Origin of the sequence: Poseidonibacter lekithochrous (assembly GCF_018861145.1) — a bacterium.
In the GTDB taxonomy this organism is placed as follows: domain Bacteria; phylum Campylobacterota; class Campylobacteria; order Campylobacterales; family Arcobacteraceae; genus Poseidonibacter; species Poseidonibacter lekithochrous_A.
Map to the genome: position 1 here is coordinate 280557 of NZ_JAHKQT010000017.1, position 57671 is coordinate 338227.

At 28.2% G+C, this 57671-nt stretch carries 57 protein-coding genes (1 of these 57 only partly in view); 28 read left to right on the forward strand and 29 right to left on the reverse strand.

All coding sequences use genetic code 11. The features are described from left to right. From KO488_RS07305 to KO488_RS07360, 12 genes are all read left to right on the forward strand, one after another. Window positions 1-1880: ATP-dependent helicase (locus tag KO488_RS07305; protein ID WP_216058133.1), on the forward strand; the 1880-nt coding region annotated here is incomplete at its 5' end. Between the two features lie 17 nt (window positions 1881-1897). Beyond that, window positions 1898-2746, forward strand: coding sequence for a tRNA pseudouridine(55) synthase TruB (gene truB / locus KO488_RS07310; protein WP_216058134.1), 849 nt, complete (start codon window positions 1898-1900; stop codon window positions 2744-2746). Continuing rightward, complete coding sequence (locus KO488_RS07315) at window positions 2743-3507, forward strand: 4-(cytidine 5'-diphospho)-2-C-methyl-D-erythritol kinase (protein WP_216058135.1); 765 nt, start codon at window positions 2743-2745, stop codon at window positions 3505-3507. Before truB ends, KO488_RS07315 begins: the two co-directional genes overlap by 4 nt. Beyond that, window positions 3500-3976: an SsrA-binding protein SmpB gene (smpB, locus tag KO488_RS07320; protein WP_216058136.1), complete on the forward strand. Its 477-nt coding sequence runs from the start codon at window positions 3500-3502 to the stop codon at window positions 3974-3976. The genes KO488_RS07315 and smpB overlap by 8 nt, the downstream gene beginning before the upstream one ends. 464 nt (window positions 3977-4440) lie before the next feature. Then, window positions 4441-5907 carry a cytochrome-c oxidase, cbb3-type subunit I gene (gene ccoN / locus KO488_RS07325; protein WP_216058212.1) on the forward strand — a complete coding sequence of 489 codons (1467 nt, stop codon included), beginning with the start codon at window positions 4441-4443 and terminating at the stop codon, window positions 5905-5907. A gap of 14 nt (window positions 5908-5921) precedes the next feature. Next, window positions 5922-6605 carry a cytochrome-c oxidase, cbb3-type subunit II gene (gene ccoO / locus KO488_RS07330; RefSeq protein ID WP_216058137.1) on the forward strand — a complete coding sequence of 228 codons (684 nt, stop codon included), beginning with the start codon at window positions 5922-5924 and terminating at the stop codon, window positions 6603-6605. Between the two features lie 11 nt (window positions 6606-6616). Continuing rightward, window positions 6617-6835 carry a cbb3-type cytochrome oxidase subunit 3 gene (locus tag KO488_RS07335; protein WP_216058138.1) on the forward strand — a complete coding sequence of 73 codons (219 nt, stop codon included), beginning with the start codon at window positions 6617-6619 and terminating at the stop codon, window positions 6833-6835. Between the two features lies 1 nt (window position 6836). Further along, window positions 6837-7724, forward strand: a complete 888-nt coding sequence (locus tag KO488_RS07340; protein WP_216058139.1) for a c-type cytochrome — start codon at window positions 6837-6839, stop codon at window positions 7722-7724. Between the two features lies 1 nt (window position 7725). Continuing rightward, the gene (locus tag KO488_RS07345) at window positions 7726-7989 is read left to right on the forward strand and encodes a DUF4006 family protein (protein WP_216058140.1); all 264 of its coding nucleotides are present in this window, start codon (window positions 7726-7728) and stop codon (window positions 7987-7989) included. A gap of 105 nt (window positions 7990-8094) precedes the next feature. After that, a complete protein-coding gene (locus KO488_RS07350) occupies window positions 8095-8730 on the forward strand; it encodes a hypothetical protein (RefSeq protein WP_216058141.1) in 636 nt (211 codons plus the stop codon). After that, window positions 8731-9288, forward strand: a complete 558-nt coding sequence (locus KO488_RS07355; protein WP_216058142.1) for a hypothetical protein — start codon at window positions 8731-8733, stop codon at window positions 9286-9288. Beyond that, entirely contained in the window at window positions 9278-11638 is a 2361-nt protein-coding gene (locus KO488_RS07360; protein ID WP_216058143.1) for a PD-(D/E)XK nuclease family protein, read from the forward strand. Before KO488_RS07355 ends, KO488_RS07360 begins: the two co-directional genes overlap by 11 nt. Window positions 11639-11660: 22 nt before the next feature. On the opposite strand, the gene prfB is transcribed toward KO488_RS07360, so the two are convergent. From prfB to plsY, 5 genes are all read right to left on the reverse strand, one after another. Beyond that, a complete protein-coding gene (gene prfB / locus KO488_RS07365) occupies window positions 11661-12755 on the reverse strand; it encodes a peptide chain release factor 2 (RefSeq protein WP_216058144.1) in 1095 nt (364 codons plus the stop codon). A 3-nt stretch (window positions 12756-12758) separates the two neighbouring features. Further along, the gene (locus KO488_RS07370) at window positions 12759-13403 is read right to left on the reverse strand and encodes a c-type cytochrome (protein ID WP_216058145.1); all 645 of its coding nucleotides are present in this window, start codon (window positions 13401-13403) and stop codon (window positions 12759-12761) included. Between the two features lie 118 nt (window positions 13404-13521). Next, window positions 13522-14577: a porin gene (locus KO488_RS07375; RefSeq protein WP_216058146.1), complete on the reverse strand. Its 1056-nt coding sequence runs from the start codon at window positions 14575-14577 to the stop codon at window positions 13522-13524. A gap of 367 nt (window positions 14578-14944) precedes the next feature. Then, entirely contained in the window at window positions 14945-15256 is a 312-nt protein-coding gene (locus KO488_RS07380) for a dihydroneopterin aldolase (RefSeq protein ID WP_216058147.1), read from the reverse strand. A 38-nt stretch (window positions 15257-15294) separates the two neighbouring features. Next, window positions 15295-15918 carry a glycerol-3-phosphate 1-O-acyltransferase PlsY gene (plsY, locus tag KO488_RS07385; protein ID WP_216058148.1) on the reverse strand — a complete coding sequence of 208 codons (624 nt, stop codon included), beginning with the start codon at window positions 15916-15918 and terminating at the stop codon, window positions 15295-15297. 88 nt (window positions 15919-16006) lie between these two features. Here plsY and nadA point away from each other — a divergent pair, with 88 nt between their 5' ends. The 12 genes from nadA (at window position 16007) to ribD (ending at window position 27414) form a co-directional block, all read left to right on the forward strand. Beyond that, window positions 16007-16996: a quinolinate synthase NadA gene (nadA, locus tag KO488_RS07390; RefSeq protein WP_216058149.1), complete on the forward strand. Its 990-nt coding sequence runs from the start codon at window positions 16007-16009 to the stop codon at window positions 16994-16996. Then, the gene (gene nadC, locus KO488_RS07395) at window positions 16993-17814 is read left to right on the forward strand and encodes a carboxylating nicotinate-nucleotide diphosphorylase (protein WP_216058150.1); all 822 of its coding nucleotides are present in this window, start codon (window positions 16993-16995) and stop codon (window positions 17812-17814) included. Before nadA ends, nadC begins: the two co-directional genes overlap by 4 nt. Window positions 17815-17876: 62 nt before the next feature. Then, the gene (locus KO488_RS07400; RefSeq protein ID WP_216058151.1) at window positions 17877-18863 is read left to right on the forward strand and encodes a DHH family phosphoesterase; all 987 of its coding nucleotides are present in this window, start codon (window positions 17877-17879) and stop codon (window positions 18861-18863) included. Continuing rightward, window positions 18847-20232 (forward strand): M23 family metallopeptidase, encoded by a 1386-nt coding sequence (locus tag KO488_RS07405; protein ID WP_228319057.1) that lies wholly within the window; start codon window positions 18847-18849, stop codon window positions 20230-20232. The genes KO488_RS07400 and KO488_RS07405 overlap by 17 nt, the downstream gene beginning before the upstream one ends. After that, entirely contained in the window at window positions 20229-21134 is a 906-nt protein-coding gene (lpxC, locus tag KO488_RS07410) for a UDP-3-O-acyl-N-acetylglucosamine deacetylase (RefSeq protein ID WP_216058152.1), read from the forward strand. The genes KO488_RS07405 and lpxC overlap by 4 nt, the downstream gene beginning before the upstream one ends. 9 nt (window positions 21135-21143) lie before the next feature. Further along, window positions 21144-21596, forward strand: coding sequence for a hypothetical protein (locus KO488_RS07415; protein WP_216058153.1), 453 nt, complete (start codon window positions 21144-21146; stop codon window positions 21594-21596). Window positions 21597-21608: 12 nt separating this feature from the next. Then, the gene (gene thrB, locus KO488_RS07420) at window positions 21609-22490 is read left to right on the forward strand and encodes a homoserine kinase (protein WP_216058154.1); all 882 of its coding nucleotides are present in this window, start codon (window positions 21609-21611) and stop codon (window positions 22488-22490) included. A 37-nt stretch (window positions 22491-22527) separates the two neighbouring features. Beyond that, a complete protein-coding gene (locus tag KO488_RS07425) occupies window positions 22528-22803 on the forward strand; it encodes a DUF448 domain-containing protein (RefSeq protein ID WP_216058155.1) in 276 nt (91 codons plus the stop codon). Further along, complete coding sequence (gene infB / locus KO488_RS07430) at window positions 22793-25522, forward strand: translation initiation factor IF-2 (RefSeq protein WP_216058156.1); 2730 nt, start codon at window positions 22793-22795, stop codon at window positions 25520-25522. The genes KO488_RS07425 and infB overlap by 11 nt, the downstream gene beginning before the upstream one ends. 2 nt (window positions 25523-25524) lie before the next feature. Continuing rightward, window positions 25525-25881, forward strand: a complete 357-nt coding sequence (rbfA, locus tag KO488_RS07435) for a 30S ribosome-binding factor RbfA (RefSeq protein ID WP_216058157.1) — start codon at window positions 25525-25527, stop codon at window positions 25879-25881. Further along, window positions 25881-26309: a ribosome maturation factor RimP gene (gene rimP / locus KO488_RS07440; protein ID WP_216058158.1), complete on the forward strand. Its 429-nt coding sequence runs from the start codon at window positions 25881-25883 to the stop codon at window positions 26307-26309. The genes rbfA and rimP overlap by 1 nt, the downstream gene beginning before the upstream one ends. A gap of 94 nt (window positions 26310-26403) precedes the next feature. After that, window positions 26404-27414, forward strand: a complete 1011-nt coding sequence (ribD, locus tag KO488_RS07445) for a bifunctional diaminohydroxyphosphoribosylaminopyrimidine deaminase/5-amino-6-(5-phosphoribosylamino)uracil reductase RibD (protein ID WP_216058159.1) — start codon at window positions 26404-26406, stop codon at window positions 27412-27414. Window positions 27415-27470: 56 nt separating this feature from the next. Here ribD and efp read toward each other — a convergent pair whose 3' ends face one another. The 7 genes from efp to pheS all read right to left on the reverse strand — a co-directional run bounded on the left by efp (window position 27471) and on the right by pheS (window position 36830). Further along, entirely contained in the window at window positions 27471-28031 is a 561-nt protein-coding gene (gene efp, locus KO488_RS07450; protein WP_216058160.1) for an elongation factor P, read from the reverse strand. A 9-nt stretch (window positions 28032-28040) separates the two neighbouring features. Next, window positions 28041-29624, reverse strand: a complete 1584-nt coding sequence (serA, locus tag KO488_RS07455; RefSeq protein WP_216058161.1) for a phosphoglycerate dehydrogenase — start codon at window positions 29622-29624, stop codon at window positions 28041-28043. Between the two features lie 16 nt (window positions 29625-29640). Next, window positions 29641-31293 carry a 30S ribosomal protein S1 gene (locus KO488_RS07460; RefSeq protein WP_216058162.1) on the reverse strand — a complete coding sequence of 551 codons (1653 nt, stop codon included), beginning with the start codon at window positions 31291-31293 and terminating at the stop codon, window positions 29641-29643. 65 nt (window positions 31294-31358) lie between these two features. Next, window positions 31359-32195: a 4-hydroxy-3-methylbut-2-enyl diphosphate reductase gene (locus KO488_RS07465; RefSeq protein ID WP_216058163.1), complete on the reverse strand. Its 837-nt coding sequence runs from the start codon at window positions 32193-32195 to the stop codon at window positions 31359-31361. 16 nt (window positions 32196-32211) lie between these two features. After that, window positions 32212-33492, reverse strand: a complete 1281-nt coding sequence (aroA, locus tag KO488_RS07470; protein WP_216058164.1) for a 3-phosphoshikimate 1-carboxyvinyltransferase — start codon at window positions 33490-33492, stop codon at window positions 32212-32214. 30 nt (window positions 33493-33522) lie between these two features. Continuing rightward, window positions 33523-35841: a phenylalanine--tRNA ligase subunit beta gene (pheT, locus tag KO488_RS07475; protein WP_216058165.1), complete on the reverse strand. Its 2319-nt coding sequence runs from the start codon at window positions 35839-35841 to the stop codon at window positions 33523-33525. Further along, window positions 35838-36830 carry a phenylalanine--tRNA ligase subunit alpha gene (gene pheS / locus KO488_RS07480; protein ID WP_216058166.1) on the reverse strand — a complete coding sequence of 331 codons (993 nt, stop codon included), beginning with the start codon at window positions 36828-36830 and terminating at the stop codon, window positions 35838-35840. The genes pheT and pheS overlap by 4 nt, the downstream gene beginning before the upstream one ends. A 132-nt stretch (window positions 36831-36962) precedes the next feature. Between pheS and KO488_RS07485 the strand changes: the two genes are divergently transcribed. After that, window positions 36963-37292 (forward strand): histidine triad nucleotide-binding protein, encoded by a 330-nt coding sequence (locus KO488_RS07485; protein WP_216058167.1) that lies wholly within the window; start codon window positions 36963-36965, stop codon window positions 37290-37292. Between the two features lie 19 nt (window positions 37293-37311). Here the strand turns inward: KO488_RS07485 and accA are convergent, their stop codons facing one another. From accA to glp, 8 genes are all read right to left on the reverse strand, one after another. Continuing rightward, window positions 37312-38253 carry an acetyl-CoA carboxylase carboxyl transferase subunit alpha gene (accA, locus tag KO488_RS07490; protein ID WP_216058168.1) on the reverse strand — a complete coding sequence of 314 codons (942 nt, stop codon included), beginning with the start codon at window positions 38251-38253 and terminating at the stop codon, window positions 37312-37314. Between the two features lie 72 nt (window positions 38254-38325). Beyond that, window positions 38326-39582, reverse strand: a complete 1257-nt coding sequence (locus KO488_RS07495; protein ID WP_216058169.1) for a beta-ketoacyl-ACP synthase II — start codon at window positions 39580-39582, stop codon at window positions 38326-38328. Between the two features lie 122 nt (window positions 39583-39704). After that, a complete protein-coding gene (gene acpP, locus KO488_RS07500; RefSeq protein ID WP_216058170.1) occupies window positions 39705-39935 on the reverse strand; it encodes an acyl carrier protein in 231 nt (76 codons plus the stop codon). Between the two features lie 95 nt (window positions 39936-40030). Beyond that, window positions 40031-40774, reverse strand: coding sequence for a 3-oxoacyl-ACP reductase FabG (gene fabG, locus KO488_RS07505; protein ID WP_216058171.1), 744 nt, complete (start codon window positions 40772-40774; stop codon window positions 40031-40033). A gap of 61 nt (window positions 40775-40835) precedes the next feature. Next, window positions 40836-41600 carry a 7-carboxy-7-deazaguanine synthase QueE gene (locus KO488_RS07510; RefSeq protein WP_216058172.1) on the reverse strand — a complete coding sequence of 255 codons (765 nt, stop codon included), beginning with the start codon at window positions 41598-41600 and terminating at the stop codon, window positions 40836-40838. Continuing rightward, a complete protein-coding gene (locus KO488_RS07515) occupies window positions 41593-42126 on the reverse strand; it encodes a 6-carboxytetrahydropterin synthase (protein ID WP_216058173.1) in 534 nt (177 codons plus the stop codon). Before KO488_RS07515 ends, KO488_RS07510 begins: the two co-directional genes overlap by 8 nt. Further along, entirely contained in the window at window positions 42126-42809 is a 684-nt protein-coding gene (gene queC, locus KO488_RS07520; RefSeq protein ID WP_216058174.1) for a 7-cyano-7-deazaguanine synthase QueC, read from the reverse strand. Before queC ends, KO488_RS07515 begins: the two co-directional genes overlap by 1 nt. Continuing rightward, window positions 42802-44025: a gephyrin-like molybdotransferase Glp gene (gene glp, locus KO488_RS07525; RefSeq protein ID WP_216058175.1), complete on the reverse strand. Its 1224-nt coding sequence runs from the start codon at window positions 44023-44025 to the stop codon at window positions 42802-42804. The genes queC and glp overlap by 8 nt, the downstream gene beginning before the upstream one ends. Window positions 44026-44109: 84 nt before the next feature. Here glp and KO488_RS07530 point away from each other — a divergent pair, with 84 nt between their 5' ends. Together KO488_RS07530 and KO488_RS07535 are read left to right on the forward strand one after the other, a co-directional pair. Next, window positions 44110-44514 (forward strand): hypothetical protein, encoded by a 405-nt coding sequence (locus KO488_RS07530; RefSeq protein ID WP_216058176.1) that lies wholly within the window; start codon window positions 44110-44112, stop codon window positions 44512-44514. Beyond that, window positions 44514-45185: a 16S rRNA (uracil(1498)-N(3))-methyltransferase gene (locus KO488_RS07535; RefSeq protein WP_216058177.1), complete on the forward strand. Its 672-nt coding sequence runs from the start codon at window positions 44514-44516 to the stop codon at window positions 45183-45185. The genes KO488_RS07530 and KO488_RS07535 overlap by 1 nt, the downstream gene beginning before the upstream one ends. A gap of 74 nt (window positions 45186-45259) precedes the next feature. On the opposite strand, the gene KO488_RS07540 is transcribed toward KO488_RS07535, so the two are convergent. From KO488_RS07540 to KO488_RS07565, 6 genes are all read right to left on the reverse strand, one after another. Then, on the reverse strand, window positions 45260-46288 hold the full coding sequence (locus KO488_RS07540; protein ID WP_216058178.1) for a c-type cytochrome: 1029 nt from the start codon (window positions 46286-46288) through the stop codon (window positions 45260-45262). Further along, window positions 46288-47538, reverse strand: a complete 1251-nt coding sequence (locus KO488_RS07545; RefSeq protein ID WP_216058179.1) for a cytochrome b — start codon at window positions 47536-47538, stop codon at window positions 46288-46290. Before KO488_RS07545 ends, KO488_RS07540 begins: the two co-directional genes overlap by 1 nt. Before the next feature lie 10 nt (window positions 47539-47548). Then, the gene (locus KO488_RS07550) at window positions 47549-48049 is read right to left on the reverse strand and encodes a Rieske 2Fe-2S domain-containing protein (RefSeq protein ID WP_216058180.1); all 501 of its coding nucleotides are present in this window, start codon (window positions 48047-48049) and stop codon (window positions 47549-47551) included. A 161-nt stretch (window positions 48050-48210) separates the two neighbouring features. Continuing rightward, on the reverse strand, window positions 48211-49692 hold the full coding sequence (gene thrC / locus KO488_RS07555; RefSeq protein ID WP_216058181.1) for a threonine synthase: 1482 nt from the start codon (window positions 49690-49692) through the stop codon (window positions 48211-48213). Between the two features lie 31 nt (window positions 49693-49723). After that, window positions 49724-50623, reverse strand: a complete 900-nt coding sequence (gene argB / locus KO488_RS07560) for an acetylglutamate kinase (RefSeq protein WP_216058182.1) — start codon at window positions 50621-50623, stop codon at window positions 49724-49726. A 76-nt stretch (window positions 50624-50699) separates the two neighbouring features. Next, complete coding sequence (locus KO488_RS07565) at window positions 50700-52466, reverse strand: GGDEF domain-containing protein (protein WP_216058183.1); 1767 nt, start codon at window positions 52464-52466, stop codon at window positions 50700-50702. Window positions 52467-52631: 165 nt separating this feature from the next. On the opposite strand from KO488_RS07565, the gene KO488_RS07570 reads away from it, so the two are divergent. Next, on the forward strand, window positions 52632-55364 hold the full coding sequence (locus KO488_RS07570; RefSeq protein ID WP_216058184.1) for a RecB-like helicase: 2733 nt from the start codon (window positions 52632-52634) through the stop codon (window positions 55362-55364). 99 nt (window positions 55365-55463) lie between these two features. Here KO488_RS07570 and KO488_RS07575 read toward each other — a convergent pair whose 3' ends face one another. From KO488_RS07575 to metE, 3 genes are all read right to left on the reverse strand, one after another. Next, window positions 55464-56150, reverse strand: a complete 687-nt coding sequence (locus KO488_RS07575; protein ID WP_216058185.1) for a F0F1 ATP synthase subunit A — start codon at window positions 56148-56150, stop codon at window positions 55464-55466. A 92-nt stretch (window positions 56151-56242) separates the two neighbouring features. Beyond that, window positions 56243-57448 (reverse strand): threonine ammonia-lyase, encoded by a 1206-nt coding sequence (ilvA, locus tag KO488_RS07580; protein WP_216058186.1) that lies wholly within the window; start codon window positions 57446-57448, stop codon window positions 56243-56245. An 89-nt stretch (window positions 57449-57537) separates the two neighbouring features. After that, window positions 57538-57671 carry the final stretch of a 5-methyltetrahydropteroyltriglutamate--homocysteine S-methyltransferase gene (gene metE, locus KO488_RS07585; RefSeq protein ID WP_216058187.1) on the reverse strand. The gene runs 2137 nt beyond the window's last position, so only the last 134 of its 2271 coding nucleotides appear in the window; the start codon falls outside the window, past its right edge — the gene reads right to left on this strand; the stop codon is at window positions 57538-57540.

A 57671-nucleotide genomic window follows, 5' to 3' on the forward strand; every position in this document is an offset into this window, starting at 1 on the left:
CTTTTACAAATAAAGCAGCTTCTGAAATGCGAGAAAGAGCTTATAGTTTAATAGATCAATCATCATTAAATACTCCCCCATTATTATGTACTTTTCATAAATTTGGATTATTATTTCTAAAATTTCATATGAGTGAATTAGGAAGAAAAAGCAATTTTATAATAATTGATACAGATGATAAAAAAAGAATCATAAAGTCAATAGATAAAGAAATCACAACAGCGCTTTTAGTTTCAGAGATTTCAAAATACAAAAATACATTAATTTCTCCAACAGAAGCCATTGCTGCTGCACAGTTAAAACTATATCAACAAATTGCAATTGTATATCAAAAATATCAAGAGTATTTATTAAAAAATAATTTAGTTGATTTTGATGATTTATTATTACTTCCTTATGAGATTTTAAAAAAGAATGAAAAACTAGCAGCTCAAACAAGCCAAAGATATCAATATATTATGGTTGATGAGTACCAAGATACAAATGAACTTCAATATAGATTATTAAGATTATTATGTTCAACTCATAACAACCTTTGTGTAGTTGGTGATGATGATCAAAGTATTTATGGTTGGAGAGGTGCTACTATTAAAAATATCTTAAACTTTTCAAAAGATTTTGATGATACAAAAGTAGTAAAACTTGAAAAGAATTATAGATCAACAGATACAATATTAAATCATGCAAATCAACTAATTGAACATAATCGTGATAGATTAGGTAAAAAACTTGTAGGTACAAGAAAAAAAGGTGATTCAATAAAAGTTTATGAATCACATGATGAAAATGAAGAAACTAGAAAATTAATTGATGATATTAAATCTTTATTAGATTTGGGAACTAGTGCAAAAGATATCGCTGTATTATTTAGAGTTAATGCACTTTCAAGATCACTTGAAGAAGGCTTTAATAAAGCAGGATTAAACTATAAACTTGTAGGTGGTATGAAGTTCTATGAAAGAGCTGAAATAAAAGATTTAATAGCTTTCTTTAGAATACTTACAAATTCAAATGATAACTTCTCTTTAAAAAGAATTGTAAATAAACCAAAACGTGGTATTGGTAAAACTACAATAGATAAACTTGAAGCAAAATCAATAGAAACACAAAAACCTATTTTTCAACTTATTCAAGAATTAAGTCCTGATGAATTATCTACTGTTGTTGGTAAAAAGAACTCTAGAACATTAAAGGTATTTGAAGCTTCAATAATGGATTTAAAAGATATTTTAAATGAATCAAAAATGAAATTCTTAGACTCTTTTGAAGATACTTTTGATTATAGAGCATCATATGATAATGTTCCTGATGGTTTTGAGAGACAAGGAAATGTTGATGAATTCTATGGATATATTAGAGATTACTTTATGCAAAATCCTCATTTAGAATTAAAAGACTTTTTAAATGAAATAGCATTAGAGAGTGAAAATGGTGAATATAATAGTGAAGCTATTTCTATGATGAGTATTCATGCTTCGAAAGGTTTAGAATTTAGGAATTTATTTATTATAGGACTAGAAGAAGGCTTTTTCCCTTTAACAGGGGATGGTTCTGATATTGAAGAAGAAAGAAGACTAGGCTATGTAGCAATTACTAGAGCAATGGATAGTTTGACATTATCATTTGTTCATTCAAGATTTTACAAAGGTAAACGAGCACTTTTACAAAAAAGTAGATTTTTAAGTGAATCTGGACTTATAAAAGGTTCTTTAACAATTGAAAAACATTCAGCATACAAAAAAGGTGATTTAATTCAACATAAGATTTTTGGTATGGGAAGAGTTCAAAAAGCGAATAAAGCTGGTAAAGACTATAAACTTACTATTAATTTTGGTGGAACATCAAGAGATATCTTATCATCTTTTGTTGAAAAAATATAAAGTTAAACTAGTTAATAATGCAAAAAAGACTATATAATAAAGAACAATTAAATAAATTAGTGGTTGTCAAAAAACCAATTTTTACAAGTTCAAATTCATATTTAAATAAAATCAAAAGAAAATATAAAAATAAAAAAGCAGGTTTTAGTGGAACACTAGACCCCTTTGCTTGTGGATGTTTAATAGTAGCTTTTGGACAATATTCTAAACTATTTAAATACCTAAGCAAGACTCCTAAAACATATAAAGCAGTTATTTGGTTAGGTGTTGAGTCAGATTCTTTTGATATTGAAAATGTAACAAGCATAAATGAAGCAAAAAAATTAGATAAACAAACAATAATAAAAGAGATTGAAAAGCTAAAAGGTGAAATAGAATATACTCCACCAAAGTTTTCAGCAAAAAAAATTGATGGAAAAAGAGCTTATGATTTAGCACGAGAAGGCATTGACTTTGAGATGAAAAAATCAATAATGAATATTATTGATACAAAGTTTGTAAATTATAATCATCCTTTTGTAACTTTTGAAGCAAGTGTTAGTGAAGGTTCATATATAAGATCATTAGCTCAAATATTATGTGAAAGATTAAATACAAATGGAACTTTATCTTATCTTGAACGATTGAATGAAGGAAAATTCTTTTATGAAAATGAAAAAGATTTAGATCCTTTAGATTATTTAGATATTCCTATTAATAAGTATGAAGGTACAAAAGAGTGGTTATTTAATGGGAAAAAAATTTCTATTGATTATTTAGAAAAAAAACAAGATGGAAAATACTTAATTATTTTTGATGATTTTTTTAGTATTGTTGAAATTATTGACAAAGAAGTTAATTACTTATTAAATAAGGTACTTAAATGAATACTTTTAAATCATATGCAAAAGTTAATATTTTTCTGAAAATTGCAGATAAAAGGGAAGGATATCATGAACTCATATCACGGTTTGTACGAGTTCATAATCTTTTTGATTGTATGTCATTTGTAAAAACTAATAAGAAGGCATTTGATATTATAGGTAATTTTGGATGTAAATTAGAATCAAATACTGTATATAAAGCATACAATTTATTAAAAAACTATAATGGGGTTGAAGAATTTTTCAATATTTATAGTGTTAAAGTTGAAAAAAATATACCAGAATTTGCGGGATTAGGTGGTGGAAGCTCGAATGCTGCTACTTTTTTGATTATGGTAAACAAATATTGTGAGTTAAATTTATCAAAAGATGATCTTTGTAAAATTGCTGTGCAAGTTGGAGCGGATGTACCTTTCTTTATTTATGAATATGATAGTGCTAATGTTACTGGAATTGGTGAAATTGTAGAAAAATTTGATGAAGATATTTTAGATATAGAAACAATTACTCCGAATATACAATGTGATACAGGTGAAATATTTAGAATTTTTAGAGAAAAATTTTATAAACAAATTCAAAAAGATGAAGCAAAACGACTCTTATCTATGAACTCTTTAGATATTCTAAATGAGTTTAATATATATGACGCAAACGATTTATATGAACCCGCAATTACTTCAAAGCCAGAATTAAAAGCTTTTGCAAAGAAAAACTGGTATTTTAGTGGTAGTGGAAGTTCATTTTTTAAGGTAAATAATGGCTAAGAAAAAAGAAGAAAAAAAGAATTTAGTATTTAAAAATAAAAAAGCTTTTCATGATTTTACAATTATGGAATCAATGGAAGCTGGTATTGTTCTTGAAGGTAGTGAAGTAAAAGCTTTAAGAGAAGGTAGAGCAAACCTAAAAGATTCATTTGTTCGTATTGTAAAAGGTGAGGTGTTCTTATTTAATATGCATATTTCTCATTTAAGTACAGCTCATACTACTTATCGACCTGATGAAAGAAGAGAGAGAAAACTTCTTTTACATAGTAAACAGATTGAAAAGTTATTTGTAAAAGTTACTAAAGATGGTATTTCTATTGTTCCTTTGAAAATGTATTTCAATGATAGAAATAAAGTAAAAGTACAAATAGCAACAGCTGAAGGTAAAAAACTTCATGATAAAAGAGAAGATTTAAAGAAAAAAACTATGCAAAGAGAGACTCAAATAGCTATTAAAAATTGGAAATAATTATATTATATTATTACTCTACTTTAATAGCTTCTACAAGACAAAAAATAATTATTTTTTGCCTTGAATGAAATTCAAAATAAAATAAAATAAACATAGAAATATAAATTATATAAAAAAAATAGAAATTATTAACTATTTTAAATTATTTTAATTTTGATAATTAGTATGATTATACTATAGCCTGAGTATAGCTAAATAGGACAAAAAGTATCTCTTTTAAGAAAATAACTCATTTGATACATTATAAGTCTAGATTATAATTATCAGAATAATAAGAAATGATAGGATAAAAACAAAATTTATAATTATAATCATTATTTTACTTAGCCTGATTATTATTTTTTATTAAATTTAATTCTTAAATTGTACTAAAATTAAGTAAAAATTTAGAGCACTTTAGTTAATATCAATCCATAAGTGACGTATTGTGACTTGTATATAAAATTAGTAGGAGGAGATTGATGCAAAACGGTGCACAAATTGAGTACGATTACTCAGTTGCAAAAGCCTTTACATTTGCAACAATTTTGTTTGGTATCATAGGTATGACAATTGGTGTTGTACTTGCGTTTCAATTGGCGTTTCCTGAGTTAAATAACTTAGCTGGGGAGTATGGTACATTTAGTAGATTAAGACCTTTACACACTAATGGTGTTGCATTTGGTTTTACTTTAAGTGGTGTTTTTGCTGGATGGTATTACATTGGGCAAAGAGTATTAAAAGTTTCTTTAAAAGAATCTCCATTTTTAATGGGTGTTGCAAAATTACATTTTGCACTTTATTTTATCACTATTCTTTTAGCCGTAGTAACTCTATTTATGGGTTATACTACATCTAAAGAGTATGCTGAATTAGAATGGCCATTAGATATCTTAGTTGTTGTATGGTGGGTTTTATGGGGAGTATCAATCTTTGGACTAATTGGAATTAGAAGAGAAAGAACTCTATATATTTCATTATGGTACTTCATTGCTACTTTTATTGCAATTGCAATGTTATATTTATTTAATAACATGGAAGTTCCAACTGCATTAGTATCAGGATATGGTTCATGGATGCATTCTGTTTCTATGTATGCAGGTACAAATGATGCGTTAGTACAATGGTGGTATGGACACAATGCTGTTGCATTCGTTTTCACAACTCCAATTATTGCATTAATTTATTATTTCCTACCAAAAGAATCTGGTCAAAATGTTTATTCATATAAACTTTCGATCTTAGCTTTCTGGGGATTAATGTTTGTTTATTTATGGGCTGGTGGTCACCACCTTCTTTATTCAACTGTTCCTGACTGGATGCAAACTATGGGTTCTGTAATGTCAGTTGTATTAATCTTACCATCATGGGGATCTGCTATTAATATGCTTTTAACTATGAAAGGTGAATGGCAACAGTTACAAACTAATACACTAATTAAGTTTATGGTATTAGCATCAACATTCTATATGTTATCAACTATTGAAGGTCCTATTCAAGCGATCAAATCAGTAAATGCAATTGCGCACTTTACAGATTGGATTCCAGGTCACGTTCATGATGGTGTTTTAGGATGGGTTGTATTTATGATTATGGCTTCATTATTCCATATGGTTCCAAGAATGTATAAAAGAGAACTTTATTCTAAATCATTAATGGATACACAATTCTGGTTACAAACTACAGGTATCGTTTTATACTTTACTTCTATGTGGATTGCAGGTATTACTCAAGGTATGATGTGGAGAGCATATGATGAATATGGTTCTTTAGTTTATTCATTCATTGATACAGTAACTGTATTACAACCATATTATACAATTAGAGCAGTTGGTGGGTTATTGTACCTTATTGGATTCTTTATGTTTGCATTTAATATTTATAAAACTATTAAATGTGGAAGAGTACTTGATAAAGAACCAACAAACGCTACGCCTGTAGCTGCGTAAGAAAAGGAGAAAATATGTTTCATTGGTTTGAACAAAGACCGTTTTTCTTTGCGGTACTAGTATTCGTGTTTGTTGCATTTGCAGGTATTATTGAAATTATTCCAGATTTTGCAAAACAAAGTAGACCTACTGTTGGTACTAAACCTTATTCAGTTTTAGAACTAGCTGGTAGACAAGTTTATATTAAAGATTCGTGTAATGCTTGTCATTCACAATTAATTAGACCATTTAAATCAGAAACTGATAGATATGGTATGTATTCATTATCTGGTGAGTATGCTTATGATAGACCATTCTTATGGGGATCAAAAAGAACTGGACCAGATTTAATGAGAGTTGGTAATTATAGAACTACTGACTGGCATGAAAATCACATGATGGATCCAGCATCTGTTGTACCTGGAACTGTTATGCCAGCATATCCTCATCAATTTGAGAATATTGTTGATTTAGATACAGCATATGCTGAAGCTTATACAGTTAAAACTGTTTTTGCTACTCCATATGATCAAGATTTAGATGGTGATGGTAAAATTGACGTTGAGCTAGGTGAGCATGCAACTGCGATTGCAAAAGCAAAAGCTGATGCACAACTTATTGCAGCTGATATGAAAAACAAAGCTGTAAAAGATGCTGTTGCAAATGGTCAGATTCCTGAAATAGTTGCATTAATTGCATATTTAAATTCTTTAAAATAAGAGGTTAATAAATGGATTATGAAACATTATTGAACATACAAGGTTATGCAAAGTTCTTTTTAATTTTATTTGTATTTGTTGTATTTTATTCTTATGCTTATTCAATATATAAAAGGGATAAAACTGGTGAAACAGATTTTGAGAAGTATTCGAACCTTGTTCATGATGATTCATCATCCTCTTCTCCTCTTGAAGAAAGAACAAATGATATAGATAACAAGGAGAAATAGTATGAAATCTATGGTTATAGGTGGAATTATTCTTGTCATCGCATTAATAGCAGGAACTTACTTTGCGGCAGGTGATGCTTTTATCGGTGACGATTATATTAATAGTTTAACAATGTTAGGTGCTATTGCGATTATTGTAATTACAGTATTCACAACACTTAAATATGTTAACCAAATGAAAAATGATACGGCTAGTGGTGAATTAAAAGATGAAAATTGGGACGGAATTGGGGAATACCAAAATAATGTTCCAACAGGTTGGGCTATTGCATTTATTGGAACAATTATTTGGATGTTCTGGTATATGACTATTGGTTATCCAATTAACAGCTTTTCACAAATTGGTCAATGGAATGAAGAAGCATTAGATTACAATGCTAAGTTTGAAAAGAAATGGGAAAACCCTTCTACTGAAACTTTAGAAGCAATGGGTCAATCTACATTCTTAGTTCAGTGTTCACCTTGTCATGGTGTTGATGCTGAAGGTATTGAAGGTAAGGCACAAGATTTAACTAAAAGAATGGCAAAAGAACAAGTTATTCACATTATTAATAATGGTTCTAATAGTTTAAAAACTGCATATCCTGGGGGAATGCCAGCTGGCATGGCTTTTGGACCCGATGTTGAAATAATTGCTGATTATGTTGCTGGTGGATTTAAAGGTGAACAACCTGCTGCTTACGCTACTTGTGCAGGATGTCACGGTGCAGATGGAAAAGGTATGCCTTATGTTGCTCCAAATATTAGAGAATATGATGATGCACTTGTAATTGCTGTGTTAAAAGATGGGAAAAAATCAAATATTGGTACAATGCCAAGTTTTGATGGAAGACTAAATGAAACACAACAAAAAGCTCTTGCTGCATACTTAAGAAGTTTAGGAGAGTAAGATGGCTGGAAATACACAAATGAACGAAAACGAAAGAGGAATCTTTAAGTTAAGTGGTATTACTGGTATGTTAATAGCAACTGTGTTATTATTAACAATATTAGTTGTATTAACTATTAGTGGTATTAAAGTACAACAAGATCAATCAACTAATTTTTATAAAATTAACCAAGATATTAATGGTTTAACTTCAGGAAGTGTTTTCTCTGATAGAAAACAAAATACTCCAGAAGAACAAAATAAAAATTATATTAATGCTAAATAAAAGGAGCTAAGATGGAAAGAATTATAGGATTATTACTAGTAGTATCTGCAGTTATGACTTTATATTTTAGCTTTTTTAACGACGCAAAAATATTTATAGGTTAAAATGAAGACTATTAAAAATTTAAAAATGGGAGTGATTTTTTCACTCCTATTTTTTTTATCACAAAATATATTAGCAGATGAGTTTATCTTAAGTGATGATGGATTAATTGATCCACGAGCGCAAGAAAAAATTACTCAAATAGGGTTAGAATCTAAAGAAAAATTAGGTGTAAATATTTACCTTTATGTGAAATCTACTTATGGCCTAGGTGATAAGATCAAAGGTAAAGATAAGATTATCTATCTAAAAAATCATGAATCAAAAGTATTGGAAAATTTAAAAAAACCATATGCATTAATGACTATGGCTATTGATGAGCAACATGTAAATCTGATAGTTAGTAAGAGTTTAGAAAAGATTATTGATAAAGATGATATTTTAGATGGATATGTAGTTCCTTTATTAGCATCAAAAGATAAAAATACCTTATTTGCTAAAGTAAGTGCTGCTACATTAAATGGATATGCTGCAATTGCAGATATAATTGCAGATGAAAAAAATATTAAATTAGAAACAAGTATTGGAAGTCAAGGTAAAATAGCTAGTACAATTTGGAGAGTAATGATGTATACTCTTGTTGTAATTGGGATACTTGCTTATACTTTTGTAGTTTTAAGAGAAAAGAGAAGAAAATAGATGAAAAGAAATTATTGGCCTTTATTATTTATTGCTATATTCTCATTTACATTAGGAATGATTATTTGGACTGTTATGAGTGCCATTAAATTACCTGTTAATGAAGATGAAAGTTTTTTAAGAAGCTATCAAGATGTTGATGCTAATTATAATACAATTATGACTTCGAATCAAATATTTTTAAAGAAATATAATTTTAACCTTAATGTTAATGAAAAGATATTTGGTTTAACAACTGAAGATATTAAATACTCTCAAAGAGTTTTAGAAAAAAAATCTGAACATAAAAACATATTAAAATATGGTTTAAATAATATCTCTTTAATAGTAAGTGATAAGAAAACAAATGAAAAAAAGAGTGTTAAAATTGCATTAAAAGTTACGAAGAGTATTTCAAATAAATTTGATATTCTTTTAAGTAATAAAAATTTCAAAAATAATGAAAATGAATATACTGCTAATTTTGAGATATCAGATAAAAACAATTGGAATATTACTGGGACATTCGAAGTAGATGGAGTAATTGGGTCTATTTTTATAAAGACAAATGCAATTTAAACAAAAACTTTTAGTTTTCCCAACATCAAGAGCGGTAAGAGCTCATGTATCTTTACAAAAAAATAAAAATACTTTGCTTCCATCAATATTAACTATTGATGAATTTTTCAAAAAATCGATATCTTTTGAAAATAAAAAGTATATCGATGAAGAGCAAAGATTTTTATACTTAAAAGAATCTATCAAAAATACAGATATCAAAAAACTTGGTATTTCAGATAATTTTACAAAATTTTTAAAACAAAATGATTATATTTATCGTTTTTTTCTAGAGTTATCAAGTGAGAAAATAGAAATAAACGATATTAGAAATGCAGATACTTATGAGTATTTTAATGAACATTTATCTATTTTAGAAGAAATAAGAGCTAATTACATAAAAATATTAGATGAAAACTCTTGTGTTGACAGAATAAATATGGCTATTCATTATAAAGTTAATAAAAGTTTTTTAAAAAGATTTGATTACGTTGATTTTATATTTGAAGGTTATTTTACAAAAGTTGAGTTTGATATTATTCAAGATATAGCTTCAATTGTAGATTTAAATATAAGCTTTTATTCAAATGAGTATAATCAAAAGTCTTTAGAAAAGTTTGACTTTTTAGAAGAGAAGATAGAACTTAATAGAAAGTATGAAGTTTCACTTACAAATAAAACTTTACTAAAAAAAGAGGTGATAGAGAACAAACTTATTGCTCTTGATATAAAGGGTTTTAATTCTAGAATAAATCAAATAGCATATATAAAGTCAAGTATCACAAAAGCCATAACAAATGGAGTTAATCCTTCTTCTATAGCATTAGTATTACCTGATGAGAGTTTTGCTTCTTGGCTTCAGTTATTTGATAATGAACAGTATTTTAACTATGCAATGGGAAGAAATATTAAAAACTATAAACTTTATCAAGTTGCTTATGCTGTGAATTCATATTTAAATGAAGATGAAGTTAAAAATATTTCAAATATTGAATATTTAAAAATTGATAAAGCATTTATAGATAAAGATATAAAAAGTATCTGGAATAAAATCTGCACTAAGAATAATTTTGACTTAATATGTACATATATAAAATCAAATGAAGATAATGAAGAAATAATAGAAAAATATGATGAAGTGATTTATAAATTAAATATTTTATTATTTTCGGAAGAAAATAGTATTTTAGTTAAAGATTTATATAAAATATTTTTACAAAAAATTTCTAAAATAACACTTGATGATGTAAACTCAGGAAAGATTACAGTTTTAGGTTTATTAGAAACTAGAGCGGTTAGTTTTGATACTGTAATTATTTGTGATTTTAATGAAAATTTTATTCCCAAAAGATCAATAAAAGATAAGTTTTTATCAACAAAAATTAAAAGTATGGCAGATCTTCCAACTTCTTATGATAGAGAATCTTTACAAAAGTATTATTATAAAAGACTGATTGACTCTTCCTATAATCTTTTTATCTCTTATGTAAACTCAGATACAAATCAAATCTCTAGATTTGCAAATGAATTATTTCCAGAAAAAATTGATACAAACAGAAGTGATAATTTATATAAGCATATTTTGTACAATAATCACAATATTACTCATTATGAAGGTGATATTATTGAAAAAATTGACTTAACACAATTTGAGTGGTCAGCAACTTCATTTAAAAACTTTTTAGAGTGTAAAAGAAAGTTTTATTTTCAACATATTTTAAAAATTAAAGAACATACAATTTCATTAAAACCAAAAGGATTTGAGTTAGGAAGTATTGTTCATTCTATACTAGAAAAGTATTATATAAATGAATCAAATGACTTATCTTATAAAGTTATAGAAGATTTGTTTTATGAATATAGAACATCAAATCCATTCTTAGCACTTGACTTAGAAATTTGGAAAAAGAAACTTTACAATTTCTATTTATATGATAAAGAAAGGTTAGAAAATAGAAAAATCATAGCACTTGAACAAAACTTCAACATAGTTTTTGATGATATGAAGATAAAAGGTGTGATTGATAGAGTTGATTTATATACCGATACTTATGAAGTTATCGATTATAAAACATCATCTTCTTTAAAAATAGATTCTTTAAAGAACTATGAGAAATCAAATGACTTTCAATTAGAATTTTATTATCTTGCTATGAGTGAAATATATAAAACTGATAAAGTAAATGCTTTTTATTATGATTTAAATAATACAAAATTGGAAGAAGAAATTGCTTTAGATAAAAAACTAGAGTTATTAACACAAAAATTTTCAGATATTAAAGACTTATCAAAAGATGCAATTAATTTTGATAAGTGTGATGAGAAGGTTGTTTGTACCTATTGCCCATATTCTACAATATGTAATAGGTAAAACTAGGTTTTTTAAATTATAGTTATTTTAAATTTGAGATTAAAACATCTTCTATAATTTTAGTGATATCTCCATCAAGTATTGCGTCTACATTTGAGTATCCAATATTTGATCTTGTATCTTTTACTTGTTGATATGGTTGCATTACATAAGATCTAATTTGATGTCCCCAACCAATTTCTGATTTTTCAACACCGTCTTTTTGGGCTTGTTGTTTTTCTAATTCAAATTCATATAAACGTGATTTTAACATCTTTAAAGCACTTGCTTTATTTTTATGTTGTGATCTGTCATTTTGACATTGTACTACTATATTTGTTTCTATATGAGTTATTCTAATAGCACTTTCAGTTTTATTAACATGTTGCCCACCAGCACCACTTGCTCTATATGTATCAATTCTAATATCTTTATCTTCTATTTCAATATCAATATTATCATCAACTTCTGGACTTACTAGAACAGAAGCAAAAGAAGTATGCCTTTTTGAGTTTGAATCAAAAGGAGAGATTCGAACTAATCTATGAACACCATTTTCAGTTTTTAAATATCCATAGGCATTTTCACCTTTTATGATAAAAGATACATCTTTAATACCAGCTTCTTCTCCTGGTTGATAATCTAAGGGTTCAATCTTAAAGTTTTGACGCTCAGCCCACCTTAAATACATTCTATAAAGCATTGCAGCCCAATCTTGAGATTCTGTTCCCCCAGCTCCTGGATGAATAGTGATAATTGCATTTGAAGCATCATCTGGATTTGAAAGCATTACTTGGATTTCTGTTGATTTAATAAGTTCTTCTAATTCTTGGGCTTCTTCAAAAAGTAGTTCAAAAGTTTCTTCATCTCTTTCAGTTGTTGCTAACTCATAGAGTTCATTTGTACCACTTAGTGCTTCATTCGCCTTATTAAACTTACTAAGTTTTGATAATATTCTATTTTTTTCAATGCCAATCTTTGTGGCATTTGCTACATCATTCCAAAAGTCTTGGTCTGCCTCCAAGTTTATGATTTCATCTAATCTAATTTTTAATAAATCAGGTTTTAAAATACTTTCAATATTTTCTAATTTAGTATTTAATAGTTTTAAAATTTGTGAATATTCGTATGCATCCATTAATTATTTAGATTCCGATATTTTTAGTGTTTGAATATATTCATAAACTTCTTTAATTTTTTTGTCATTAAGCATACTTGCATATGGTTTCATGATTATTTCATAACCTGTAACATCATCTTCAACTGCATATTTTGTAATTGCTGATTCCATTTCTTCAAGGCTAAGATCTTTTAGTGGTCTTGAAGTATTATATGGTGTTTTTTCTCCCTTTTCACCATGACATGATTGACATTTATTCATGTACATTTCTTTCCCTGCAATTTTTGACTTTAGTTTTTCTTCTATTTTAAGTTCTTTTTCTTCTTGAACTTTCTTAGCTTCAAGTCTATTTAAAATTTTTTCTTCCAATTGTTTTTCATTTAAGTTAGCATTTGGAGCCATGAGAGTTGGAGAGTCAGTACCTTTTTTTAGTATATAAATAAAATTGTACTTAGACTCTTTTGTTGTAATTTTTATATCATCAACACTCCAGCCTTTTGCTTTCATATCATTTATAGTAAATGTACTTTTACACTCTCCACCATCAAGTTTTGTAGCTTCGATTGTAGACATTGAATTGTGGTTTTCTTTAAAACACATTGTTGTTTGTGAAAAAAGTGCAGTAGTTGCAAAAAGTGTTATTGTAAGAGGTGCTATTAGTTTCATATAAATCCTTTTAGTAAAGGATAGTTTATCATAAATATTCTTATATTTTTAATATAAAAAAAGGCCAGAAGATAAATCTTCCAGCCTTTTATTAAGTTTAGAAAGTACTATCTAAGAATTAGAAAGTATATTTAACTTCTAGTCTTACTCTTTCTGAATCATCAGTAGCAGCAACACCATTATCATATGAAGAAGCTCTTACATATGTAAGTAAATTTTTAGACATTTTATAAGAAACTTGACCTAAAAGTTCGCTTACATCAGTAGTACCAATTTCACCATCAGCATATGCAGCTCTTAAAGAAACTTTTGGAGTAATAGCAACAGAAGCATCAACAGCGATTACATCCATATCTGCTTTTTGCCAAGTTCCTAATTGCCATAATAAGTACTCTGAAGGAGTTTCTGATGATGCATCTAATTGTCCAGATCCATTATCACCAGTTTGTGCATAAGTTACTTGTCCCGAAACGATTCCCATTTTTGCAGAAGCGTAAGCTTTAGCTGTACTTAATTCAGCTGAAGAACCATCTGGATTAACTTCAGAATATTCAACACCAACTTTTGCTGGTCCAAATGAAGCATCAGCTTTTAAGTTATATGCATCAGCAACATCATCAACGTCAACATATTGTCCTAATAATGAAACAGGTCCAACAGTTCCCATTGCAATTACAGAATTTAACATTTCAGAAGTAATAGCAGTGTTATACATTGAAGCTGCACCTACTGTGAAGTTACCAATGTTATATAATGCAACAACACCAGAACCAGTTTCAGCATCTGTTAATCTTCCAGGAATATCTTGAGTACCTAATAAAACAGTAGCTCCTCCATCAACATATTGGAAGTAATAGTTATCAAGATTGAAAGTTTTATCAGAATTACCTGCAGTATCTCCACCAGCATTAGTAAAACCATTTTCTTGATTGTCATTATCTATGTTTAAATTAGATACGAAAGACACTTTATCATTAACTGGAACTACAACTTTTACATCAATATTCACATCTTGATCTTCTTGACCAGTTGAATTAAGGTGTTCCATTCTGTATCTAACTTTTCCAGAAATATCTACACCTTTAATTGATTCTTCTAAAGATGCTGCATTTACACTTGTTAATCCAGATACTGCTACTGCAGCTACTAAACTTAATTTTACTAATTTTCTCATATGTTTGTTCTCCTAAATTTCGAAATCTTTATTTCAGTCTGTCGGAGCGCGCGAACTCATTCAAAATGATTTATTTGAACCTTTTCCGACATCCCGTTACGACTATTCTACACCACTAAATTTTAAAGTTTTCTTAAAACTATAGCTTTTATTGTTAATTAAGTGTTAATTTAAGGTTGATTTTAGCTAGAAAGCCGTTAATCAGGGAATATTAGTATTTATTATTAATTAAATAGAAAGTAAAAGAATATAACTTTTGCGTTATTATCTTAAAATATATTAATATAAAAAGTATATGTTTATACAATTTGTATAAATGGTCTTTTTAATTAGTTATTTTGTATAAAAGTGTAGATTTTATTTTATATTAATTAGAAACTGAAACAATACAGTTTTTTAAAATTTTTGGTTTTGATATCTTAATATGTAAGTTGCTTATTTTGTACATTTTGTGTAATTTTGATTGAAAGTAGTTTATTGCATCTTCTATAAGTAGAAACTTTTTCTCTTTCATTTTAGATTCTATAAATGAAGATACTTTACTATAGTCTATAAATGTATCTTTTTTAAATTTATATTTAAATGATATATCTACTATTACTTTTTGTTTTTTTATTCTTTCGAAGTCAAGTATTCCGATTATACATTTAAAGCTTAAGTCTTTTATTTCTACTTTCATAATTACTGTTACCTTATTTAGAGAGAAGTGTTGTATTATTATACAACTCTTTTCTCTTCTCCTTTTATTACTCTTATAATATTAGGAATATGTTTGTAGTAAATAATGAATGCAATAATATACATAGGAATATTTGAGCCTATATTTAACCCATCATTTAAAAAACTTGCCGATATTATTACTGCAGTAAGCCCAAGAAGTGAAGATAATGATGATATTTTAAGAACTTTTGCACAGATTATCCAAATAGCTGCACCTATTAAAGTTGGAATAGGTATTAGTGCAATAAATACACCAAGTCCTGTTGCAACTCCTTTTCCACCTTCAAGTCCTAAGTATATTGAATAACAGTGGCCAAGTACAGATAAAACTGCAATTCCCCAAAGTGTAGATTCACTAGCTCCCATACTCATTGCAACAAGTAAAACAAGTGTTCCTTTAAGTGCATCAAGTATTACAGTTGCAAGTCCTAGTTTTTTTGCTAAGCTTGGATTTGTCTCTTTTACTACTCTTAGTACATTTGTTGCACCAATTGAACCACTTCCTGCACTTTTTACATCAACTCCTGCAAAAAACTTTGCAAGAAGTAATCCAAATGGAATGGAACCAATTAAGTAAGCGCTTATGTAAAATAAAATATTTGAGTTAGTGAAAAAATCCATCTATTACCTTTATGAGTTTAATTAAATGGATTATAACAAAGATTTTGTTATATTATCATTTATAAAAACATTTAATTGAAGGTTTATTTTGAATTTAAAAGAAGAGATTATAAAGCTAAAAGAAGAATTAGATGTAACATTAGTAGCTCATTATTACCAAAGAGATGAAGTTTTTGAGTTAGCTGATATTACAGGAGATTCATTAGAGTTAGCAAAAAAAGCTAAAGCTACTGATTCTGAGTTTATTGTGTTTTGTGGTGTTGGTTTTATGGGTGAAAGCGTAAAAGTAATGAGTCCCCAAAAAAGAGTTCTTATGCCGAAGATCGCCTGTTGTGCAATGGCTAGAATGATTGATGAAGGATATTATGAACAAAATCTTGTAAAAATCAATGAAGCTGGAATTGCTAATGAAGATATTTTACCAATCACATATATAAACTCAAGTGCAGCTGTAAAAGCAAGAGTTGGGAAAATGGGTGGTATGGTTTGTACGTCATCAAATGCATATAAAATTATTGAAAAAGGACTTAAATCTGGTAAGAAGATATTTTTCGTACCAGATAGATGTTTAGGTCAAAACTTTGCAAAATCCTTAAATCTAAAATCTGCAATAGTTGGAGATGGAAGTGATTTAAAAGAAGCAGATATCATTTGTTATAATGGTTTTTGTTCAGTTCATCAACAATTTACTGTTGAAGATATTGAGTTTTATAGAGAAAAATATCCTGATATTTTAGTTGCAGTTCATCCAGAATGTGATCCAAAAGTTTGTGATGCAGCTGATTATGTTGGTTCTACATCTCAATTAATTACATATATCAAAGAATTGCCAGTTGATCAAAAAATTGCAGTTGGTACTGAGTTTAATATGGTAAATAGATTAAGAACAAAAAATACTTATATTTTATCTTCAACAAAACCTGAATGTCCAACTATGAATGAAACTACTTTACAAGATGTTTATAATACTTTAAAATCAATCAAAGATGATAATATTATGAAAGAAACAGAAATTGTTGTATCTCCTGAGAATACAAAATATGCAAGACTAGCTCTTGAAAGGATGTTTGAAGTATGATTAATATCAAAAAGTTTGTAAAAAATGCTATTGTAGAAGATAATGGAAGAGGAGATTTATTCTTTGACGTTGCTCCAAAAGGTAGATTTAAAGCAAGAGCTATTTCGAAATCTGATGGAATAATTGCAGGTATTCAATACGCTAAAGTATTAGCAAGAACTGAAAAGTTTGATTGTAAGTTTTTAAAACAAGATGGTGATGTTATTAAAAAAGGTGATGTAATTGCTGAACTTGAAGGAAAAGCTTCTATTCTTTTATCAAGTGAAAGAACATTTCTAAATATGCTTCAACACGCTTCTGGAATTGCTACAATGGCTAATAGATATGCAAAATTAATGGAAGGTACAGGGGTTGTTTTATTAGATACAAGAAAAACAAGACCACAGCTTAGAGATTTTGAAAAGTATGCCTCAAGAGTAGGTGGAGCAATTAATCATAGACTTGGACTTGATGATTGTTTAATGTTAAAAGATACACATATGAGAACAATTAATAATCTAAAAGAGTTTATTGTAAGAGCAAGAAAAAGAATTTCTTGGGTTACAAAAATTGAAATAGAGTGTGAAACTTTTGATAATGTTAAAGAGGCGATGGATGCAGGTGCTGATATTATCATGTGTGACAATATGACTACAGATGAGATAAAAAATGTAGTTAAATTTAGAAATGAAAATTATCCACATATTTTATTAGAAGCAAGTGGAGATATTAATCTTGAAACTATAAGTAAGTATGCTAAAACTGGTGTTGATGCTATTAGTAGTGGAAGTATTATTCACCAAGCAACTTGGTTAGACTTCTCAATGAAGTTTGACTAATCATTAACTTTTGGTTAGTTTTAATTATATAGAATAGAAAAGATAGATTATAAGGATAGGTATTGAAAAAAGATTTCATAGTAAGTAATAAAATTGATATGTCAGCATATACGAAAGCTTTAGAATTAATTGAAAAAAGTAGATATATTTTGATTATTACTCATGTGAATCCCGATGCAGATAGTATCTCTTCAGCACTTGCTTTATCAAATTTATTTTATGAGAATAAAATAAAACATAAAGTTTTTAACATAAGTTCAGATTTACCACAAAATTTAGATTTTCTTAATAGATTTGACAAAATCACAGACCAATTACCAAAATTTTTTGATTTAGCAATAAGTGTTGATTGTGGAACATATCCACGACTTGGATTTGAATTAGATGAAAATATTCCTTTAATTAATTTTGATCATCATAAATCAAATAATAATTTTGGAATGATAAATATTGTTGACCCTATGAAAAGCTCAACTGCAGAAATTATCTATGATTTTTTTAAGCACAATGGTTTATATATTACAAAAGATTCAGCGACAGCACTTTATGTAGGGATATATGATGATTCACTAGCTTTCTCATTAGCAAGATGTGATGAATTAACTTTTGATAAGGTTAACTTTTTAGTTCAATGTGGAGCAAGTCCATCAGGTATTGCAAATAAGCTTTTAAGAAGAGATTCTTTAGCAAAATATAGAATGATACCAAAAGTTTTAGATAGTTTAGAGTTATTTAAAGAAGGTGAAATAGCTACAATTATAGCAAAAAAAGAGTGGTTTGAAGAAACTGGTGCACATAACAGAGATTGTGAAGACGCCTTAGATATGATTATGAGTATGTCAATAGTTAGAGTTGCTATATTTATAAGAGTAGTTTCAAACAGGGCTAGAATGTCTTTACGTTCAAAAGGTAGTTTTGACGTATCAAAAATTGCAGGACATTTTGGCGGTGGAGGTCATTTTAATGCATCAGGATGTTCAGTTGACACAGATGACATAGAAAAAGCAAGAGAATTAGTATTAAAGGAAATTTTTGAATTATACAAATAGAAAAAAACAAAACAAAGCGAAAATGGTATTGATATATATTATTATTGCAATAACAATTGGACTTGGAGCATTTGTATTCTTATCTCCTACTTTTGAAAAAAATAGTCCTAAAGTTTCATTAGAGAATGAAATTTATTGGAATTTAACATCACCTTTAAAAGTTAATTTTACAGATGATAATGAAATCGCATCATATGTAATTACATATTATGATGATAATAATGAGATTAAACTTGATACTAAAACATTAAGTTCATCAAAAGGTTCAGTTGATTTACATATTATGGCTCCAAAGATTGAGTTAAATAAAAAGATTAATAATGCAATGTTAAAAATAGAAGTTTCAGATACGAGTAAATGGAACTTTTTTATGGGAAATAAAGCTACTAAAGAAATTAAAATAAAAGTAGATAAAAAAAGCCCTATTGCAAATGTATTATCTAACTCATATTTGATAAAACAAGGTGGAAGTGCAGCTGTTGTTGTTGAAGTTAAAGATGAAAATTTAAAAGATTTCTATATATCTTTTAATAATAAAGAAAGATTTGAGTTATTTCCTTTTTATAAAGATAATTTCTATATAGCAATAATTGCATGGCCTATAGAAATAGAAGAATTTCAAAGAGTTAATCTTGTTGCAATTGATAAAGCAAGAAATAAAACAGTAACTAAAGTACCTTTATATATAAAAGAGTTAAAAGCTAAACCTGACAACATAAAAATATCAGATAAATTCATTAATAAAGTAAGTAAAAATGTACTTATGAAAAGTGGATATGATATTCCAGATAATCCAGCTGAAATTTTTGTTAAACAAAATAAAGATGTAAGAAAAAGAAATATTGATACTATTAAAAGTGAAACAAGAAATAATATGAATAAAGATAAAGTTTCAAAGTTCACCATTAAAGAGTTTAAGCAATTACCCTCATCAATGACTTTTGCAGGTTATGGTGAACGAAGACATTATACTTATAATGGTAAAAAAATTGATGAAGCATGGCATCTTGGTATGGATTGGGCTAGTGTAAAAAAAGCTAAAATCTTTACTACTAATAGTGGAAAAGTTATCTTTAATGATTATTTAGGGATTTATGGTGATACTATAATTATTGATCATAAATTTGGACTAGCAACATTATATGCGCATACAAGTAGATCAGTAGTAGAAGTAAATGAAGAAGTAAAAGCGGGACAATATATCGCAAATACTGGTTCATCTGGTGCTGTGTTTGGTGACCATTTACACTTTGGTGTATTAATTCAAGGGATTGAAGTTAATCCAACTGAATGGCTAAGTAAATTTTGGGTTAGAGAAAATATTACTAAAACAATTGATAATGCAAAGAAAGTGATTAACAGTAAATGAAACAAAGAACATTAGCAAAAGCAGTTGAAATTGTAGGAATAGGTCTTCACAAAGGTGTTCCTGTAAAGATGAAACTTGAACCTTTAGAGGCAGATGCAGGTATAATTTTTTATAGAGTAGATGCTGGAGTTACAATTCCCTTGTCTATTGAAAATGTAGTGGATACTAAAATGGCTACAGTAATTGGTAAAGATGGCATAGTTATTTCTACAATTGAACATTTATTATCTGCATTATATGCATATGGAATTGATAACTTAAGAGTAGTGATTGATAATGATGAAGTACCTGTTTTAGATGGTAGTTCATCAGGATATTGCATGCTTATTGAAGAAGCTGGTATTAAAGAACTTGATAAAAGTAAGAAAGCAATAAAAGTTAAAAAAGAAGTTGAAGTAACAACTGAAGATGGGAAAAGAGTAACTTTAAAACCATCAGATAGAATTATTTATGATTTTGAAATATCTTTTGATCATCCTTCAATTGGAAAACAAAATTTTCATTTTGATTATTCAATTGGAGAATATAAAGAGAATATCTCAAGAGCTAGAACTTTTGGATTCTTACATGAAGTACAATATTTAAGAAGTATAGGATTAGCGCAAGGTGGTTCTATGGAAAATGCAATAGTACTTGATCAATCAAAAGTTTTAAATCCTGAAGGTTTAAGGTTTGATGATGAATTTGTAAGACATAAAATTCTTGATGCAATTGGAGATATGGCACTATTAGGTTATACAATGATTGGTGAATATGATGCTGTTGCAGGAAGCCATCATTTAAATCATTTATTAACAAAAGAGCTTTATAAAGATGCTTCAAATTATGAAATTATTGATTTAGAAGAAGCTAGCGAAGAGGCTGAAGTATTTGAATTAGCATATTCAAAAGTTGAAGTATAAGGTTTATGATTGATTGAAGTTTTAGTAATTAGTATTTCAAAACCATTATTAATTGGTATTTATGAAAACAAAAAATTAATAAAAGAGTATAAATTAGAAGGTAAAACTTCTGATTTATTACCTTCTCTTTTCTCTAATATTTTAAAAGAATTTGATATAAATAGAATAAATTATGTAAATTCTCCTGGATCTTATATGGCGATAAAAGTTGCTTATATTTTTTTAAAAACTATATCTATTTCAAAAAAAATTGAATTTATGGCCTGTAATGGTTTTGAATTTAATGAAAATTCACCCATAAAAGCTTTAGGTAAAAAATATTTTATTCAAGATAAAGATAGTATTAAAGTTGATTTTTTAGAAAAAAACGATATACTTCGCGACTTTAAATTACCTAATAGTATAGATAAAATAAATTTTAATAAACAAACACTGCCAATATATAATTTACCAGCTGTTTAAATAAGGAAATAGATGAAAGTAAGTGTTCCCGCAACAAGTGCTAACTTGGGACCAGGTTTTGATTCATTAGGCTTAGCAATTGCCATGAAAAACCAAGTAATAATTAAACCATCAAAATTTCATAGTGTATCATTAAAAGGTGAGGGTGCAAATAACCCAGTTTTAAAAGATAACAATATGTTTATTTCGATTTTTAATGATTTTTATCATAACTTAGCAGTTAGAAAAAGACATTATAGATTTGAATTCTATAATGAAATCCCTTTATCACGTGGATTAGGAAGTTCTTCTGCTGTTATTGTATCTGCTATTGCATCTGCATATGCAATAGAAGGAATAAAATTAGAGAAATCTAAATTATTAAATTTAGCACTTGCCTATGAAAATCATCCAGATAATATTACACCTGCTGTTATGGGTGGATTTAATGTAGCAACAGTACAAGAAAATGAAGTAAAATTTATAAATAAATCTATTCCAAATATATTAAGAGCTGTTGTTGTTGTACCAAATAGACCAATTTCAACACAGGTATCAAGAAAAGCATTACCTTATAAATATTCAAAAGAGGATGCAGTTTTTAATATCTCACACTCATCATTATTAACAGCTGCATTTATGAGTGAAGATTGGAAAATGCTTAGAACTGCATCCTTAGATAAAGTACATCAAAAATATAGAATGAAACAAATGCCAGAATTATTTGATGTGCAAAAAACTTCATTAAGATCAGGTTCATTAATGAGTACACTTTCAGGTTCTGGTTCTACACTGTTTTCTATTTGTTTTGCAGAAGATGCAAAAAAAATAGAAAAATCGCTTAAGAGTAAATTTCCACATTTTAAAGTGTTCATAAGTGACTTTGATAATAATGGTGTTCGAGTTGAAATTTAAGTTAGTTTTGATATTAAGTAAATTTTAGGTATAATCATTGGCTAATTTGAAATTAACACTTCGAACATGTATTGTTTGTAGGAAAAAAACAGAACAAAAAGAACTTTTTAGATTAAAATGTGAAGATAAAAAACTTGTACCCTATAACAATTATGGTAGAAGTTTTTATATCTGTAGGGATTGTATTAATTTATTGCAATCAGATATTAATCAAAAAGCCTATAAAAAAATAGAAAAGTCACTTTTTAGAGAGTGCAAAAATAAAGATAAATATGTTGAACAACTTAAGGAGATGCTAACAGATGTCAGATAAAGTAAGAGTTTATGAAATTGCAGAAGAGGCAGGAGCTTCTAGCTCAGATGTAATTGCAAAAGCAAAAGATTTAAAAATAGAACTAAAATCACCACAAAGCGCAGTATCATATGAAGATGCTGAAGAAATCACAAAATATATAATGACTGGAAAAAGTTCTAAATTAGTGAAAAAGAAACCAGTAAAAGTAGAAAAAGCAGTAGTGAAAAAAGTAGTAGAAGAGACTAAAGAAGAAATTTCTGAGTCAAAAGTAGAAGAAAAAGAAGAGATTACAAAAGTTGAAAGTAAAACAGCTGTTAAAAAAGTTGGGATATCAAAACCTAAAACTCTAGATAGCAAAGCATCTCCAAAAGAAAACATAGAAGAAGTTAAAATAGCACCTGAAGTTAAAGAAACAAAAGAAGTAAAAACAGATGAAACAGCTAAAAAAGTTAATGATGAAGATTCTGAAGCTCCAAAAATTAAAAAGATTATTCCTAAAAGAAGAGGTCTTAAAATAGTTAAGAAGAAAAAGCCTAGAGAAGTTGAAACTCCAAAAGTAGAGTTCAATACTCCAATAGCCGGTGCTCCTAAAAAACAAATGAAATCACTTAGTGAAATTTTAGGAAATAATTCTGATGAGAAAAAAGATATAACTGACAATAGATCTAAACCAAAAAAAGAAAAAAAGAAAAGTAGCGTAAGAGCTCAAGATCATGGTAGAAGACTTGATGTTGAAAGAAAAACTCCAGATGAGTTCTCTAATAGTACAGATTCAATTTTAGGTGAAGAAGTATTTTTACTTGATTTAGGATTAGCAGATAAATCTAAATTACTTGAAGAAACAAAACCTCAAAAACAGAATAAACAATCTAGATCTTCTAGACCAGCCGCATTTGGAAATAGACCACAAGGTTTAAAAAGAGGTAAGAGAAAGAAAAGATTTAAAAGAGAAGAAGAAGAAGTTGAAATTACTGAAGTTTCAATTCCTGAAGAATGTAGAGTATATGAATTTGCTGAAGCTTGTGGGAAAACTGCATCTGATGTAATTTCAGTATTATTTGGTTTAGGAATGCTTGTTACTAAAAATGACTTTTTAAAACAAGATGAATTAGAAATTCTTGGTGAAGAGTTTGGTATTGAAGTAACAGTAAGAGATGCTTTAGAAGATGTAAATTATGTTGAAGATTATGCTGATGAAGATATTGATGAAAGTAATTTCGTAACTCGTCCTCCAGTTGTTACAATTATGGGACATGTTGATCATGGTAAAACTTCATTATTAGACAAAATTAGATCAGCAAAAGTAGCTTCAGGTGAAGCTGGTGGGATTACTCAACATATTTCTGCATATACAGTTGATCAAAATGGTCAAAAAATTACATTTGTAGATACACCAGGACATGCCGCTTTCTCTGAAATGAGATCAAGAGGTGCTGATGTTACTGATATTATTATTATTGTTGTTGCCGCTGATGATGGTGTTAAACCACAAACTGAAGAAGTGATTTCACATGCAAAAGCATCTGGATGTCCAATTATTGTTGCAGTTAATAAAATTGATAAAGAGTCTGCTAATATGGATATGGTTAAAGCTCAAATGGCAGAGAGAGAAATGACTCCTGTTGATTGGGGTGGGGATGTTGAATTTATTGGAGTATCTGCTTTAAATGGTACGGGTATTGATGATTTATTAGAAAATATTTTAATTCAATCTGAAATGTTAGAACTTAAAGCTGATCCTACTGCAAAAGCAAAAGGTGCAGTTGTTGAATCACTACTTGAAAAAGGTAGAGGTCCAGTTGCAACTATTATTGTTCAAAATGGTACATTAAGAGTTGGTGATAATATTGTTTGTGATACTACATACGGTAGAGTAAAAGCAATCACTAATGACCAAGGTAAACCAGTAAAAGAATTAGGACTTTCTGAAACAGGTAATGTTTTAGGTTTAAATGAAGTTCCAGTTTCTGGTGCTGTAATGGTTGCACAAGATACAGATAAAGAAGCTAAAGATATTGCAACAACTAGAGCAGAACATGCCAGAGCTAAAGAATTATCTAAATCTACTAAAGTAACTTTAGAAGAGATGAGTGGATTAATTGCAGAAGGTAAGATTAAACAACTTCCTGTAATTATTAAAACTGATGTTGGTGGTTCTTTAGAAGCTATTAAAGGTTCATTAGAAAAAATTGCTAATGATGAAGTAAAAGTTAAAGTTATTCATGCAGCAGTTGGTGGGATTACTGAGTCTGATTTAGTTCTTGCAGGTGCATCTGAAGGGTGTATTATTTTAGGATTTAATGTAAGACCTACTGGTTCTGTTAAATCAAAAGCAAAAGCTGATGGTGTTACTATTAATACTTATACTATTATTTATGATTTACTTGATGATGTTAAAGATGCATTATCTGGAATGATGAGTGCAGTAATTAGAGAAGAAAACACTGGTCAAGCTGAAGTTAGAGATACATTCGTTGTTCCTAAAGTTGGAACAGTTGCAGGATGTTTAGTAACTGATGGCAAAGTAATCAGAGGTGGTCATGCAAGAATTATTAGAGATGGAGTTGTTACTTATACTGGTAAAATTTCATCATTAAAAAGATTTAAAGATGATGCTAAAGAAGTTGCTAATGGTTATGAGTGTGGTATTATGTTTGATAAATTTAATGACATTAAAGTTGGAGATTTTATTGAAACATTTATTCAAATTGAAGAAAAAGTTTCGATTGACGATTAATTATGAAAAGTGTTAATTTACAAAGAACAGAATCTTTATTAATGGAGTTAATTCCTGAAGCATTATCTGATTTAGCAGATGCAAGAATTAACTCTTTGGCTATCACAGGTGTAAACTGTAAAAATGGTAAATATGATGCCTTAGTTTATTTTGATGGCTCAGATCTTGAAAAAAAAGAGATTACACAAGTTGTATCATTATTAAACAAAGCAAATGGAAGATTAAAGTCTCATATCCTTGCAAGTACTGGTTGGTATAAATGTCCTGACTTTAAATTTGTTAATGATACTTCTTTAGAAAAATCAAGAAATATTGAAGCATTATTTGCACAAATTAATAAAAATAAAAGTGAAGACTAATGAATTTAGAAGAATCAATAAAATTAGCAGTTGAAAGTTTAGGTGTTGAATTATATGATATTACAACAGCTAGAGAACATAGTGACACTATTTATAGAGTTAGTATAACTCATAAAGATGGTGTAAATCTAGATAAATGTGCTGAAGTTTCAAGAATGATTTCACCAATATTGGATTTAGATGAACCTCTAGGTGGAAATTATAAACTTGAAGTTAGTTCTCCTGGAATTGAAAGAAAACTAAAATCTACTAATCATTTTATCGCTTCAGTTGGTGAAAATATTAAAGTAAAAGATATTGCAACAGAAGTTTACAAAGGTAAATTAACTAGTGCAGATAAAGAAAAAATCACAATAGAAACTGAATTTGGAGATGAGACTATAGAATATGGTTCTATATTATCAGCTTCAACTTATTTTGAATGGTAATAGAGCAAAGCTCTATTATCTTTTAACTCCTAATTAATTACTCTTTAAATATACTAAGCCTCAAAAAACATACTATTTACGAAAGATTTAACTAATGAAAATAAATGACGAATTTTTTATGAAATTAGCCCTTGATGAAGCATGGAAATACCAACTTTTAACTTATCCAAATCCTGCCGTTGGGTGTGTTGTTGTCAAAGGTGAGAGTGAGATCTTAGCTATTGAAGCACACAAAGAAGCTGGAATGCCACATGCTGAAATTAATGCCCTTAAAGCAGCTTTTTTAAAATATCATCCAAATAATATATTGAAAACAAAAAGTTCTTCAGATGAAATACATGAGTATTTAATAAATAATCATGAAGATTTTTTTAATGATTGTACTATTTATGTAACATTAGAACCTTGTAATCATATAGGAAAAACACCAGCATGTGCAAATTTATTGAAAAGCATAAAACCCAAGAAGGTAATTATTGCACATGAAGATATAAATAAAGCTGCATCAGGTGGCTATAAAAGCTTAAAAGGTGCAGATATTGATGTTAGCCTTGGATATATGAAAAAGGAAGCTTATAACCTTTTATATCCATTTATAAAATGGAATAGTGGAAGTTTTATTTTTTATAAAATGGCACAAACCTTGAATGGTTCAATTGATGGAGAAATATCTGAAAATAGAGCTAAAGCTTATGTTCATACATTAAGAGATAAAAGTGATTTAATGTTAATTGGTGGAAATACAGTGAGAATAGATAGACCAACATTAGATGCTAGATATATCGCAGGACAAGCACCTGATATTATGATCTACTCAAAAAATAAAATCTTTGATAATAAAATACCACTTTTCCATGTACCAAATAGAGATGTAATAATTAGTGATGATTTATTTAAATTACTTGATTATAAACTTATTATGGTTGAAGGTACTTATACTTTACTTGAGATATTAAAAGAAAAACTTGATTTTATAATTTTACTTATTAATCCAAAAATAAAAAAAGGTATAAATGCTTTAAATGAAATAGATTTAGATTTTGAAATAATACATGAAAATTATATAGGAAATGAGAAAATAGTATTTTTAAAGAGAAAAAATTAAACATAAAAAAACCTATATCAAAATGATATAGGTCTTTTATTATGAAGAAAAGTTAATTACTTAACTTTTTCAATATATTCACCAGTCTTTGTATCACATTTAATAATGTCACCTTCAATTAAATGAAATGGAATTTGAACAACAGCACCACATTCTAGTGTTGCTGGTTTTCTTCCACCTTGTGAATCACCTTTAAAGTTTGGTGGTGTTTCAACAATTTTCATTTCAACAGTTGCTGGTGGCTCAACAGTAATTGCTTCACCTTTGAAGAACATCATATCAACATTCATACCATCAATAATCCATTTTTCAGTATCCCCAACTTGTTCATATGTTAAACCAATTTGTTCATATGATGTTGTGTCCATAAATTGTAACATTTCACCATCATCATATAAAAACTGCATAGTTTTTTGTTCTAAATCAGGAATTTCGAATTTATCACCCGCATGAAAAGTTTTTTCAATAGTTTTTGCATTTAAAAAGTTTTTGATTTTACATCTTACAAATGCAGCACCTTTACCAGGTTTTACATGTGCATAATCTGTAATTCTATATGGAATACCATCCACTTCAATCTTCATACCTTTTTTTAAATCACTCATCCCTAAAGCCATAAGTTCTCCTTAAATTTCTGCGTAAGCAACAGATCTTGCTGCTTCTAAATTTTCTAATCTTTTTAATGTATTACTACAGATTTTCTCATCAACAAGAATTACAGCTAAAGCACCATCTTTCCCTCTAGATAATCTAAAGTCGGCAATATTAATATTTTCATCACCTAAAAGTTTTCCAACTTCTCCAATAACACCAGGAATGTCATTGTTTCTCATGATAATCATTTTACCTTTTGGTTCAATATCGAATACAAAATTATTGATTTCTACTATTCTTTGAACATTTTCATCAAATACAGTTCCAGAAATTGTATTTACACCTTTTTCAGTTGTAATTTTTACTGTAACTTTATTACTGTATCCGCTATTGTTAGTTAATTCACACGTATCAATAGTAATACCTTTTTCTTCAGCCCAAAATTTTGCGTTAACATAATTAACTTCATCTCCTGAAGAAACTGTAAGTGCTCCTACTGTTGCAAAAGTATTTAAAGAATCTAAGTACTCAGAGATTTCACCTTGTGCACAAACAGAAATTGATCTTATTGCAGATTTATCAATTTGTGCAGTTAGGAAAGCCATTTTTTGAGTTAACTCAATATATGGTTTTACAAATGATGGAATTTTACTTTCATCTATTGGTAAATTTAAAGCATTAGGGTAAGCAATCCCACGTGCAGATTCAATAGCATTTTCAGCAGCTTGAATAGCAATTTGCTTTTGTGATTCTTTTGTATTTGCACCTAGGTGTGCAGTTACAGTAATATTTGGTAAATCTAATAGTGGGTGATCAGTTGCTGGTTCTTTAATAAATACATCAATTCCAGCCATTGCAATTTTCCCAGATTTTAGGTTGTTAAATAATGCATCTTCATTATATAATCCACCTCTTGCACAATTAATTAAAATTACGCCATCTTTCATTTTTGCAATTTCTTCTTCACCTATCATATTTAAAGTTTCTTGATTTTTTGGAGTGTGAATAGTGATAATGTCACAATCTAAAATATCTTGAAAATTATTAGTATAGTTAATACCTAAATCAGTTGCTTTAGTTGAAGGAATATATGGGTCGTATGTTACTACGTCCATTTCAAATGATTTAGCTCTTAATGCAACTCTATGTCCAATGTTACCAAAACCAATAACACCAAGTTTTTTACCATAAAGTTCGTTTCCATACCAATCTTCTCTTTTCCAGATTCGATCTTGTTTTAATTGGTTATGAGCATATGGGAATTTTCTCATACAAGATAACATATGTGTCATTGTTAATTCGACAGCTGCTATCGTATTTGCAGTTGGAACATTCATAGCAATGATTCCTCTTTTGCTACAACCTTCCATATCTACATTATCATAACCAACACCAGCTCTAATAATAGCTTTAAGATTAACAGCTGCATTTAAAAATTTCTCATCAACATTTGTTGATGATCTAGTAATTGCTACATCTGCGTCTTTAATTACATTTAAAAGTTCAGTTTTATCAATATCTGCTGCATATACATAATTTACATCTTCTGTATTTTGAAGAATATTTAATCCATCTTCATGTATATGATCACAAACTACGATTGTGTGTTTACTCATGTTCAATTAATCCTAATTACTTAATTTGATCTTTTAATAAATCACCTAAAGTCATAGATGAAGTATCATTAACTGATTTAAGAACTTCTCTTTCTTGTTGTTGTTCTAATCTTTTAACAGATAATCTAACTCTATTTCTTTTAGTATCAATATTAACAACTACAGCTTCAATTTCATCACCACTTTTGATTTCTTCAATTACTAATGGTTCTACATCTTCATTTCTGATTAAACCATCAAGGTTATCTTCTAATTTAATGAAAACACCGAAATCTTTTGCATCTTTAACAGTTCCTTTAACAATATCACCAATTTTGTGAGTGTCTTGGAATTTTTTTGCAGGAGAATCAGCAATTTCTTTTACTGATAATGAAATATTTTCTTTTTCTCTATCAATTTTGATAATTTTAACTTCTACTTCATCACCTTTTTTGAATAATGCTTTACATTTAGCATTAGTTTCCCAAGATGATTCTTCATTATGTAGTAATCCATCAACATCACCAATGCTAACAAATGCACCAAAATCAGTTAGTGTAGCTATTTTACCAGTAATTATATCACCAACTTTATGCTCTTTTGTAAATTTTGCAAATGGTTTTTCTTGTAAGTTCTTTAAAGATACTCTTAATCTTTTAGCTTCAACATTAAGTTCAATTACTTCAACGTTAACTTCTTCACCTAAAGTTAATAATTCTTTTGGGTTTTTAACGTTTTTATTCCATGAAATTTCAGAGATATGTAATAAACCTTCAATATCATTTCCTAAATCTACAAATGCACCATAAGATTCAAAGTTAGAAATTGTAACAGTAATAGTATCACCAACTTCTAATTCATCTTTAATTTCTTCCCAAGGGTTAGAAAGTGCAGCTTTAATTGATAATGATAAGTGTTGTTTTGCTTTATCATAAGATAATACAACTACAGTAACTTCGTCACCTTCGTTGTAATAATTTGCAGGATTTACAGGACCTTTATAAGAAATTTCATTGTAGTTTACTAAACCATCAATTCCATCTAAATCTACAAACATTCCATAAGAAGTAATTTTTTTAATAATACCATTAACTGGTTCAGCTTTTTCTAAGATATCTGCAACTCTAGAATCTTTAATTGCTTTACCTTCTTCAATTAATTTCTTTCTAGAAACAATAATTGAATTTTGTGCTTCGTTTACTTTTAAAACTTTCGCTTTAACTTTTTTACCAACAGCACCAATTGCTTTTAAGTAAGACTGAGCCATAGGCATGAAATATTCACAGCCTTCTTCGTCTTCAATAATAAATCCACCTCTTTGCTTAACAGAAATGATTTTACCTTCAATTGTTACATTCTCAACATCTTCACCATGTTTTTTTACAAATTCGTCAAATTTTAATTTTTGAAGAACTTTTTTATGTGAAATATTAGGTCTTTCCCCTCTACTTCCCATTAACATAACAGGGATTGTATCACCCTCTTTAAATGCAACTTCACCATTAATTGTAATTTCAGATAAATAAATCTGACCTTCAACTTTTTGACCAACATCAACTAAAACTCTATCACCAGAGATTTCAACAATTACACCATCAACTACAGAGTTGTTTTCCGCATTCTCAAAAGACTCGTTAAGCATTTGCTCAAAATCAAAATCTTCGCCTAAATCAATATCATCGATACCCATTTTATTCCTTCATATTAACCGTTTTTATTTAATGCACGATTATACAAAAAGAATACTTAAATTACTTAATTATAACTTTCTACAGAGTTTACTACTTGTTGAATAATCCAATCAGGAGTCGATGCTCCCGCTGTTATACCACATAATACTTTGTTTTCAAACCATTTAGGATCTAAATCATTTTCATTTTCAATTAAGTATGAATCTTCACAATTCTCCTTACAAATAGAGTGAAGTTGTTTTGTATTTGAAGAATTTTTTCCACCAATTACAATCATTACATCAACTTCTACTGATAGTTCTCTAGCTGCATCTTGATTCTCAAATGTTGCATCACAAATAGTATTAAAGACACGAACTTCTTTATTCTTTAAAATTAATGCATTGACAATTTCAAGATATTTTTCTTTCTTTTTTGTAGTTTGCGCAATAGTTGCTACTTTCCCATATTTAAAGTTTAGCTTCTCCAAGTCAGATGGTTCTAATACTATATGAACATCTTCTTGATCATGTCCATAAGACTGAACTCCTTTAACTTCAGGATGATTTTCATCTCCAAATATTAAAATTGAGTACTCTTCTTTTGACATTTTTTTAACTATTTGTTGTGGTGTTGTAACAAATGGACATGTCGCATTTATTACTTTAGCATTTTGTGCTTTTAGATTTTTTAAATCATTTTTTGGAATACCATGAGTTCTGATAATAATAGTATCATTATCTTTTACTTCTTTTAAATTCTCATAAAGACCAACATTATAATCATTTTTCAATCTATTTATTTCATCTTGATTATGAATTAAAGGCCCCATTGTTGAAGCATTTTCATAAGACTCTGCTATTTTAATAGCTCTTTTAACACCAAAACAAAATCCATAATTTGAAGCTAATTTAACTTTCATCGAATTCCTTTTTCAATTATTTATATAAAGAGTCTAAAATCTCTTTAAAGTTTGGAAAAGAAGTATCTATACATTGAGTATCTTCAATTTCCATATTACTATTTAATCCGGCAATTGCAAAACTCATTGCAATTCTATGGTCACCACATGAATTAATAACAGCTTTTTGAATTTTTCCACCTGTTATTTCATAACCATCTTCAAACTCTTTATAATCAACGCCACAAAGTTTTAAGTTATCAATTACTGCTGTAATTCTATCTGATTCTTTAACTCTCAATTCTTGAGCATTTGATACTTTTGATGTTCCTTTTGCTAAACTCATTGCAATTGATAAAGCAGGAAGTTCATCTATTAACCAAGAAATGTTCTCATCTACGTTAACTGCATTTAACTCATTATTTATAACTTCAATATCTCCTATTGGTTCATAAATATTCTCTTTTTCTATAAAATTAACTGTAACACCCATTCTTTTTAATACATGATAAGCACCAATTCTTGTTGGGTTTAAAGTAACATTTTTTATTAATACTCTTGCATCTTTTGTAATAGCAGCTGCTAGTGCAAAGAAAAATGCAGATGAAGGATCCGTAGGAACTGTAATATTTAGTGGTTTTAGCATTCCTTCTAAAGGATGAATATTTATAAAACCATCTTTATCTGTAGTTAAATTTGCACCCATACCTTTTAACATTCTTTCAGTATGATCACGTGTTAGTTCATTTTCTTTATATCTTGAAATTCCAGTTGCTCTTAAAGCTGCTAAAATCATTGCTGATTTTACTTGTGCTGAATCAACTGGAGAGTGGTATGTAAAAGGTTTTAACTCTTTTACTCCTCTTATAAATAAAGGAGCTTTATTCCCATGTTCTCTTCCATCAATTAAAGCACCTATGCTTCTTAAAGGTTTAGCAACTCTATTCATTGGCCTATTCATTAAGTATTTATCACCAACTAAAGTAAAAGCTCCATCAATAGAAGCTAATAAACCACAAAATAATCTCATTGCAGTTCCTGAATTTCCACAATCTAAAATATCTTTTGGTTCTGTTAAAAGTGCAGTAGGAGTTATTTCTACAGTCCCACCATCTCTTTTTATTGTTGCACCTAATTGCTCTACAATACTTAGTGTATTTAATGTATCTTCAGCAGTTAAATAATTTTTGATATAAGATGTTTTATCAGAAAAAAGTGAAAACATTGCACATCTATGAGATATTGATTTATCACTTGCTATTGAATCAATTTCAATATTAAATGCTTTGTCTAATTTCTTTATACTAAATTTTTCCACTTTTTTATCCTTTAAATACTCATTAATTTCTTATCTTAAGCCAATAGATAATTTTGATTCTAAAGCTTCTAATATATTATTCATTGAAGCTGTAATATCTTCTTCTTCCATTGTTTTTTCATCGTTTTGTAAAACAAATCTAATTGTTAGACTCTCACTTTCACCTAAGCTTTCATCACTATATACATCAATTAAATTATATTGTTTAATATTTACATCATCTAATGAGTTAATTACCTCTTTAATATCTTTATATGCCAACGTTTTTGGTGTTATAATACTTAAATCTTTTTTAGATGCTTGGAATTTTGAATAAGATTTTGTTGTAACTAAATCATTTTTAATTGCATCAAAATCAATTTCAGCAATAAATGTATCTGATAAATCATAATCTTCACAAGCACTTGGATGAACTTTTGAAATATAACCAATTACTTTTCCATCAACAATTACATTTGCATTTTGGTATGGGTGAATAAAGTCATTATATATATTTGTCATTGGCTCTAAATCAAACTTACCAATAGTATTTAAAATCTTTTTTGCAAATTTAAATAAGTCTATATTTTCTGGTTTTCCAGAATTTGCAACATCTTCAAGTTCATCTGCTCCTGTTTGAATAAAAGATATTTTCCTAGATTCATCTCTATTCTCATCAAAAATTGTTCCTATTTCGAAGAATGACGTTGATTTTGCACCAATTTTATAATTACTAGCACAAGCTTCTATTAAATTTAAAACTATAGTTGTTCTGTATGTATTTAATTCTTTTACAATAGGATTTAATATTTCTAATTCTTCTTTAACTACTGGAAATGAGTATTTTTTTAAACTTTCTCTTGATGCAAATACATAAGTTAATGTCTCATTAAATCCATTTTCACAAGCTTTTGCTCTTAATTTATTCTTCTTAATTAAATCATATGTAGTATGGTTAATTCTATTTACTTCATCAATTGCCATAGGTTTTGCTTGAATATTATCAATACCAATTATTCTTACAATCTCTTCAGTTACATCAGCAATATTTTTAATATCATGTCTAAAGAATGGAATCTTTACATTTAAAATATGGTTTAGTGTATCTTTAACTTCAAATCCTAATGAACTTAAAATTTTTTCAACCTCTAACTCAGGAATATCTTGACCAATAATTGCATTTACTTTTGCAATTGCAATATCAAGTGTTGCTTTTTGGCTATCTTCTATAAAAGACTTTCTTCCTTTATAAATTTTTGCTCCAAATGATGAAAGAAAAGTTGTTAAGTAATCTATTCCATAAGAAATATCTGGTTCTGAACCTCTAGAAGATTTATAATAAACTTCTCCTGTAGTTATCTTTGTTTCAAATACTTGCATACAAAGTTTTTCAGGATTTAAGTATGAAGCTTCTATAATAAAAGTAGTATCTGTATTATCTATTTTTTTATGTTCAATACAAACTGTACTCAAATCTTCTTTTCCATAAACAGTATCAAAACCATTTTCATCTTTTTTAATTTCTAAAAGACTTAAATTATTTTCTTCTTTTGCTTTATTTTTTTCGTATGCATTTAATAGTACACCTGTACAATGAGTTGCATAAGTTAATGCATTTTTAATGTCATTATTCTCTTCAAATTTTCCAATAAGTGCAATTCTTAATTTTGCCATAATATCTAATTTAAAATCTTTTAAATCAACAATTTTAAAAATTAAAGATGAATCAATATCACTTGATTGAACATCAAGTATTTGACCAATTCCTAAATCAGTATGAATTACTTTTTTCTCAAAAGTATTTAATGGAATATTATAATAAGCACTTAATTCTCTAGCAACTCCATTTATACTTAAACAGTCACCTCTATTTGCTGTTAATTCAATTTCAATAATAGAATCATTTAAAAGTTTGTACTCAGATAACTCTTTTCCTATGATTAGTTCACCTATTGAATCATCAAGTTCTAAGATCCCATCATTAAGTTTTGCTAATCCTAATTCAGTTGAAGAACAAATCATTCCATTTGATTCAACCCCTCTTAATTTTGCTTTTTTAATTTTGAAATCAGGTGATAATTTACATCCAACAGTTGCAACTGGTACAAATTGTCCTGCATCAACATTTTTTGCTCCGCAAACGATTTGAACAGTTTCCTTCCCAATATCTACTTGACAAATATTTAATTTATCAGCATCTGGATGCTTAACTTTTTCTAAAACTTTTCCTACTACAACTTTAGGTGCAATTGAAACTTGTTCTAAACTATCTACTTCTAAGCCAATAGAATTTAGTGTTTTGCAAATATCATCAGTTGATATTTCACTAATATCAATAAATTCTTCTATCCAAGTTCTTGTAATAATCATCTAAATTGTCCTAATAGTCTTGTATCACTTTCAAATAGTGATCTTAAATCTCCAATATTATGAATAAGCATTGCAAATCGCTCTACACCTAATCCAAATGCATAACCAGATTTGTTTTCATATCCAACTGCTTTAAATACATTTTGGTCAACAACACCACAACCTAATACTTCAAGCCATCCTGTGTGTGAACAAACTCTACAACCTTCACCTTTACAAAATACACATGAAATGTCTACTTCTGCAGAAGGTTCCGTAAATGGGAAAAATGATGGTCTAAATCTAACTTCAACATCTCCAAACATATGATGTAAAAATTCAACTAATACATGCTTTAAATTTGCAAAAGAAATTTTATCTGCATCATCAACTACTAAGGCTTCAATTTGATGAAACATTGGCGTATGAGTAATATCGAAATCACGTCTAAATACAGTTCCTGGTGCTATCATTCTAATAGGAGTATTTTGTTTTAGCATTGTTCTAATTTGAACTGGAGATGTGTGTGTTCTTAAAAGAGTATAATCTTTATTATAAAAAGTATCTTGCATATCTCGTGCTGGATGATATTTTGGCAAATTTAATGCTTCAAAGTTATGAAAGTCATCTTCAACTAAAGGACCCTCTTCAACAGCAAAATTTAAATTTTGAAAGTAAGTTACAATTCTATCCATTGTTTCAACAACTGGATGAGTAGCTCCACAAGAAAGTGTGTTATTAAATCTTGTTACATCAATTTTTTCATTTTCTAATTTTTTATTTAATGCGATTTTTTCTAAGATAACTTTTCTATCTTCAATTGCATTTGTAACTTTTACTTTTTGTTCATTTAAATTTTGTGCAAATGCCTTCTTCTCTTCATTTGGAATAGTTTTCATTTTTGCAAACTCTAAAGTTAAAATACCTTTTTTACCTAATATATCAATTCTAAGGTTTTCTAACTCTTCTAGAGAGGCTGCGTTGTTTATATTTTCAATCAACTCTGTCACTTACAACTCCTATTTTTTTAAGAACAATATTAAATTATTCTAATTGTTATATATCTATATTCTTGCGATTATACTTAAAGATTTATTAGAGTTTGGTTATAATTATTTACGATTTAAATTCAAGGAAAAACAATGTGTATATTTTGTAAAATTGTAAAAGGTGAAATACCAAATCAAACTATATTAGAGGATGAGAACTTTTTAGCATTTAATGATATTAATCCTTCTAGAAAAATTCATGTTTTAATTATCCCAAAAGAGCATTATGATTCATTTGATGTAATTCCTCCAAAAATTATGGCAAGTATGACAGAGTTTATTCATAAAGTAGCTGCAAAATTAGAGATTAGAAAAAGTGGATATAGATTAATTACAAATATCGGTGATGATGGGGGACAAGAAGTCCATCATTTACATTTTCATTTATTAGGTGGAGAGCCAGTAGGGCGATTAGTTAGATAGTAAGTTTCAAAAGAAGGTATTATTTACCTTCTTGAAAAGATCCTAAAGCCATAATTTTTTCATATTTCTTTTGGTATCTTTGTGCGGGTGTTAATTGTTTTAATTCATTAACAGAAGTAACAAAATATTCACCTAAAGCTTTAATTGCCTCATCTTTTTGTCTATGTGCACCAATTAGTGGTTCATTAATAATATCATCAACTAAATTTAAGTCTTTTAAATTATCAGAAGTAATTCTTAATGCATTTGCTGCAGTTTCAACTTTTGTAGGATCGTTCCATAAAATTGCAGAACAACCTTCTGGTGATATTACTGCATAAACTGAATATCTCATCATTGCTAATTTATCTGCTACTGAAATAGCTAATGCTCCACCTGAACCACCTTCACCAATTACAACTGATACAGTTGGAGTTGTTAAATCAGCAAATTCATATAAGTTTCTAGCAATTGCTTCAGATTGATTTCTTTCTTCAGCTCCTAATCCTGGATATGCACCTGGAGTATCCACAAGCATTAAAATAGGAATTTGGAACTTTTCTGCCATTCTTGCAGCTCTTAGTGCTTTTCTATATCCTTCAGGATTTGGCATACCAAAATTTCTATATAATTTATCTTTAGTACCTCTTCCTTTTTGCTCTCCAATAACCATAACTTTTTGCTCACCTATATATCCTAGAAAACAAACAATTGCTTTGTCATCTACATAGTGTCTATCCCCATGAATTTCATAAGCATCTGTTAATAAGCCAGAAATATAATCCATAGCATAAGGTCTGTCTGGATGCCTTGCTAATTGAAGTTTTTGATAGTCACTTAAATTTTTAAAAGTTTTTTCTACTTCTTTTTCAAGTTTTTTTTCTAAGATTTCTACAGCAGGTTCATCTGCTTTAGTTCTTGCAACTATGATATCTTCTTCTATTTTTTTGATTTTATCTTCAAATTCTAAGTAAGTTGCCAAGTTTTCCCCTTTTATATCAAAAAAAAAGAGTTAGTAGAACTAACTCTTTTTTAATTTAAGTATATTTTATTTTTATGCTTCGAATTTTTTAAAAATAACAGAACCGTTAGTTCCACCAAATCCAAAGTTATTACTCATAACTGTAGTTAAGTTTACTTTTCTAGCAGTATTTGGAACATAGTCTAGTCTACATTCAGGATCTTGATTTTCTATATTAATTGTTGGAGGAATGATTCCTTCATTTAATGATTTAATAGCAAAAATAGCTTCAATAGCTCCAGCTGCTCCTAAACAATGTCCAATTTGACCTTTTGTTGAAGTAACAGGAGGACAATTTTCTAATCCATCAAATGCCGCTTCAATTGCTTTTGATTCATTTACATCACCAACTGGAGTTGATGTTCCATGCGAATTGATATAATCAATTTTAACATTTTCTCCTAAGTGTGATGTAGCCATCGCAAGTGCAGCATTCATAGCTCTTAATGGACCATCCATTACAGGAGAAGTAATATGATTCGCATCAGCTGATTCACCAAATCCTATAATTTCACAATAGATTTTTGCATTTCTTTCAAGTGCTGATTCTAAAGTTTCAACAACTAAAGCTCCTGCACCTTCACCCATTACAAATCCATTTCTATCTACATCAAATGGTCTTGAAGCAGTTTTTGGATCATCATTTCTATTTGAAAGTGCTTTCATTGAGGCAAATCCACCCATTCCTGCACCACATATAGCACTTTCAGCACCAACAACTAAAATTCTATCTGCACCATTTGTAACAATTGTTTTTACTGCATCATTTATTGCATGTGTTGAAGCTGCACAAGCAGTTACGTGAGATAAAGAAGGACCTTTTAATCCATGTTCAATTGAAATAAATCCACTTAACATATTTACTAAAGATGATGGAATAAAGAATGGAGAGATTTTTTTAGGACCTCTTTTATCACATACAACTGAATTTTTTTCAATAGTTGATAATCCACCAATACCAGATGCTGAAATAATTCCAAATCTATTAGAAATACTTTCATCAACTTTTCCATCTTCACCTACTAATCCACAATCAAACATTGCTTCTTTTGCTGCTTTAATCCCTAGTTGAATAAATCTATCAGCTTTTTTAACTTCTTTTTTGTCCATTACAGTTGTAGGATCAAAATCTTTTACTTCTCCTGCAATTTTTACAGGGAAGTCAGTTATATCAAATAATGTGATAGTATCAATTCCACATTCACCAGCAACTACAGCTTTAAATGAATCTTCAACATTATGTCCTATTGAATTGATAGTTCCTAATCCTGTTATTACTACTCTTTTCATGAAATATACTCCGTCTAATTAATTATTTATTCAAATTATTCAATTCTTATATTAAAAAATTCAATAATTAAAATTAAAAATAGAATACTAGTCTTCTAGTCTTCTATTTTTTAGCGTTAAAATTACGCGTTATTTTCGATGTATTTTAAAGCATCTGCTACCGTTAAAATACCTTCTGCATCTTCATCAGGAATTTCGATATCAAATTTTTCTTCTAAAGCCATAACTAACTCAACAACGTCAAGTGAATCTGCACCTAAATCTTCAATAAATTTTGAATCTTCTTTTACTTCTGCCGCATCACAATCTAATTGCTCAACTACAACTTCTATTACATCTTCTAATAATGCCATATTTAAATCCTTTTATAAAATTGTCAAAGCATTATAGCAAAAAAGATTTTAAAAAGTCTTTTAAATTATAATCTTTTTAAAATACGTAAATTATATTATACGTACAACCCACCATTAACTTTTAAAATTTCACCTGTGATATATGATGAATGATCACTTAAAAGAAAAGCAACTGCATCAGCAATTTCACTTGGTTGTCCAAATCTTGATAAAGGTATATTCTTTTCATATTCAGCTTTAACTTCATCTTTTAATTCATGAGTCATATCAGTTTGAATGAATCCAGGAGTAACTGCATTATATCTAATACCTCTAGCTGCTGCTTCTTTTGCAAAAGCTTTAGTCATAGCATTTACTCCACCTTTAGATGCAGCATAATTTGTTTGTCCAGGATTTCCCATTTCTCCAACAATTGAAGAAATATTTACGATAGAACCAAATCTTTTTTTACCCATGAATTTTAGTGATGCTTTACATCCAATAAACGTTGATGTTAAGTTTGCAGAAATAACATCATTAAAGTCTTCAACAGACATTCTTAATGCTAGTTTATCTTTTGTAATTCCAGCATTATTAACTAAGTAAGATAACTCTCCATCTGCATCTACTATAGTTTTAATTGCAGCTACAAACTCTTCTTCACTTGTAACATCAGCTTTTATTATTGCAGCTTTTCCACCAGAGGCTTCAATCTCTTTTTGAATTTCTTCAGCAGCTTGGGCTCCACTTCTATAATTTATCCATACTTTTAATCCATATGATGCTAATGTTTTAGCAATTTGTGCACCAATTCCTCTACTTGCACCTGTAACTAATACGTTTGAACCTGTAAAATTCATTTTTATCCTTTATTAAAATTTAATAGTTGTAAGATTATTCTTACATAATTGCATATTATAGCTATACGCCCCTTTTATTATCCCAAACTCGTATATGTAATCTATCACAATATTTATATCCATTATCAATTGCCATTTGAATTACTTTTTCACAATTTTCATTTATACTTTCTGTTGTATCACCTAAAGGCATTAGATATACTTCAACTTTTGGGATATTTTTTAAAATTGTTTCTATTTCATTTTTTGCTTCATGTACTAAATCTTTATTTATTACAAACTTTAAATAAGAGCTTGAATTATTTGTTAAAATCTTATTTAAAGTTTCATAATTTACTCTTTTTTTTAGTGATTCAAGTGAATTGCTTAATTTTACACTCATTGAAAAAATGATTTCTTTTTGATATGCTTTTGTAAAATTAAGATTTAAAGAGGCATTTGTTTCAATAGTTATTTGATGTCCTTGAGTTATATAGTGTTCAAGAAGTTTTTGGAATTCTACTTTATTCCAATATAATAATGGCTCACCACCCGTTATTACAATATCCATTTTATAAACACTTGAGGATTTTGTTGTTAATTTATCAACTTCTTTTACTATTTCTTCATAAGATTTATAGTTTGTCCATGAGTTTTTAAACTCTTTATCAACTGCATAAAATGAATCGCATCCGCATTTTTTAATTCCACTTGGAGTTTCATACTCAACATTAAAACCCACACAGTTAAAATTACATTTTCCAAATCTAATAAAAACAGAAGGAGTACCAACTAGTTTTCCTTCACCTTGAATAGTTGGTCCAAATATTTCATTTATTTCAAGCATAAAAAGTGCTCTTACTTTTAGGTGTTTCTAAAAATTCTATATGAGAAACTTTTACATTTAATTTACTCATTTTATTTTGAACGATTTTTAAAAACCATGCAGATAAATTTTCACTTGTAGGAATAAAATCTACTATTATATAACCTTCATAAAGCTCTTTTAAATGTATTGCTTCATTTGCAAATTTATTTAAATCAATAATTGAATAACCTTCTTCAAAATGGATTAACTCATCTTTTTGTACATTTGGAATTAGAGTTTGAAATAAAGGGTCGTTTATATCTAAAATAAATTTATGATCAAGTACATCATCTATAAAAGCTTTAAACCAATTTAGATGTTTAAAATCTGTAACCATTCCATCTTTTAATTCTTCTGCTTCTAGATAAACTAATATTTTGCCTTGATGACCATGTAAGTGTCTACATTTTAAACATGAATCTAGTGAAAACTCAGGATTTAAAGTTTGTGACCAAACTCTATGTCCATAACAAAAATCGAATTCTTTTGATATTTTCCAATGCATTATTGTACTCTATAAGGAATGGGATCTTTAATATTAGCAAGCCTAAATCCATTTAATCTAAGTCTACATGAATCACAAACACCACAAGCAAAGTCACTTTCTTTATAACATGACCATGTATGTTCTAAGGGAACATTTAACTCTTTTGCATATTGAACAATTTCTTGTTTACTTAAATGTACTAAGGGTGTAATAATTTCAATATTTGTAGTCTCTTTTGTTCCTTGATTAATTGCTTTTGTAATATCGTCTATAAACTCGTCCGTACAATCAGGATATCCAGAACTATCTTCCTGAACAACACCTATATACATAGCTTGTGCTTCTTCTTTTTCCGCAATTGCTGCAGTAATTGAGAGAAAAATACCATTTCTAAAAGGTACATAAGTAACTGGCACTCCACTTTCAACTCCATTTACAGGAATATCTATACTATCATCTGTTAATGCAGATGCCCCAATTTGCGTAAAAAATGGAATATCAATTTCATATTTATTTGTTATTTCTAAGTCATTACAGATATCTCTAAATGCTTTTAATTCTCTTTGTTCTGTTCTTTGTCCATAATTAAAATGAACAGCTATTATTTCATAACCATCTTTCTTTGCAATATATGAAGATAAAGTAGAGTCCATCCCTCCACTTAAAATACATATTGCTTTTTTAGTTGATTTTTTACTCATTGCTTAAAAAGTCCTTTTTTTCTTTACTAAAGAATTTCCAATTTATTGGTAATATTTTTACTTTTGAATTTTTTTCTAATAGGGATACATTTTCATCTAAAACAATTAAAGAATTACACTCTGCTAAAATTGAAACCATCCCAGGTGATCTTTTCTTTGATACAGAAAAACAAACTCCATCAAATGTTCCAGGAATTATAGTAATTCTTCCTTTTCTTGTTTTAAATTCTTCTTTAATTTTTGCTTCAATATAAGCTGGATTTATTTCATTTGATCCTAGTAGTTTTTGAATTAGTATTTTCCCAAATATTTCAAAAATTAAAGCAGATGCAAGAGGGTTTCCTGGAAGATTTAAAATATATGTATTATTTATTTGTCCAAATATTGTAGGCTTACCAGGTTTTATCATTATTCCATCAATTAAAATTTTTAAATCTAAGTCATTAAAAGCATCCCTTGTAAAATCAGCATCTCCAACTGATACTCCTCCTGAAGTTATAATTAAATCTGCATCTAAAGAATTTAAAACTAATCTTTTAATATCTTCAATTGTATCTTTTGCTTGTCCAATAAATGTCACATCACAACCTAACTCTTTAGCACGTGCTATTAAAGTTGGAGTATTTGAATTATATATTTGATGATCTTCTATTCTTTCATAATGAAGTTTTAATTCCTCACCACTTGAAAATACCACAATTTTTGGTTTTTTATAAACTTTTATATGTGAAATTCCCTGACTTGCAAGTAGGGTGATTTTTGCAAAATTTAATTCATCTCCAATATCAATAAGTTTTTCGCCAGTTTTTATATCTTCACCAATAAATCTTATATGTTGAAATTCTTTTACATTTTCTAATATTTTTATATTTTTATCATTTATAGTTTGTATATCTTCTTTAGGAATAATTGCAGTTGTGTTTTTAGGAACTCTAGCACCTGTCATTATTTTAATACAAGTGTTTTCTTTTAAAACTGTATGATTATTGTCCCCTGCAAAAATAGTATCAATTATTTCTAATTCTTTATTTTTGTCATTATATATAATTGCATAACCATCCATTGCAGAATTGTCAAATTTTGGTAATGAACTTGTTGCTATTACTTCTTGGGCACAAATTCTATTTTGAGCATCTTCAATCGCGATAATTTCGAATTTTAATAAAGGTTTGATATTTGAAATAATATCTATTGCAGTTTCTACACTAATAGCCATTTTATTCCTTTGTTTGATTTAAGATAAAAACTTATGACAAGTTAGATATAATAGCGAAAATTTTTAAAAGTGAGATAAACAATAATGGAATTAATGCAAAGCGCAATTGATACACACGTCTATGCAATATATTTTTTCTTAGCAATTATGCTATTTAATTTATATTCAGTACTAACACAAAAAGAGTTCATAAGATTGGCAAAAAGATTAAGAGCAATGACTCCTTTATATCATGTAACTAATGCAATAGTAATTTACACAGGATCAATAGTTGCTTTTTATGCTCATGCAATGAGTATTACAATCTTTTTAATGATACCTGCTTCAATCTTTTTATTAGTAATTGAAATTAAAAGATATAAGAAAATGAGAGTTATTAAGTTTGAACAAGTTGAACTTCAAGAAGAGTTTTACAAATATGCAAGAAAGATTTATACAATAGAAATTTCTGTTATAGTTGTAATTTATATTATAAGTAAAATATTTTAATGCAATTTACATACGATATTAATTGTGGGTCTTCAAGCTTAGAAATAAGTGAAGATACATATAAATATTTAATAAAAGCAAGACGTCATAAAATTGATGATAAAATTTATTTTAGAAATTTAAAAGATAATTCTATATATTTATATAAACTTATTTCTATTTCTAGAAGATCTGCACTTTTATCATTAATTTCTAGTGAAGAAAAAGAAGTTGAAAATAAAAACGATTTACATTTGGGCTGGTGTTTGGTTGATCCAAAAACAGTAGAAAAATACTTAGCTTCATTAAATGAACTAGGTGTTAGAAAAATAACATTTATTTTATGTGAATATTCTCAAAAGAATTTTAAATTAAATATTGAAAAATTAGAAAAAATACTTATTAATTCTTCATCTCAATGTGGAAGATCTAGTATTATTAAACTTGAAACATCTGATAGTTTAGAGCAGTTTGTAAAACAGAATGAAGATACATATTTTTTAGATTTTTGTGAAACTTCAATAGACGATAAAAAAAGTGATATTAAAACATTAGTTATTGGATGTGAGGGTGGTTTTTCAAGTGATGAAAGATTTACTTTTAATAAAGATAATATAGTTGGATTTAATTCATCTTTAATCTTACGAAGTGAAACTGCAATCTTAAGTGCAAGTTCTAAAATACTTATTTAGTATAAATTTTTAAGAGTAAAAAAAAGCTTAGAAATTAATTTCTAAGCTTTTTTTATGTCTTATAAAAAGAAGTTCTAGTGAACTTCTCTCCATTTAGAACCTTTCCAAAGGAAAGCAAATATAGCAAAGATAACCATATAAATTAAGAACTTAGGTCCTAATTCTTCTCTTTGTGCTTTACTTGTATCTCCAACTTCTTCAAGATAAGTAACAACTTGAGCTTGAGATTCTTCTGTTAAACCAACTCTAGGCATTGCTGTACCTTCAAGATGTTTTTGAGGATTATTAATAAATGTTTCTAAGTATTCATGACCTCTTGATTTAATATATTGAGATAAGTCAGGTGGTAATTTACCCATGTAATCTTTAATATTATCATTAGGTGTAAATGCTGCCATTGTCCCTTTTTTCATATCTGCATATTTAATAGAGTGACATCTTTGACAAGCGTCTGTAAATACTTCTTTATTTGACATTTCTTTTGGAGCAATAGATTGTAAATATGCTACCATATCTGCAATTTCTTGTGGTTGCATCCAAGAGTAACCTGGCATTGGATGAGCACGTCCATCTACAAATTTATGTGATACATCTGAAGCTTTTGCAGGATCATTAATAAATGCAGATAAATATTCTTTAGAATATAACTTACCAGCAGATCCTAAATCAGGAGGTGTTACACCATAAGCTGCTGCAGCACTCGCATGATCCATAACTTCAGGGAATCCCTTAGATTTAATAGAGTGACAAGCCGTACAGTTAGCAGTTACAAGAGCTTCTCCAGCTACTGCATTTCCTTTTGCATCAATTGATGGTTGAATTGAAGCCCAAAAATCATTTTTTGTTTTCTCTACAGCTTTAACTTCTTCTAAAGCTACAGTTGCAGAATGGATTTTTTTAGCATCTTTGTTTTTATTTGCTTCATCTAAAGCAGCACTTGCTTCTTTAACTGATTTTTCAGATGATTCTTTATCTGCTTTCGCAAAATTATAATCAGCAGGATGAACATGTGGATGCATTTGAGAGTGAGCAAATGGCTCAACTCCCCAGTATGTAATAAGCGTTAAAGCTACTACTACTGCTAGTATTTTTAATTCTCTCATTATAATGATCCCCTTCTCTTAGCGTCTATTTTTGTTACAATAGGTAAAACTAGGAACAGTACGATAAATGCTACTGCTGCAAAGAATCCAACCCATGCATTTGTACCAGTTGGTGGTAATTTACCATATACAGTAAGTACAATTAAATCGGCCATTAATACCCAGAACCAGATAAAGAATAATGGTCTTTTATGTGCAGGTAAAATAGCAGGATCTCTATCTAACCAAGGTAATACAAGGAAAATACCATTTGCGAATGCAAATGCAATTAATCCAATATCAAAGGCTTTAAAACCAGCTATATCAAAGAAGAAACCTCTTAATACTTCATATGACCATAAGAAATACCACTCAGGATAAATGTGAGCTGGTGTTACCATACTGTCAGCTGGATCAAAGTTAACTGGATCCATTGCAAAGTTATAGTGGAAGAATACTAAATAGAAGTAGAAGATTAAGAAAATACCTAATACAGCTAAATCTTTAGAAATAAATACAGGCCAGAAAGGAATAACTTTTGACTCTTTTTTATTTCCAGCTAAATATTTTTCAGCTTCTTCATCAAAATCAAACTCTTCAGATGACTGATTATTAACATGGGGAATTCTTAACGTATAGAAGTGTAATGCAATAATACCCATAATTGTAACAGGTAATAAGAATACATGTAACATAAAGAATCTAGTTAAAGTTGCATCTGCAACGTTAAAGTCACCTCTAATCCATACAACTAAAGCATCACCAATTACAGGAACTCCACCAAATAAGTTAGTAATAACCATAGCAGCCCAGTAAGACATTTGTCCCCATGGTAACATATATCCAGAGAATCCAGCAGCAGAGAATGTCATAAATAATAACATACCTGAAATCCAAATCATTTCTCTACCTTGTTTGTAAGAACCATAGTAAATTCCTGTAAACATGTGAATATAAATAACTAAGAATACAACAGAAGCTGCAACACCATGCATATGTCTAAATAACCAACCAAATGCAACTTCTTGCATAATTGTGTAGTTAACTGAATCAAATGCTAAATTAATATCTGGTTTATAGTACATCATTAAGAAAATACCAGAGATGATTAAGATTGTAAAAGTAGTAGCTAATAATACACCCATAGCCCATAAGAAGTTAATATCCTTTGGAATCCAGTATTCAGTCATCATAACTTTGTTAAAAGTTGTAGTATTTAACCTTTGGTCTAACCATTCACCAACAGAGTTAGCTTTTTCGAATTTTGCCATTGCTTACTCCTTATGCCATCATCGCAGCAGCGATTTTTTTGTATTCAGGACCTTCTTCACCTAAAGTGATAGATGTTCCTTTTACACTAAATGGAGGTAGGTCAAGAGGTCTTGGTGGTGGTCCAAATACGTTTGTTGCATTTGCATTGAACTCCCCCCCATGACATGCACATTTCCACATATCTTTCTTCCATGCAGGAATACAACCTAAGTGAGTACATAATCCAATAGCAACAGTAAATCTGTCAGAACCGATTATTAAATCTCTAGGAGCTTCCCCCATTTCAGCAGTTTTCTTAAGTAAGAAAATTGGCTTCCCTCTCCATGAAACAGTTACTGGAGTTCCAGCTTTTAAACTTCCAAGTTCTACATCAGTAAAACCTCCAGCTAAAACGCTAGGAAGTGGATCCCAGGCTCTTTTCATACCAACAAGTGACGCAGCACCACCTACTGCAGCAACTGCAGCAAATGAATAACCAAGAAAATCTCGTCTATTAGTTTCTTTAGACATATTTGGCTTCCTTTTTTTTAAATTAAAATCCATTTATTATATTGTGTTTTCTCTTAAAATTAATTGACTTATGTCACGTTATGTTATGTTAATGCTACTATTTGGGAAATTTATACTCACATATTAAGATAATGTGTAATTGTAGTAATTATTAGAGAGGCTTATGACTCTCTAATAAATTTTACTATTTCAGATTCAATATTTTCTTTATTGATAATTGAATCATGATTTATTTTTGAGTTAAATAAATCTTTTATACTTTCAGGTAAATTTGCATTGTATTTTGATGAAATTTCATCTAAGGCTTCTTTATCTGAATATTTAATATCATCTTGATTTAATGAGTTTAGAACTGTTGGTGAAAATTTTGTCCATTCTGCAGTTGAATAGATTACAGTTTTTAAATCTTTTTGTCTTAACTCTTCATAGGCTTTTAAACATGTAGCTGTATGAGGATCCATTAAATATCCATCATCTAAAAAGTCTTTAATTACTTTTTGACCATATTCATCATCTGAGTTAACAGCTGAAAATTCTTCTTGAAGTTTTAATGTTTCCTCTTTTGTCATTGTAAAGATATTGTTTTTATTTAAATTTTCTAATAATTCTTTTGTTCTTTGTGCACCATAAAGTGAGTACATTACCCTTTCAATATTTGATGATTTTAAAATATCCATCGCTGGAGATTTTGTAAGTTTTAATTCTTTGCCCCTAATATCATAAATACCTGTATTAATCCATTGTGTTAAGATATTATTTTCATTTGATGCTACTAAGAATTTTTCAACAGGAACTCCCATTGCTTTTGCATAAAATCCACCTAATACATTCCCAAAGTTTCCAGAAGGTACAACTAAATAGATTTTTTCATCCATTTTGATTTCTTCTTGTTTTAGTAATTGAATATATGACCAGAAGTGATAAATTATTTGAAATATAATTCTTCCAAAGTTTACAGAGTTTGCAGCTGATAGTTTAATTCCATCTCTTTGTAACTCTTCTTTGAAACTTTTTGAAGCAAGAAGTTTTTTAAGGGCAGACTGTGCATCATCAAAGTTACCTTTTATTCCAATTACTTTTAAGTTATTTCCATCTTCGCAAACCATTTGTAATCTTTGAACATCTGATGTTCCACCTTCTGGGTAAAGACAAGCTACTTGAATATTCTCTTTATTTCTAAAAGTATTTAAAGCTGCTGGTCCTGTATCTCCAGATGTTGCTGCTAAAATTAAATAGTTTTCATTTCTTTTTTTTGCAATTGAAGAAAGAATTGAACCAAAAGGTTGCAATGCCATATCTTTAAAAGCCCGTGTTGGACCATGATATTGTTCATGTACAAATAAATCATCTTTTACTTTAATCACCGGGCAAGGATTTGATGCATCATCGAAGTTATCATAAAGATTAAGAGCTTTATTTATTTCTTCTTCATCTATATCAATTTGGAAAGCTTTTAAAATATCATATGCTAATTCTTTATAACTTTTGTCAATATGATTTTTTATGAAATCTTTTTCTAATTTTGGTAATTGTTTTGGTACATATAATCCACCAAAAGAAGCACTAGGATTTAGTATTGCTTCACTAAAGGCAACTTCTTTTGGCATAAGACCATCATTTCCTCTTGTTTCAATAAAGTTCATTGTTATCCTTGTTTTTTAATTTCTTTATATTTTAGTCATTTAATAGTTTATCTATATCAATCCCATTATTAGGATTATCTTTTCTTAAAAATTGTGTTCCAATACCATCACTTGTAAATAACTCTAGTAAAATTGAGTGTTCAACTCTTCCATCAATAATATGAGCTTTATTTACTCCATCATGTATTGCATCAATACAGGCATCAACTTTAGGAATCATACCTCCTGCAATTGTTCCATCTTTTTTATAACTATCAACATCTTGTTTATCTAAAGATGTAAGAAGTTTTCCTTCTTTATTTAAAACACCCACTGTATCCGTTAAAAATAAAACTTTTTGAGCTTTAACAGCAGCTGCTACTTTTGAAGCTGCAAAGTCTGCATTTATATTAAATCCTGGGTGATTTGGTTCTGCACTATCTGCAATTGGAGCAATTACTGGAATAAAACCTTCATTTAAAAGGTTATTAATAAGTTGTGCATTAACGTCAGTGATTTCACCTGTATAACCAAACTTTCCACCATCTTTTGGTTTAGCTTCAATTATTGCAGAATCTTTCCCTGAAATACCAATAGCTTTTGCACCATGATGATTTAATAAAGAAGTTAGGTTTTTATTTATTTCACCTGATAATACCATTTCTACTACTCTCATAGTTTCTTTTGAAGTAACTCTATGACCATCAATAAATTCAGATTTAATTTCAAGTTTTTCTAATAACTCAGAAATCCTTGCTCCTCCACCATGAACAATTATTGGTTTTATTCCAACAAGAGAAAGTAGAACAATATCTTGAGCAAATTTTTCTTGTAATTCTGGACTAGTTTGTGCTGAACCGCCATATTTAATTACAATAGTTTTTCCATTGAATTTTTTAATATAAGGAATTGCATCAAGTAAAATCTGTACTTTTTGATGTTTTTTCTGCATTTTATTTCCTGTAAATGTTATTTAATTTTGCGATTATATCTAAAATTGACTTAATGAGATAGAAAGAGTTAATATTTTAAATAGACTCTTTTTTATTTAATTCTTTTTTATATCTAACAGTTTTATTTCTTCCTGTCTTTTTAGCTTCGTATAGTGCAGTATCTGAATATTTTATACATTTTATTAAATCTTTATTATCTTGAGGAAATATTGAGGTTCCAATACTTATAGTTTTAGTAATTATTTCATCACCAGCTGGTATTTTTTGTTCTGAGAATGAGATTCTTATCTTTTCAGAAATCTCTAATAAACTTTCTTCTTTACAATTATATAAAAGAACAAGAAATTCCTCTCCTCCAAATCTTACAATAATATCCGAGTTTCGAGTATTTTCTCTTAATGTACTAGCAATTCTTTTTATTGCAATATCTCCAACATCATGGCCATAAGTATCATTAACCATTTTAAAGTGGTCAATATCTAACATTAAAACACCAAATGACAATGATGCTCTATTAGCTTGTTCTGTAATTTTAGGCATTTGATCTTCTAAATGTTTTCTATTATATAGTTTTGTAAGCGGATCAGTAATAGCATTTTCTTTTAATATTTGCATCAGTTTATAACTAATAATTACTGTTTTACTAGCTTCTACATAATCTTTTATAAAATTAATATTTTCTCTTAATGCTGGAATTTCAGAACTATTGTCTGTATATATTGAGATGATTAAATCTAAATCGTTTGAAATAGAATAGGGAAGACAAAGATAGTTTGAATCTTTTTTTCTACACGAAGGACAAATATTTTGAAATTGGCTTGAATCTACAATTTCATTGGTTTTATCTGCTCTGCAAATTGTATTTTCTAAATCACAAAAGTCTTCTTTATTTATATATACATAATTAAGATTTCCATTTTTTGTATTTGCTTCTATAATATTTATATCTGTTACATTTAAATTTGATTTAATTATATGTGCAAGTCTTATATATATATCTTCAAGTTTTTCATCATGTTCTATTGTTCTTCTAAATTTATATATTGCAGAAATTCTGTCAATAAGATTTTCTGCATTAATTAATGGATCTTTTGTTTTTGTTTCTTCTGCAGATAAAAAGATAGAAATTTTAGAATCTATATTATCTAAAGCAGTTTGAAGTTTTTCTAGTAGTATATTTATCCATAAAGACACATCTTGAGCTTCTTTATTTTTTGAAGGTTCAATTCTTTTTGAATAATCGCCATCTTGTGCTTTACCCATAACTTTTTTAATAGAGTCAAATAATATTAAAAATGGAGAAATTAAATAATTGATTAAAAAACCTATAATAATAATTAAAATTAATGCAATAATCGTGGTATTAGATATAGTTGTAATTCCTGTTTGTTTTACATCATCAATTGGGAAAATAATAGAAATAGCTCCTAAAGTATCTCCTTCTTTTGCATTTGTATGACAGTTCATACAATTAATTACACCAGTTGAAGTTGCTTTATATGGAATTGTAATTCTATAAGTACTATTTGAAAATAAAGATTCTTGTATATGTTTTTCTGCTATTCCTGTTTCTAAAACTCTTTTATCAATATCATCTTTAATTGTTTGATTACTTAATCCATTACCGTATAGTTCAATAACTTTTTGTTGTCTATTTAACCATATTTTATTTATATTTGGTAAATCTTCTAATTGTTTTAGAAATATTTCTCTTTTATTAATCACATCATTAAGCATTTGATTTGTGAGTGAATGTTCAATTGTTTTTGCAAGAACTAGAGCTTTATTATCAATATTTTTAATTCCATAATCTCTAAAATTATAGGTAAAATTCAGAATCATTAAAATAAACATGATAAATATCATAAAAGTAACAATAAAAATAATTTTATTATTTGTTTTAATAATGAGTCCTTTTTGCTTTAATAATAAAAGTATATCAAAAAATTTAATAATATATAAGGTTTTATATAGTGAATTATAATTTTTACTGTTGTATCATTCATTATGAAAAAATTTTTAGCACTTAAAGCCAGCGCTGGTTCTGGAAAAACATTTGCATTAACAGTAAGATATATTACATTATTACTTTTAAATGCAAAACCAAATGAGATACTAACACTTACATTTACAAATAAAGCTGCAAATGAAATGAGTGAAAGAATATATAAAACTCTTCTAACATTAGGAGATGATGAAGCATATTTAAATGCAATTATAAAGGAATCTGAATTAAGTAAAGAAGAAATATTAGGTAAGAAAAACTTTTTAATTAAATCTTTTACAAATGCAAATTTGACAATATATACTATTGATAAATTTATTAATAGTATATTACGAGAGTTTTGCGGATATATTGGAATATCAGATGATTTTGAAATTAAAGAAGATGATATAGAATCTCTTTCTATGAAATTTTTACAGTCACTTGATGCAAGACAGTTTGATTCTTTGATTGATTTTTCACTATATGAAAAAAAGAAGTTTAATTCGATTTTTGATTTATTTAAAAATTTATTAGAAAAAAATGAAAATATAGAAATAGTTAATATTGATTCAGAGTTAATAAATGTACAAAAAGAACAAGTTTTAAATAGTTCTTATAAAATAAAAGAAGCAATATTAAATTGTGAGCTTGCAAGTAATTCTGCAAAAAAAGCAGTAGATTTTGAGAACTTTGATGAGTTGTTTTCCAAAACATGGCTTACAAAAGAAAGTTTGAGTGAATATTCATATTTTAAAAAATGTTCAAATGAAATTCTAGAGTCATATTTTATAAAAGTTAAAGAAGAAGTTGCTTTATATTATAAGCTTCGTGCGGGATATAGTTTAAGTAAACTTTTTGAACTTTATTTAATGTTTAAAAACTTTAAACTATCATTTAATAAAAATAAAAACTATTTAGAATTTAATGATATTTCAAATTTAGTATATGAGTTATTATCAACAAAAATTGATAAAGAGTTTTTATATTTTAGATTAGACTCAAAATTCTCTCATATTTTAATGGATGAATTTCAAGATACTTCTCTTTTACAATATAAAATTTTAGAACCACTAATAAAAGAAGTTTTATCAGGAGATCAAACTAAATTTAAAACATTTTTCTATGTAGGAGATACAAAACAATCTATTTATAGATTCAGAGGTGGGAAAAGAGAACTTTTTGATTATGTAGCAAATACAAATGAAGCTTTAGAAGTTGAAGTATTAAATACAAATTATAGATCATGTGAAAATGTTATAAATTTTGTAAACTCATTATTTGTAAATTTACCTTCATACGAATATTATGATCAGCTCTCAATTAGAAAAGGTGGTTATGTTGAGGTTATTGAAGATAAAGAGTTAGTTGAAGAAGATAAGTTCTCTACAGTTGCTTCAAGAATTGCATCCTTAATAAAAGAAGGTGTTAACTCAAACGATATAGCCATATTAACATATACAAACTCTGATGTATTAAATATTTATAACTATTTAAAAGATAAGTTCCCAAGTTTGAAAATTTCTACAGAGATGACATCAAAACTAATTAATCAAGAAAATGTAAAAGCAGTTATAAATGCAATAAAGTATATATATTTTAGAGAAGATATTTATAAAGAGAATTTAAATGCTTTAGTGGGGAATAAAGTACTAACAAATCTTGCTATAAATTTTGAAGTTGGTAAAAAGTCTGTTCAAGAATTAATAAAAGAAGTAGCAACTAGTTTAAAGATTATTGATGAAAATGTTGTTAAATTTATTGAGTGTAGTACTATATATAATAATATTGTTGATTTTGTTTATGAAATAGATAAACTTGATGCAGTTATGGAAAATAGTGAATCTTCAGGTTTGCAAATACTTACAATCTTTAAATCTAAAGGTTTAGAGTTTAATACAGTAATTTTATTAGATAGAATAAAAAGAAAGAACAGTGATAAAAGTTCATTACTATTTGAATATGATAGTGTGGAATTAAAAAATATATTTTATAAAATAAAAGGGTATGAAAACTACAATAAACAGTACTCAAATGCAATTGCAAAAGAAAAAGCTTTAAGTTTAGAAGATGAAATAAATATTTTATATGTAGCATTAACTCGTGCTAAAAATAATATGATTATCTTTAAAAAAGAGAAATCTTCGGTTTTTGATATTTTAAGTATGAAGACTTTAAAACTTGGTCAAGTTATACAAAGTACAAATACTTCAATAAATTATGAGAAAAAAGAAAAAGTTGAATATATTCCTATGGATTTAGGATTACAAGAAAAACAAATTACAAAAGAAAAAGATTTAGATGATAATAGATTACATTCTAAATATTTTGGAATCGCAACGCATTTTTGTTTAGAGATGATGAATGATTTTACTTCAAGTGATTTAGACTATTGTTTAAATCTTGCAAGAACTAGATATTCAAACTACTTAAATGAGAGTGATTTTATAAATATAAAAAATAGAATTAGAATACTTTTAGAAAATAAACTATTTAATGAATTAGTAAGTGATGCAAAGTTTATAAGTGAGCAAGCTTTAGTTTACAATGGTGAGATTAAAATTATAGATTTACTTTTATATAAAGAAAATAAGTATTATATTTTTGATTATAAAACAACTAAGGAAAAATCTCAGGAACATATTACTCAAGTTGAATATTATAAAAAAGCTATAAAAGAGATAGTTAAGAGTGAAGATGTCTTTTCTTATTTAGTATATTTAAAAGAGAATGAAGTTTTAATTGATGAGGTTTAAAAATAGTATCTACGCATAAAAAAAGGGATGAGTAAAAACTCATCCCTTTTTTTATTATTAAGTGATTACTCAGAACACTTAAAGAGATACTTAATCTCTTTAGTGGTCTTCCTCTGCCATCATAACAGATCCTGCGATATATACATATGTTAAGATCATAAAAATGAATGCTTGTAATACTCCAAAAGCTGTTAACATAAAGAAACCAGCTAAAGGTATAAACCAAGGTACTAACATTAAAAGTACCATTAAGAACATTTCATCACCTCTAATAGATCCAAAAAGTCTAAAAGACAATGAAACTATTCTTGAAAAATGTGAAATAAGTTCAATAGGAAACATTAATGGTGCTAATATAGGCATTGGTCCCATAAAATGTTTAAAATAGTTAACAAAACCATTTTCTTTAATACCAACATAGTTATAGTAAATAAATACAATAATTGCTAGTGATAAAGTTAAGTTAATATTTGCAGTTGCAGATTCAAAACCTGGGAAAATCCCTGTCATATTTGCAACAAAAATAACTAATCCTAATGTACCAATTAATGGTAAAAATCTTCTTGCATTAGCTTCACCCATTGTATCCGCACCCATTGCAATTACTCCGCTAATGTATGCTTCCATTACGTTTTGTGAACCGCTTGGTACTAACTGTAGTCTTTTTGTAGCTGCTCTTGCTATTAAAAATACTATTCCAATTGTTAGGACTAAGTGTGATAACAGAATCCAGTCTTGGCCGTGACCACCAATTGATCCCAAGAATGTAAATAGTCTTCCTTCCATTTTCTTCCTTTTTTGTTTGTTTCTCAATACTAAATTATTGATGTATTATAGGATTTGTTTTCTAAAAAACAAATAAAGATTTTATATTAAATTTAGATTTGCTTAAATCTATAACCACTTTGTTTCAAATTTTCACGTATGAGTTTTTGATGTTCTTCACCTTTAGTTTCAACTGAAACTGTAACATGAGCCTCGCCAAACTCAAGCTTAACAGAGTTTCTATCATAATCAATTTGAACTATATTTGCATCACTTTTTTGTAATACATTAGTTAAATTCTTTAAGGCACCTGTTTTATCCATTAGTGTTACGATAAGATTCATTTTACGTGCAGATTTTACTAGACCTTTTTCAATAATCAAAGATAACATAGTTACGTCAATATTTCCACCACTTACTATTGAGCAAGTATTTGTCCCTTCAACATCTATTTTGTTATGCATAATGGCAGCTGTAGAAACTGCTCCTGCACCTTCAACTACTAATTTATGATTTTCTAATAAAAATAAAATTGCGTTTGCTATTTCATTATCAGTTACTTCAACAATATCATCTACATACTCTAATATAATATCAAGTAATTTTGGTGTTACATCACGAACTGCAATTCCATCTGCGATAGTTTTAACTGAAACAGAATCAATTGGCATATGTGATTCAAAAGATTCTTTCATCCCTTTTGCTCCACTTGCAACTACACCAATTATTCTAATATCTGGATTTATTATTTTGGCTGCAATAGCAATTCCAGAAATTAAACCACCTCCACCAATTGGTACTACAATTTGTTCCATATCTTTGATTTCATCGAAAATCTCTAAAGCAATAGTTCCTTGTCCTGCTATTACTTTATCATCAGCAAAGGGATGAATAAATTCTTTATTATTTTCTTCTGCAAATTTCGTAGCTTTTTCATATGCTTCATCAAAATTTGCTCCAGTTAATACTACATTTGCACCATATGAACGTACTCCAGATACTTTTGTAAGGGGAGTGGCTTCTGGCATATATATAGTAGCTTCACAGTTAAATTGTTCTGCTGAATAGGCTAAACCTTGTGCATGATTACCTGCACTTGCTGCAACTACACCTTTTTCTCTTGTCTCTTTAGATAATTGTGCAAGTTTATTGTAAGCACCTCTTAATTTAAAACTTCCTGTTAGTTGTAAATTCTCTTTTTTTAAATAAATATTTGCATTAAGCTTCTTACTTAAAATTGGAGCTAGGGCAAGAGGTGTATTTATAGTTATGCTATCTAAACTTTTTCTTGCTTCTTTTATATCATTTAATGTTATCATTTTTTTTTCTTTCATATTTGTTATTTGGAATAGTATCTAAAAATAGTTTTTAGTCTAATGAAAACTATTTTTAGATAGAGCCCTAGGCTCTATCCTTCTTCTTTACGAATTTTCTTTACTGCTTTTACCATGTTTTTTAAACTAGGTATTACTTCTTCCCATTTTCTTGTTTTTAGTCCACAATCTGGGTTAATCCATAATTGTTTTTTAGGTAAAACTTCTA

What these genes read in the sequence shown, in the direction of transcription:
- truB (WP_216058134.1), top strand. Translation starts at nt 1,898, where the DNA reads ATGCAAAAAAGACTATATAATAAAGAACAATTAAATAAATTAGTGGTT.
- KO488_RS07315 (WP_216058135.1), top strand. Translation starts at nt 2,743, where the DNA reads ATGAATACTTTTAAATCATATGCAAAAGTTAATATTTTTCTGAAAATT.
- smpB (WP_216058136.1), top strand. Translation starts at nt 3,500, where the DNA reads ATGGCTAAGAAAAAAGAAGAAAAAAAGAATTTAGTATTTAAAAATAAA.
- ccoN (WP_216058212.1), top strand. Translation starts at nt 4,441, where the DNA reads ATGCAAAACGGTGCACAAATTGAGTACGATTACTCAGTTGCAAAAGCC.
- ccoO (WP_216058137.1), top strand. Translation starts at nt 5,922, where the DNA reads ATGTTTCATTGGTTTGAACAAAGACCGTTTTTCTTTGCGGTACTAGTA.
- KO488_RS07335 (WP_216058138.1), top strand. Translation starts at nt 6,617, where the DNA reads ATGGATTATGAAACATTATTGAACATACAAGGTTATGCAAAGTTCTTT.
- KO488_RS07340 (WP_216058139.1), top strand. Translation starts at nt 6,837, where the DNA reads ATGAAATCTATGGTTATAGGTGGAATTATTCTTGTCATCGCATTAATA.
- KO488_RS07345 (WP_216058140.1), top strand. Translation starts at nt 7,726, where the DNA reads ATGGCTGGAAATACACAAATGAACGAAAACGAAAGAGGAATCTTTAAG.
- KO488_RS07350 (WP_216058141.1), top strand. Translation starts at nt 8,095, where the DNA reads ATGAAGACTATTAAAAATTTAAAAATGGGAGTGATTTTTTCACTCCTA.
- KO488_RS07355 (WP_216058142.1), top strand. Translation starts at nt 8,731, where the DNA reads ATGAAAAGAAATTATTGGCCTTTATTATTTATTGCTATATTCTCATTT.
- KO488_RS07360 (WP_216058143.1), top strand. Translation starts at nt 9,278, where the DNA reads ATGCAATTTAAACAAAAACTTTTAGTTTTCCCAACATCAAGAGCGGTA.
- prfB (WP_216058144.1), bottom strand. Translation starts at nt 12,755, where the DNA reads ATGGATGCATACGAATATTCACAAATTTTAAAACTATTAAATACTAAA.
- KO488_RS07370 (WP_216058145.1), bottom strand. Translation starts at nt 13,403, where the DNA reads ATGAAACTAATAGCACCTCTTACAATAACACTTTTTGCAACTACTGCA.
- KO488_RS07375 (WP_216058146.1), bottom strand. Translation starts at nt 14,577, where the DNA reads ATGAGAAAATTAGTAAAATTAAGTTTAGTAGCTGCAGTAGCAGTATCT.
- KO488_RS07380 (WP_216058147.1), bottom strand. Translation starts at nt 15,256, where the DNA reads ATGAAAGTAGAAATAAAAGACTTAAGCTTTAAATGTATAATCGGAATA.
- plsY (WP_216058148.1), bottom strand. Translation starts at nt 15,918, where the DNA reads ATGGATTTTTTCACTAACTCAAATATTTTATTTTACATAAGCGCTTAC.
- nadC (WP_216058150.1), top strand. Translation starts at nt 16,993, where the DNA reads ATGATTAATATCAAAAAGTTTGTAAAAAATGCTATTGTAGAAGATAAT.
- lpxC (WP_216058152.1), top strand. Translation starts at nt 20,229, where the DNA reads ATGAAACAAAGAACATTAGCAAAAGCAGTTGAAATTGTAGGAATAGGT.
- thrB (WP_216058154.1), top strand. Translation starts at nt 21,609, where the DNA reads ATGAAAGTAAGTGTTCCCGCAACAAGTGCTAACTTGGGACCAGGTTTT.
- infB (WP_216058156.1), top strand. Translation starts at nt 22,793, where the DNA reads ATGTCAGATAAAGTAAGAGTTTATGAAATTGCAGAAGAGGCAGGAGCT.
- rbfA (WP_216058157.1), top strand. Translation starts at nt 25,525, where the DNA reads ATGAAAAGTGTTAATTTACAAAGAACAGAATCTTTATTAATGGAGTTA.
- rimP (WP_216058158.1), top strand. Translation starts at nt 25,881, where the DNA reads ATGAATTTAGAAGAATCAATAAAATTAGCAGTTGAAAGTTTAGGTGTT.
- ribD (WP_216058159.1), top strand. Translation starts at nt 26,404, where the DNA reads ATGAAAATAAATGACGAATTTTTTATGAAATTAGCCCTTGATGAAGCA.
- efp (WP_216058160.1), bottom strand. Translation starts at nt 28,031, where the DNA reads ATGGCTTTAGGGATGAGTGATTTAAAAAAAGGTATGAAGATTGAAGTG.
- serA (WP_216058161.1), bottom strand. Translation starts at nt 29,624, where the DNA reads ATGAGTAAACACACAATCGTAGTTTGTGATCATATACATGAAGATGGA.
- KO488_RS07460 (WP_216058162.1), bottom strand. Translation starts at nt 31,293, where the DNA reads ATGGGTATCGATGATATTGATTTAGGCGAAGATTTTGATTTTGAGCAA.
- KO488_RS07465 (WP_216058163.1), bottom strand. Translation starts at nt 32,195, where the DNA reads ATGAAAGTTAAATTAGCTTCAAATTATGGATTTTGTTTTGGTGTTAAA.
- pheT (WP_216058165.1), bottom strand. Translation starts at nt 35,841, where the DNA reads ATGATTATTACAAGAACTTGGATAGAAGAATTTATTGATATTAGTGAA.
- KO488_RS07485 (WP_216058167.1), top strand. Translation starts at nt 36,963, where the DNA reads ATGTGTATATTTTGTAAAATTGTAAAAGGTGAAATACCAAATCAAACT.
- KO488_RS07495 (WP_216058169.1), bottom strand. Translation starts at nt 39,582, where the DNA reads ATGAAAAGAGTAGTAATAACAGGATTAGGAACTATCAATTCAATAGGA.
- acpP (WP_216058170.1), bottom strand. Translation starts at nt 39,935, where the DNA reads ATGGCATTATTAGAAGATGTAATAGAAGTTGTAGTTGAGCAATTAGAT.
- fabG (WP_216058171.1), bottom strand. Translation starts at nt 40,774, where the DNA reads ATGAATTTTACAGGTTCAAACGTATTAGTTACAGGTGCAAGTAGAGGA.
- KO488_RS07510 (WP_216058172.1), bottom strand. Translation starts at nt 41,600, where the DNA reads ATGCTTGAAATAAATGAAATATTTGGACCAACTATTCAAGGTGAAGGA.
- KO488_RS07515 (WP_216058173.1), bottom strand. Translation starts at nt 42,126, where the DNA reads ATGCATTGGAAAATATCAAAAGAATTCGATTTTTGTTATGGACATAGA.
- queC (WP_216058174.1), bottom strand. Translation starts at nt 42,809, where the DNA reads ATGAGTAAAAAATCAACTAAAAAAGCAATATGTATTTTAAGTGGAGGG.
- glp (WP_216058175.1), bottom strand. Translation starts at nt 44,025, where the DNA reads ATGGCTATTAGTGTAGAAACTGCAATAGATATTATTTCAAATATCAAA.
- KO488_RS07530 (WP_216058176.1), top strand. Translation starts at nt 44,110, where the DNA reads ATGGAATTAATGCAAAGCGCAATTGATACACACGTCTATGCAATATAT.
- KO488_RS07535 (WP_216058177.1), top strand. Translation starts at nt 44,514, where the DNA reads ATGCAATTTACATACGATATTAATTGTGGGTCTTCAAGCTTAGAAATA.
- KO488_RS07540 (WP_216058178.1), bottom strand. Translation starts at nt 46,288, where the DNA reads ATGAGAGAATTAAAAATACTAGCAGTAGTAGTAGCTTTAACGCTTATT.
- KO488_RS07545 (WP_216058179.1), bottom strand. Translation starts at nt 47,538, where the DNA reads ATGGCAAAATTCGAAAAAGCTAACTCTGTTGGTGAATGGTTAGACCAA.
- KO488_RS07550 (WP_216058180.1), bottom strand. Translation starts at nt 48,049, where the DNA reads ATGTCTAAAGAAACTAATAGACGAGATTTTCTTGGTTATTCATTTGCT.
- thrC (WP_216058181.1), bottom strand. Translation starts at nt 49,692, where the DNA reads ATGAACTTTATTGAAACAAGAGGAAATGATGGTCTTATGCCAAAAGAA.
- argB (WP_216058182.1), bottom strand. Translation starts at nt 50,623, where the DNA reads ATGCAGAAAAAACATCAAAAAGTACAGATTTTACTTGATGCAATTCCT.
- KO488_RS07565 (WP_216058183.1), bottom strand. Translation starts at nt 52,466, where the DNA reads ATGATTCTGAATTTTACCTATAATTTTAGAGATTATGGAATTAAAAAT.
- KO488_RS07570 (WP_216058184.1), top strand. Translation starts at nt 52,632, where the DNA reads ATGAAAAAATTTTTAGCACTTAAAGCCAGCGCTGGTTCTGGAAAAACA.
- KO488_RS07575 (WP_216058185.1), bottom strand. Translation starts at nt 56,150, where the DNA reads ATGGAAGGAAGACTATTTACATTCTTGGGATCAATTGGTGGTCACGGC.
- ilvA (WP_216058186.1), bottom strand. Translation starts at nt 57,448, where the DNA reads ATGATAACATTAAATGATATAAAAGAAGCAAGAAAAAGTTTAGATAGC.